At 64.4% G+C, this 55,051-nt stretch carries 50 protein-coding genes (1 of these 50 running past the window's edge); 25 read left to right on the plus strand and 25 right to left on the minus strand.

What is annotated here, in order from left to right:
• Positions 1 to 214: 214 nt before the first annotated feature.
• A complete protein-coding gene (locus AAHB08_RS07595) occupies positions 215 to 571 on the minus strand; it encodes a hypothetical protein (protein WP_342058594.1) in 357 nt (118 codons plus the stop codon).
• Between the two features lie 200 nt (positions 572 to 771).
• On the opposite strand from AAHB08_RS07595, the gene AAHB08_RS07600 reads away from it, so the two are divergent.
• Complete coding sequence (locus AAHB08_RS07600; protein WP_025328561.1) at positions 772 to 1,494, plus strand: response regulator; 723 nt, start codon at positions 772 to 774, stop codon at positions 1,492 to 1,494.
• A 7-nt stretch (positions 1,495 to 1,501) separates the two neighbouring features.
• A complete protein-coding gene (locus AAHB08_RS07605; RefSeq protein ID WP_139436263.1) occupies positions 1,502 to 2,887 on the plus strand; it encodes an ATP-binding protein in 1,386 nt (461 codons plus the stop codon).
• A 72-nt stretch (positions 2,888 to 2,959) separates the two neighbouring features.
• On the opposite strand, the gene AAHB08_RS07610 is transcribed toward AAHB08_RS07605, so the two are convergent.
• The 3 genes from AAHB08_RS07610 to yjbD all read right to left on the minus strand — a co-directional run bounded on the left by AAHB08_RS07610 (position 2,960) and on the right by yjbD (position 6,113).
• Positions 2,960 to 4,915 (minus strand): ligand-gated channel protein, encoded by a 1,956-nt coding sequence (locus AAHB08_RS07610; protein WP_342058595.1) that lies wholly within the window; start codon positions 4,913 to 4,915, stop codon positions 2,960 to 2,962.
• A 307-nt stretch (positions 4,916 to 5,222) separates the two neighbouring features.
• Positions 5,223 to 5,435, minus strand: a complete 213-nt coding sequence (cspE, locus tag AAHB08_RS07615) for a transcription antiterminator/RNA stability regulator CspE (RefSeq protein WP_025328559.1) — start codon at positions 5,433 to 5,435, stop codon at positions 5,223 to 5,225.
• Between the two features lie 393 nt (positions 5,436 to 5,828).
• On the minus strand, positions 5,829 to 6,113 hold the full coding sequence (gene yjbD, locus AAHB08_RS07620) for a DUF3811 domain-containing protein (RefSeq protein WP_162519186.1): 285 nt from the start codon (positions 6,111 to 6,113) through the stop codon (positions 5,829 to 5,831).
• A 351-nt stretch (positions 6,114 to 6,464) separates the two neighbouring features.
• Here yjbD and AAHB08_RS07625 point away from each other — a divergent pair, with 351 nt between their 5' ends.
• Entirely contained in the window at positions 6,465 to 6,587 is a 123-nt protein-coding gene (locus tag AAHB08_RS07625; protein ID WP_080675244.1) for a hypothetical protein, read from the plus strand.
• Positions 6,588 to 6,635: 48 nt separating this feature from the next.
• Here the strand turns inward: AAHB08_RS07625 and AAHB08_RS07630 are convergent, their stop codons facing one another.
• Entirely contained in the window at positions 6,636 to 7,406 is a 771-nt protein-coding gene (locus AAHB08_RS07630) for a substrate-binding periplasmic protein (RefSeq protein WP_342058596.1), read from the minus strand.
• 156 nt (positions 7,407 to 7,562) lie between these two features.
• A complete protein-coding gene (locus AAHB08_RS07635; protein WP_342058597.1) occupies positions 7,563 to 8,138 on the minus strand; it encodes a single-stranded DNA-binding protein in 576 nt (191 codons plus the stop codon).
• A 518-nt stretch (positions 8,139 to 8,656) separates the two neighbouring features.
• On the opposite strand from AAHB08_RS07635, the gene AAHB08_RS07640 reads away from it, so the two are divergent.
• Together AAHB08_RS07640 and uvrA are read left to right on the plus strand one after the other, a co-directional pair.
• Positions 8,657 to 9,295, plus strand: coding sequence for a LuxR C-terminal-related transcriptional regulator (locus AAHB08_RS07640; RefSeq protein WP_342058598.1), 639 nt, complete (start codon positions 8,657 to 8,659; stop codon positions 9,293 to 9,295).
• Positions 9,296 to 9,389: 94 nt separating this feature from the next.
• Positions 9,390 to 12,218 carry an excinuclease ABC subunit UvrA gene (uvrA, locus tag AAHB08_RS07645; protein ID WP_342058599.1) on the plus strand — a complete coding sequence of 943 codons (2,829 nt, stop codon included), beginning with the start codon at positions 9,390 to 9,392 and terminating at the stop codon, positions 12,216 to 12,218.
• Positions 12,219 to 12,401: 183 nt separating this feature from the next.
• Here the strand turns inward: uvrA and AAHB08_RS07650 are convergent, their stop codons facing one another.
• The gene (locus AAHB08_RS07650; RefSeq protein WP_005328766.1) at positions 12,402 to 12,527 is read right to left on the minus strand and encodes a hypothetical protein; all 126 of its coding nucleotides are present in this window, start codon (positions 12,525 to 12,527) and stop codon (positions 12,402 to 12,404) included.
• Between the two features lie 324 nt (positions 12,528 to 12,851).
• Here AAHB08_RS07650 and AAHB08_RS07655 point away from each other — a divergent pair, with 324 nt between their 5' ends.
• From AAHB08_RS07655 to AAHB08_RS07665, 3 genes are all read left to right on the plus strand, one after another.
• Positions 12,852 to 13,463, plus strand: a complete 612-nt coding sequence (locus tag AAHB08_RS07655) for an OmpW family outer membrane protein (RefSeq protein ID WP_025328553.1) — start codon at positions 12,852 to 12,854, stop codon at positions 13,461 to 13,463.
• A gap of 200 nt (positions 13,464 to 13,663) precedes the next feature.
• Positions 13,664 to 15,643 carry a methyl-accepting chemotaxis protein gene (locus tag AAHB08_RS07660; protein ID WP_342058600.1) on the plus strand — a complete coding sequence of 660 codons (1,980 nt, stop codon included), beginning with the start codon at positions 13,664 to 13,666 and terminating at the stop codon, positions 15,641 to 15,643.
• Between the two features lie 8 nt (positions 15,644 to 15,651).
• Positions 15,652 to 17,094 (plus strand): ABC transporter substrate-binding protein, encoded by a 1,443-nt coding sequence (locus AAHB08_RS07665; protein WP_342058601.1) that lies wholly within the window; start codon positions 15,652 to 15,654, stop codon positions 17,092 to 17,094.
• A 60-nt stretch (positions 17,095 to 17,154) separates the two neighbouring features.
• On the opposite strand, the gene AAHB08_RS07670 is transcribed toward AAHB08_RS07665, so the two are convergent.
• Positions 17,155 to 17,949, minus strand: a complete 795-nt coding sequence (locus tag AAHB08_RS07670; protein ID WP_342058602.1) for a GNAT family N-acetyltransferase — start codon at positions 17,947 to 17,949, stop codon at positions 17,155 to 17,157.
• 327 nt (positions 17,950 to 18,276) lie between these two features.
• On the opposite strand from AAHB08_RS07670, the gene metF reads away from it, so the two are divergent.
• Positions 18,277 to 19,173 carry a methylenetetrahydrofolate reductase gene (gene metF, locus AAHB08_RS07675; RefSeq protein ID WP_025328549.1) on the plus strand — a complete coding sequence of 299 codons (897 nt, stop codon included), beginning with the start codon at positions 18,277 to 18,279 and terminating at the stop codon, positions 19,171 to 19,173.
• A gap of 180 nt (positions 19,174 to 19,353) precedes the next feature.
• On the opposite strand, the gene AAHB08_RS07680 is transcribed toward metF, so the two are convergent.
• Positions 19,354 to 21,318: an LTA synthase family protein gene (locus AAHB08_RS07680; protein WP_342058603.1), complete on the minus strand. Its 1,965-nt coding sequence runs from the start codon at positions 21,316 to 21,318 to the stop codon at positions 19,354 to 19,356.
• Between the two features lie 262 nt (positions 21,319 to 21,580).
• Between AAHB08_RS07680 and AAHB08_RS07685 the strand changes: the two genes are divergently transcribed.
• Together AAHB08_RS07685 and AAHB08_RS07690 are read left to right on the plus strand one after the other, a co-directional pair.
• Positions 21,581 to 21,853 carry a DUF2442 domain-containing protein gene (locus AAHB08_RS07685; RefSeq protein WP_342058604.1) on the plus strand — a complete coding sequence of 91 codons (273 nt, stop codon included), beginning with the start codon at positions 21,581 to 21,583 and terminating at the stop codon, positions 21,851 to 21,853.
• Between the two features lie 121 nt (positions 21,854 to 21,974).
• Complete coding sequence (locus AAHB08_RS07690; protein ID WP_342058605.1) at positions 21,975 to 23,591, plus strand: alpha-amylase family protein; 1,617 nt, start codon at positions 21,975 to 21,977, stop codon at positions 23,589 to 23,591.
• Between the two features lie 60 nt (positions 23,592 to 23,651).
• Here the strand turns inward: AAHB08_RS07690 and AAHB08_RS07695 are convergent, their stop codons facing one another.
• Together AAHB08_RS07695 and AAHB08_RS07700 are read right to left on the minus strand one after the other, a co-directional pair.
• Positions 23,652 to 24,188 carry an MgtC/SapB family protein gene (locus AAHB08_RS07695; RefSeq protein ID WP_025325519.1) on the minus strand — a complete coding sequence of 179 codons (537 nt, stop codon included), beginning with the start codon at positions 24,186 to 24,188 and terminating at the stop codon, positions 23,652 to 23,654.
• 24 nt (positions 24,189 to 24,212) lie between these two features.
• Positions 24,213 to 25,655 carry a RimK family protein gene (locus AAHB08_RS07700; protein ID WP_342058606.1) on the minus strand — a complete coding sequence of 481 codons (1,443 nt, stop codon included), beginning with the start codon at positions 25,653 to 25,655 and terminating at the stop codon, positions 24,213 to 24,215.
• Positions 25,656 to 25,841: 186 nt separating this feature from the next.
• Between AAHB08_RS07700 and AAHB08_RS07705 the strand changes: the two genes are divergently transcribed.
• From AAHB08_RS07705 to AAHB08_RS07720, 4 genes are all read left to right on the plus strand, one after another.
• Positions 25,842 to 26,300: an N-acetyltransferase gene (locus tag AAHB08_RS07705; protein ID WP_342058607.1), complete on the plus strand. Its 459-nt coding sequence runs from the start codon at positions 25,842 to 25,844 to the stop codon at positions 26,298 to 26,300.
• Between the two features lie 89 nt (positions 26,301 to 26,389).
• The gene (locus AAHB08_RS07710; RefSeq protein ID WP_342058608.1) at positions 26,390 to 26,635 is read left to right on the plus strand and encodes a DUF3624 family protein; all 246 of its coding nucleotides are present in this window, start codon (positions 26,390 to 26,392) and stop codon (positions 26,633 to 26,635) included.
• 42 nt (positions 26,636 to 26,677) lie between these two features.
• Positions 26,678 to 27,424, plus strand: a complete 747-nt coding sequence (locus AAHB08_RS07715) for an SDR family oxidoreductase (RefSeq protein WP_342058609.1) — start codon at positions 26,678 to 26,680, stop codon at positions 27,422 to 27,424.
• 214 nt (positions 27,425 to 27,638) lie between these two features.
• On the plus strand, positions 27,639 to 28,076 hold the full coding sequence (locus AAHB08_RS07720; RefSeq protein WP_202047523.1) for a hypothetical protein: 438 nt from the start codon (positions 27,639 to 27,641) through the stop codon (positions 28,074 to 28,076).
• A 114-nt stretch (positions 28,077 to 28,190) separates the two neighbouring features.
• On the opposite strand, the gene AAHB08_RS07725 is transcribed toward AAHB08_RS07720, so the two are convergent.
• The gene (locus AAHB08_RS07725) at positions 28,191 to 28,775 is read right to left on the minus strand and encodes a hypothetical protein (RefSeq protein ID WP_247627349.1); all 585 of its coding nucleotides are present in this window, start codon (positions 28,773 to 28,775) and stop codon (positions 28,191 to 28,193) included.
• Positions 28,776 to 29,131: 356 nt separating this feature from the next.
• Here AAHB08_RS07725 and AAHB08_RS07730 point away from each other — a divergent pair, with 356 nt between their 5' ends.
• The gene (locus AAHB08_RS07730) at positions 29,132 to 30,307 is read left to right on the plus strand and encodes an iron-containing alcohol dehydrogenase (RefSeq protein ID WP_247627348.1); all 1,176 of its coding nucleotides are present in this window, start codon (positions 29,132 to 29,134) and stop codon (positions 30,305 to 30,307) included.
• Between the two features lie 403 nt (positions 30,308 to 30,710).
• Here the strand turns inward: AAHB08_RS07730 and AAHB08_RS07735 are convergent, their stop codons facing one another.
• The 3 genes from AAHB08_RS07735 to AAHB08_RS07745 all read right to left on the minus strand — a co-directional run bounded on the left by AAHB08_RS07735 (position 30,711) and on the right by AAHB08_RS07745 (position 33,039).
• Positions 30,711 to 31,337, minus strand: a complete 627-nt coding sequence (locus tag AAHB08_RS07735) for a glutathione S-transferase family protein (RefSeq protein ID WP_342058610.1) — start codon at positions 31,335 to 31,337, stop codon at positions 30,711 to 30,713.
• A 101-nt stretch (positions 31,338 to 31,438) separates the two neighbouring features.
• The gene (locus tag AAHB08_RS07740) at positions 31,439 to 32,707 is read right to left on the minus strand and encodes an O-acetylhomoserine aminocarboxypropyltransferase/cysteine synthase family protein (protein WP_342058611.1); all 1,269 of its coding nucleotides are present in this window, start codon (positions 32,705 to 32,707) and stop codon (positions 31,439 to 31,441) included.
• Between the two features lie 155 nt (positions 32,708 to 32,862).
• Positions 32,863 to 33,039 carry a hypothetical protein gene (locus AAHB08_RS07745; protein WP_139439171.1) on the minus strand — a complete coding sequence of 59 codons (177 nt, stop codon included), beginning with the start codon at positions 33,037 to 33,039 and terminating at the stop codon, positions 32,863 to 32,865.
• A gap of 100 nt (positions 33,040 to 33,139) precedes the next feature.
• On the opposite strand from AAHB08_RS07745, the gene sgrR reads away from it, so the two are divergent.
• From sgrR to AAHB08_RS07760, 3 genes are read left to right on the plus strand one after another with little or no spacing between them, the layout of a single operon-like run.
• A complete protein-coding gene (sgrR, locus tag AAHB08_RS07750; protein ID WP_342058612.1) occupies positions 33,140 to 34,879 on the plus strand; it encodes an HTH-type transcriptional regulator SgrR in 1,740 nt (579 codons plus the stop codon).
• Positions 34,880 to 34,929: 50 nt separating this feature from the next.
• Positions 34,930 to 35,325 (plus strand): acyl-CoA thioesterase, encoded by a 396-nt coding sequence (locus AAHB08_RS07755; RefSeq protein ID WP_319912269.1) that lies wholly within the window; start codon positions 34,930 to 34,932, stop codon positions 35,323 to 35,325.
• A 29-nt stretch (positions 35,326 to 35,354) separates the two neighbouring features.
• Entirely contained in the window at positions 35,355 to 36,068 is a 714-nt protein-coding gene (locus AAHB08_RS07760; RefSeq protein WP_342058613.1) for a hypothetical protein, read from the plus strand.
• A gap of 48 nt (positions 36,069 to 36,116) precedes the next feature.
• On the opposite strand, the gene AAHB08_RS07765 is transcribed toward AAHB08_RS07760, so the two are convergent.
• Both AAHB08_RS07765 and AAHB08_RS07770 read right to left on the minus strand, forming a co-directional pair.
• The gene (locus AAHB08_RS07765) at positions 36,117 to 36,866 is read right to left on the minus strand and encodes a lipase secretion chaperone (protein WP_342058614.1); all 750 of its coding nucleotides are present in this window, start codon (positions 36,864 to 36,866) and stop codon (positions 36,117 to 36,119) included.
• On the minus strand, positions 36,863 to 37,774 hold the full coding sequence (locus tag AAHB08_RS07770) for a lipase family alpha/beta hydrolase (protein ID WP_265436473.1): 912 nt from the start codon (positions 37,772 to 37,774) through the stop codon (positions 36,863 to 36,865). The genes AAHB08_RS07765 and AAHB08_RS07770 overlap by 4 nt, the downstream gene beginning before the upstream one ends.
• 280 nt (positions 37,775 to 38,054) lie before the next feature.
• On the opposite strand from AAHB08_RS07770, the gene AAHB08_RS07775 reads away from it, so the two are divergent.
• Positions 38,055 to 38,480 (plus strand): hypothetical protein, encoded by a 426-nt coding sequence (locus tag AAHB08_RS07775; RefSeq protein ID WP_342058663.1) that lies wholly within the window; start codon positions 38,055 to 38,057, stop codon positions 38,478 to 38,480.
• Positions 38,481 to 38,503: 23 nt separating this feature from the next.
• On the plus strand, positions 38,504 to 39,118 hold the full coding sequence (locus tag AAHB08_RS07780) for a superoxide dismutase (RefSeq protein WP_342058615.1): 615 nt from the start codon (positions 38,504 to 38,506) through the stop codon (positions 39,116 to 39,118).
• A gap of 78 nt (positions 39,119 to 39,196) precedes the next feature.
• Here the strand turns inward: AAHB08_RS07780 and AAHB08_RS07785 are convergent, their stop codons facing one another.
• From AAHB08_RS07785 to AAHB08_RS07820, 8 genes are all read right to left on the minus strand, one after another.
• Entirely contained in the window at positions 39,197 to 40,123 is a 927-nt protein-coding gene (locus tag AAHB08_RS07785; RefSeq protein WP_139439156.1) for a SanA/YdcF family protein, read from the minus strand.
• 155 nt (positions 40,124 to 40,278) lie between these two features.
• Positions 40,279 to 43,023, minus strand: a complete 2,745-nt coding sequence (locus AAHB08_RS07790; RefSeq protein ID WP_342058616.1) for a collagenase — start codon at positions 43,021 to 43,023, stop codon at positions 40,279 to 40,281.
• 177 nt (positions 43,024 to 43,200) lie between these two features.
• On the minus strand, positions 43,201 to 44,610 hold the full coding sequence (locus tag AAHB08_RS07795; RefSeq protein ID WP_342058617.1) for an AMP-binding protein: 1,410 nt from the start codon (positions 44,608 to 44,610) through the stop codon (positions 43,201 to 43,203).
• Positions 44,611 to 44,620: 10 nt separating this feature from the next.
• Positions 44,621 to 45,550, minus strand: coding sequence for an o-succinylbenzoate synthase (menC, locus tag AAHB08_RS07800; protein WP_139439151.1), 930 nt, complete (start codon positions 45,548 to 45,550; stop codon positions 44,621 to 44,623).
• Positions 45,550 to 46,410 (minus strand): 1,4-dihydroxy-2-naphthoyl-CoA synthase, encoded by an 861-nt coding sequence (gene menB, locus AAHB08_RS07805; RefSeq protein WP_446699518.1) that lies wholly within the window; start codon positions 46,408 to 46,410, stop codon positions 45,550 to 45,552. The genes menC and menB overlap by 1 nt, the downstream gene beginning before the upstream one ends.
• Positions 46,411 to 46,496: 86 nt before the next feature.
• Entirely contained in the window at positions 46,497 to 47,261 is a 765-nt protein-coding gene (menH, locus tag AAHB08_RS07810; RefSeq protein WP_342058618.1) for a 2-succinyl-6-hydroxy-2,4-cyclohexadiene-1-carboxylate synthase, read from the minus strand.
• Positions 47,251 to 48,984 (minus strand): 2-succinyl-5-enolpyruvyl-6-hydroxy-3-cyclohexene-1-carboxylic-acid synthase, encoded by a 1,734-nt coding sequence (menD, locus tag AAHB08_RS07815; protein ID WP_342058619.1) that lies wholly within the window; start codon positions 48,982 to 48,984, stop codon positions 47,251 to 47,253. Before menD ends, menH begins: the two co-directional genes overlap by 11 nt.
• Positions 48,985 to 49,014: 30 nt before the next feature.
• Positions 49,015 to 50,334 (minus strand): isochorismate synthase, encoded by a 1,320-nt coding sequence (locus tag AAHB08_RS07820; protein WP_342058620.1) that lies wholly within the window; start codon positions 50,332 to 50,334, stop codon positions 49,015 to 49,017.
• Positions 50,335 to 50,542: 208 nt separating this feature from the next.
• Between AAHB08_RS07820 and AAHB08_RS07825 the strand changes: the two genes are divergently transcribed.
• The 4 genes from AAHB08_RS07825 to AAHB08_RS07840 all read left to right on the plus strand — a co-directional run.
• Complete coding sequence (locus AAHB08_RS07825; protein ID WP_162519292.1) at positions 50,543 to 51,448, plus strand: 1,4-dihydroxy-2-naphthoate polyprenyltransferase; 906 nt, start codon at positions 50,543 to 50,545, stop codon at positions 51,446 to 51,448.
• Between the two features lie 273 nt (positions 51,449 to 51,721).
• On the plus strand, positions 51,722 to 53,848 hold the full coding sequence (cstA, locus tag AAHB08_RS07830) for a pyruvate/proton symporter CstA (RefSeq protein WP_342058621.1): 2,127 nt from the start codon (positions 51,722 to 51,724) through the stop codon (positions 53,846 to 53,848).
• A 59-nt stretch (positions 53,849 to 53,907) separates the two neighbouring features.
• The gene (locus AAHB08_RS07835; protein ID WP_025325546.1) at positions 53,908 to 54,105 is read left to right on the plus strand and encodes a YbdD/YjiX family protein; all 198 of its coding nucleotides are present in this window, start codon (positions 53,908 to 53,910) and stop codon (positions 54,103 to 54,105) included.
• Positions 54,106 to 54,129: 24 nt separating this feature from the next.
• A protein-coding gene (locus AAHB08_RS07840; RefSeq protein WP_342058622.1) for a CobW family GTP-binding protein crosses the window boundary here: on the plus strand, positions 54,130 to 55,051 show its 5' portion. It continues 92 nt past the right edge of the window; the window shows 922 of its 1,014 coding nt (coding positions 1-922); the start codon lies at positions 54,130 to 54,132; the stop codon falls past the right edge of the window.

A 55,051-nucleotide genomic window follows, 5' to 3' on the forward strand; every position in this document is an offset into this window, starting at 1 on the left:
GGCCGGGGCCTTGCCCGATCCTGTTGTTTGAGCCGCCATTATTAGCTATTTCGAGCATAAAACGTTTGTTATCGCTCACATATCCCGGTGCAGGGGGCAGAAAAGTGGCGCCATGGCGGCGTCAACTGTAGGGCGGGGCGGTTGAGCGGACGCGAAAAAAAACAGGGTGGCCATGGCCACCCCGTCGTTATCTTGCTTGCTGGTTTGCTTCGATTTATTGGTTCGCTTCTGCAAACTGCTTCATCACCTCTGCGTGCTTGATCATGCCGTCGGCACGCAGGCCGAGGTTTTTCACGAACTCGGCCTTCTTGGCCGGGTCTTCAATCTTGTCGTAGCGCTGTTGCAGGTGAGCCTGGATCTGTTCCGGGGTCATGTTCTGCATGCGGGCCATCTTGTCGTGGCGACCGCCGTGGTGCTTGCCGCCCATCATGCCGGCACCGTCCATGGGGCAACCGGCCGCCATGGCCTGGGTCGGCTGGGCGGTGGAGACAGCCTCGCTGGCGGCATAGGCGCCGAGGGGCAGGCCGAGGATCAGGGTGGCGGTCAGCAGGGTCTTGGTCAGCTTTTTCATGGGTAACTCCTGTCGGATGAATACGGGTATAGGCTGTTTCGCCTTGGTATCCAGTAAACACCGTGGAAGTGTCTGAACTTTGCCAGTACCGGACTATTTTGTAGCAGAGTGTGGCATCTTGGCGCTCTGGCACACTTTGACACAATCCGCCCGATTGATTCTCGTATAATCGCCCCAGCTCGATAACGGGAGAGACAATGATGAACCAAGGCAGCCCTCATATTCTGGTGGTCGACGATCACAGCGAGATCCGCGATCTGCTCAAGCGTTTTCTGGAACAGCACGGCATGCGTGTCAGCTGCGCCCGGGATGGCAAGGAGATGAAGCGGCTGCTGGACGAGCGGGAGTTCGATCTGCTGGTGCTGGACCTGATGATGCCGGGGGAAGATGGCCTCACCCTGTGCCGCGAGCTCAGGGTGAAGTCCCGCCTGCCCATCATCATGCTCACCGCCATGGGGGAGGAGACGGACCGCATCATCGGCCTGGAGATGGGGGCGGACGACTACCTCGCCAAGCCGTTCAACCCGCGCGAGCTGCTGGCCCGCATCAAGGCGGTGATGCGCCGCACCCAGGCGGAGATCCAGCCCGTCCCCGAGGCTCTGACCCGGGATCTGCGCTTCGATCGCTGGCTGCTCGACATCAATCGCCGCGAGCTGGTGGACGAGGAGGGTGTGGGGATGAGCCTCTCCACCGCCGAGTTCGATCTGCTCAAGGTGTTTCTGGAGCGGCCCCAGCGGGTGCTGAGCCGGGATCAGTTGCTGGATCTGGCCCGTGGCCGGGAGGCGGTCGCCTTCGATCGCGCCATCGATACCCTGGTGAGCCGGCTGCGGCGCAAGCTGGAGCGGGATCCCAAGAATCCCGAGCTCATCAAGACCATCTGGGGCGGCGGTTACCTGTTCGCCGCCGACGTGACCCAGGAGTGAGGACGGCATGATCAAGGGCTTCTTCGCCAGGCTGCTGCCCAAGGGGTTGACTGGCCAGATAGTGCTGGTGGCCCTGGCGGGACTGGTGCTGATCCAGCTGCTCAGCATCCAGATCTACCGCTCGGATCGGGAGGAGGCCCTCGGCTACGTCAACAGCCGCAACGCCATGCAGCGGATCATCTCTGTGGTGCGCCTGCTCTCCCTCTCCCCCCCCTCCCTCTATCACGAGATCCTCAAGGCGAGCCGCAGCGAGACCCTGCTGCTGCGTCTGGCCGACGAGCCGCTGCAACCGGACAACCGCAGCCCCCGCTTCGAGAAGCTGGTGCGGGCCAAGCTCGGGTATCCGTCGTCCCTGTCGGTGGAGATCAGCGCCGAGCTGAAGCAGGACATACAGCGCAGCCGGGCCTGGCAGCACCACAACCGCATGATGAAGGATCGCAACGGCATGCCGCCGCCCCAGGACATGCGGCTCTATGGCTCCATCCAGCTGCCCAACGGGGGCTGGCTGCAGTTCAGCTCCCTGGTGGACAAGGAGGCGGTGAGCTGGTCCTGGCAGACCACTCTCAACCTGCTGCTGGTGGCGAGCCTGGTGATAGGCCTGATGATCTGGCTGTTCCGCCGGGCGACCCTGCCCCTCAAGCAACTGGCCGCCAATGCCGACAGGCTGGGGCGCGGGGAGGACATAGAACCCCTGCGCGAGGAGGGGCCCACCGAGATCCGCGAGTCCATCCAGGCCTTCAACCGCATGCACACCCGGCTCGATCGCTTCGTGCAGGACAGGACCCGGATGCTGGCCGCCATCTCCCACGACCTGCGCACCCCCATCACCAGCCTGCGGCTGCGCAGCGAGTTTCTGGCAGACGGCGAGGACAAGGAGCGCTTCCAGCAGACCCTGCAACAGATGGAGCAGATGCTGGCGGCGACCCTGAGCTTCGCCCGGGAGGAGGGGCAGCAGGAGGCGACCCGGGAGCTGGATCTGGTCAGCCTGCTGGAGAGCCTGTGCGATGACTATGCGGATACCGGCCAGCCCGTCATCTGCCTGGCCGAGGGCAAGCAGGTCTACGCCTGCCGTGCCAATACCCTGCGCCGGGTGCTGCAAAACCTCATCGGCAACGCCATCAAGTACGCGGGCGGGGCCGAGGTGTCCCTGGAGCGAACCGAATCCGAGCTGCTGATCCTGGTCTGCGATCGGGGGCCTGGCATAGCCGAAGGCCAGCTGGAGGAGGTGTTCAAGCCCTTCGTGCGCCTCGACGAGGCCCGCAACACAGAGTCGGGCAGCGTGGGGCTGGGGCTCGCCATCGCCCGCACCCTGGTGCATCAGCACGGCGGCGAGCTGACCCTGCACAACCGTGCCGAAGGCGGCCTGGAGGCCAGGATCAGCCTGCCGCGCTGACGGCGCCTATCCCGTCACCCATGAAAAGGCCCGCACTCGGCGGGCCTTTTGCATCTCTCGCACCCGAGAGGATCAGAACTGGTAGGTCAGCCCCAGGTTGTAGCGACGGCCATCTAGCACGGTGCCGTAGCTGGCGTAGTCCACCCCCTTGTCCAGCAGGTTGTAGATGCCGGCGGTGACGCTCAGTGCCTGATTGGCCTTGTAGACCAGGCCGGTGTCGAAGAAGGTGTAGGAGGGGGTACCCTCGGCCATCTTGACCCGGCTCAGGTAGTCCGAGGTCTTGCTGCGGAAGTTGACCCGAGACCAGAGGCCGACCGCCTCGCTGGTCTGCCAGTCGACCGTGGTGTTGAACATGTGGCGCGGCATCTGGTTCAGTGCCAGGCCCGCCATGGGGCCGCTCTTCTGCTCGGACTGGATGAAGGTGTAGCTGGAGGCCAGGGACCACTGCGGGTTGATGACCCACTTGGCCGTGCCTTCCACCCCGCGCATGTTGGCCTCGTCGACGTTGATGCGATCGCTGATGAAGTCATAGGTGTGACCGTTCAGGGTGCAGGCGGGATCCTGCTTGCTGGTGCAGCGACGGGTCTCGGCAATCTTGTCCTTGAAGTCGGTATTGAACAGGGTCAGCCCGGCGTTGAGCCCCTGTTGGCCATCCCACAACAGGGCGATTTCCTCGCTGACGCTCTTCTCCGGCTGGAGGGCCGGGCTGCCGACCAGCATGCCATCCTGGGTGCCGCCGCCGGTGGCCTGGCCCCAGCTGGCCGCGGACATGCGCAGGTCGGGGGAGCGGTAGCCGGTGGAGACACCACCCTTCAGGGTCCAGAACTCGGCGGGATGCCAGACCCCGTAGAGACGCGGGCTCCAGTGGCTGCCGTAGTTCTGATCCCTGTCCATGCGTACGCCGCCGGTGAGGGCGACGCTGTCGGTCAGGGCCCACTCGTCCTCCACGAACAGGGCCCAGCTCCAGCGGGTCAGCTGGTCGGCGCGATTGGCCACATTCAGCTGGTTGCCCTGATCCTGCAGATCCTCGTAGCGGTATTGGCCGCCGACGCTCAGGTAGTGATCCCCCAGGATGATCTGGGTATGGGTGTCGGCTATGGTGTTGATCATCTTCATCTGCCGACCCGGGTTGGTGCTCTCTTCCCGTTGCAGATAGCTGGTGGAGGAGCCGAAGTCGTAGCGGCCGTCGTGGGTGATGGCGTAGTTGGTGCGCTCGTAGGTGCTCAGGTTCGGTTTGACCTTGGCAGAAATGGACTCACCCGGTGTGCGATCCCTGTCCTGCAGGCCGCGACTCACCTCGAAGTCGACGCTGTTGTGCTCGTCCGGGGTCAGGCTGAACACGGCGGTGCCGCTGCGCATCTCCTGCTCGGCGAAGCCGTTCTCGAACTGATCCTCGCCGCGGTAGGAGAGCTGGCCGTTCAGGCGCATCCCCAGCAGTCCGTCCACCAGGGCGCCGGCGGTGTAGGCATCGGTCTGGAAGAGATCACCTGAGGCCTTGTTCTCCTGGAAGGTGCCGTCGGCATGCAGCGACCCCTGCCATGCCGTCATGCTGGTGCTCTTGCGGGTGATGACGTTGATGACGCCCCCCATGGCGTCCGAGCCGTAGCGGGAGGACATGGGGCCACGCACCACCTCGATCCGCTCTATGGCCTGCAGCGGCGGCAACCAGCCCTGCTCTATGCCGGGGCCGTCGCTGTTGGGGCGGGTGCCACGGCTGTCGACCCGCTTGCCGTCTACCAGCATCAGCGTGTACTTGGCTCCCATGCCGCGGATACTGATGTCGCTGCTGCTGCCACCCCCGGTGATCACCACCCCGGGGACGTCTTTCAGGGCGTCGGTCACGTCACGGTAGGCGCGCTTCTCCAGCTGTTCCCGGGTCACGACCGAGATGGAGGCGGCAGAGTCCTCGATCTTCTGCTGGAAACCCGAGGCGGTGATCACCATGACTTCGTTCTGGCTGGCGTGGGCCTGGCTGGCCAGTGCGGCGATGATCAGGGTGGCGAGAGGGGTAATGGGGATGCTAGTCATGAAAACCTGAACTCCTGGGAAGGAAAGTTTCTCAACCCGCCACTGAGTCCCGGGATCTTGGTGTCGCACTGGGACGGCGGAGCTGAGCCTCAAATGGATGACATTTGTAGACAGGCATTCTAGGCAAACAAGAATCAAATGCAATTGACATTGGTTATCATTTAAATTTTGTTCGAGGGAAGGAGGCAGTTCTGGCGGGGGAGAGAGGTAATGATGGAAATCCAGATAACAAAAAACCCGCCGAGGCGGGTTTTTTCAATTCTTGCAGAAGGACTTTCCGATTGACGAAAAGGCTTCCTGGCTTGAATTACAGACCAACTACGTTGGCAGCAGCCGGGCCTTTCTGGCCTTGCTCGATGGTGAACTCAACGCGCTGACCTTCGTCCAGGGTTTTGAAGCTGGTGGACTGGATAGCGGAGAAGTGTACGAACACGTCTTTGCCACCGTCAGCCGGGGAGATGAAGCCAAAACCTTTCTCAGCGTTGAAGAACTTTACGGTACCAGTCATTTTGTTAGACATAATAATTTCCTTGAATAGTGATGTTGAAACGCTACTTGTGTAGCAATCCATGATTTTTCGTCAGCAATACGTATGGGGAGCACTAAAGAAGGAGAATTATTTGGCGAGAATCATCTGGGACAACTCTATGCACAAATCACTGCTTTAAAATGACTGCCTAACATAATCAGGTCTGAACTACCGAACCATCGAAATCGATTAGAACACGCTCACTCCGCCATGGCAATCTTTATCTTGGTATTAATTCCTGCCCGGCGAGGGGGTGTCAGCTTTTTATCTTGATAAAATCGTTTTATACCAGAAGGTTATCTAGCATTTTCCGGTACGGGAAAGGGATGTATGCAGGCCCATGTCCGGATGACAGCACAAGCATCCGGACATGGGAGACAGAAATTATCGCTTGCTGCGGTACTTGTTGCTGACGGAGTCCGCCCAGTTGAAGGTTTCCGGCAGCACCTGATTCTTGGCTCGCTCCTTGGCCTTCTCCCGCGCCAGTGCGGAGGCCGCCTTGGCTGCCTTGGCGCGATCCTCGGCGATTTTCAGGCGCCCTTCCTCACGGATCTTGTTACGTTCCCCATTGGTCAGGGTGTGATCGGCATGGGCCTGGGCCTTCTGCAGCAACAGGGTGATCTCGGCTTTTTCGGCCTCGGTAAGATCTTTCATTTCCAGCTTTTTCATGGCGCACTCCTGCGGCAGGTGATGGTTCACCCTAACACACTCCGGAGGCCGACTCTTATGTAATCGTCCTCTAGACCCCAAAAGAGCAAGTTGAGTGTGTTTTCCTGCCGTTTTTCGCCCAGATACAGGCCGGTTGTGGCAGTTTGTCCCGGGTTGTCGGGATCTGGATGACGAGGTCAGAGCCCTGTTGAGCACCGTTGTCCGGCGAGGCTGGATCCCGGTGGAGGCTGGGGGTATGCTGGTGCCAGTGCGATCCTCGATCGTCACTGCTAGCGTACTGTGATCTATGATTCGGATGACATGCTGGAATCTTGATTCCAACTGTCCTGGTAACATTTTTGGAGTCTGATGATGAGCAACAAAGAACAGCATCACGGCAAAGATGCCAAGAAAAAACCGCAGATGTCACTGAAAGAGAAGCGCGAGGCCAAACGTCAGAAAGCTGATCTGAAAAATGGCGGCGCGATGAAGTAACGCTCCACTACACTGTTGTTCCTCTGGAGCCAGTATCAAGCCAGTCCGTCATGGGCTGGCTTTTATGTTTCTGTCGGATGAGGTCGTGCCATAGGCGGTAAAGATCCGCTCATAGCGACCATCTTCCTTCATCTTGCTCAACTGGCGATCGAACCACTGCCGCTGCGCCGCCTCGCGAAAGGCGAAGTGGTACCGGGTGGGGGGGAAGAGATCATGCTGTCTGACCCTGTCGTGGGGATAGCGCACGCTGCCCTCTGCTTGCCCGATCAGTTGCGACAGGTAGTAGTAAAATACCCTCTGCTCCAGGATCACGGCATCCGTGCGTCCCAGCAACAACTTCTGAACCTGCCCCTCCTGTCTCGCCACCTCTTCATAGTCGGGGTTCTGATCGACCAGGTCGGCGAACTCTTTTCCCAGGATCTGCCTGGCTCGCTGGAAGGCGCTGACTCGCAGCGTCCGCAGATCCCCCATGGTGTCAAAGGCCGTCTTGTCGAGGGTAAAGACCCGGTTGTGAAAGGTGATCACCACCTGGGAGAGGTGGGCGTGGCTCAGCATGCCGGGTCTGACGTTGATGATGGCATCCAGCTTGCCTTCCTCCAGCATCCTGAAGGTCCGCTCCAGAGGCAGATAGATGAACTCGGGCTCATGACTGCTGCCGGTGAACGCCTCGCGCATGAGATCGAGCTCGATGCCGCGATCCTCGTGGGCGATCACGTAGGGAGGGATGGCGAAGCTCACCCCCACTCGCAGCGGTTCGGCGATCAGAGGGGCGGCAAACACCAGCAAGATGAGGCGCAGCAGGCGACCAAGGTGATTCATGCAGGTTCTCGGGGAGGTGACTCGTCCCGAGAATAGCCACACGTCAGGGCGAGGGAGAGGGTCAGGTGCGGATCGTCGCAACAACATGATGAGGGAGGGGATGAATGCGTCAGGAACAGACAAAAAGGCCCTGAGTCATCAGGGCCTGGGTGTCGATCAGAACGGGATATCGTCGTCGAAATCCATCGGCGGCTCGTTGTAGACCGGCGGTGCAGACTGGGGCTGCTGGGCCGGACGGCCGTAACCACCCTGTGGCTGCATATTCTGTTGCGGGGCTGCGGCCGGGCGCTGCATCGCTTGCTGGGGAGCTGCCTGTTGCGGCTGGCCCCAGTTGCCCTGGGACTGTTGGCCGCCCATGCCCTGACCGGCGCTGCCTTGCGGACGGCCACCCAGCATCTGCATCACGCCGGTGAAGCTGTCGACCAGCACCTCTGTGGTGTAACGCTCCTGGCCACTCTGATCCTGCCACTTGCGGGTCTGCAGCTTGCCTTCGACATAGACCTGAGAACCCTTCTTCAGGTACTCGCCCGCCACTTCGGCCAGCTTGCCCATGAAGACCACGCGGTGCCACTCGGTACGCTCTTTCTGCTCACCGGTCTGCTTGTCGCGCCAGGTGTCGGAGGTGGCCAGGGTGATGTTAGTCACGGCACCGCCGCTCGGCATGTAGCGCACTTCCGGGTCTTGCCCCAGGTTACCGATCAGAATGACTTTGTTGATGCCTCGACTGGCCATAATCTCTCTTCCACCCTTATGTATACCGGCCAGGCCAAATGCCTGGTCCCATTCAATATGTCGTTTGTTTGCAATGAGATGCGCGCCACGGATGGACCTCATCTTCACGCATGTCACGGCTGTGCCAGATTCAACCGACGCGTTTATCGGCCATCCGCCGCAGCGTTTGCCCGCAATAATACCAGTTGGCGGAGATGAGCGCACACCTTCCTGTCCCGGCGAGCACCAAACCCCGCCGCTGGCGTCCGAGTAACTTACCCGAGGTATGGCCCCACCAGCAAGGGGGCGACGGGGCCGAGTGCTGCATCGACGGCCAAGGCCTGCTATGGTGCGGTCCGGCACTACTTGACCCCCCAAATGGGGGGTGTGTGCTAGTCATTTGTATTGGTTGGAAAATTGCTGAGCTTCAAAGGAATCACAGCAGCGTCTCATACTTTTTTAATGCTGCAGCCAGGAGGGGGATTGGTACTCTTCCTTGCCGAAAAGCCCCGACTCGAATGTGCAAGGAAGTTCTCTTGATGACGCCCGAATACCCCTTAGTGCTGATCACCGAAAATAATGCACAAGCCAGCAGTTTCCAGCGTCACCTCAGCGAAGAGCTTGGCTTGTCCATCTTGCTGGTGGGGGAGATAGAGGCCCTGCCCGAACCCGCCGAAACGTCTGCCCAGACGCTGCTGCTGATCGATCTGGACTATCTGAAGTCGGCTCAGCAGGCGGATTGGAGCAAGGCCATCTGCAGCCGCTTCGGCGAGGCCAGTGCCGTGCTGCTCAACGCCCCGACCAGCACGGACAGGGAGCTGCTGCTGATGTGGCCCCACACCAGCGGGCTCTTCTTCCGCCAGGACAACCTGGACAGGCTGGTGATCGGCATCCGCAAGGTGTTGCAGGGGGAGTACTGGATCCCGCGCCATCTGCTGTGCGATCTGGTGGATTACTACCGCAAGGGGAGCGGCCAGCCCCTGCGCAACCAGACCCTGCTGACGGCCCGCGAGCAGGAGATAGTCCGCCATCTGATGACGGGGGCCTCCAATACCGAGATCGCCGACAGCCTGTTCGTGAGCGAACACACCATCAAGTCCCACCTCTATAACGTGTTCAAGAAGTTGAACGTCAAGAACCGCCTGCAGGCGGTGAGCTGGGCCAAGGAGTATCTCTGAGCGCCGGGGTGGGATGATAAAAGACTGTCTATTCATCCAGTAGTCTCTATGCCATACTGGCCCGCTCTGGTTCCCGTATCGAGCGCGCAACAAGATGGAAAAAATCGTGATCCGGGGTGCCCGCACCCACAACCTCAAGAACATCAACCTGACTCTGCCCCGCGACAAGCTGATTGTGGTCACCGGCCTGTCAGGTTCCGGCAAGTCCTCCCTGGCGTTCGATACCCTCTATGCCGAAGGCCAGCGCCGCTATGTGGAGTCCCTCTCCGCCTATGCCCGCCAGTTCCTCTCCCTGATGGAGAAGCCGGACGTCGACCATATCGAGGGACTCTCCCCGGCCATCTCCATCGAGCAGAAGTCCACCTCCCATAACCCGCGCTCGACCGTCGGCACCATCACCGAAATCTACGACTACCTGCGGCTGCTGTTTGCCCGGGTCGGTGAACCCCGCTGCCCGACCCACGCCATCCCGCTCGCCGCCCAGACCATCAGCCAGATGGTGGATCAGGTGCTGGCCCAGCCCGAAGGCACCAAGCTGATGCTGCTGGCGCCCGTGGTGCGCAATCGCAAAGGGGAGCACACCAAGCTGCTGGAGAACCTGGCGGCCCAGGGCTACATCCGTGCCCGCATCGATGGAGAGGTGTGCGACCTTTCCGATCCCCCCTCGCTGGAGCTGCACAAGAAGCACACCATAGAGGTGGTGGTCGACCGCTTCAAGGTGCGCGATGACCTGGCCCTGCGCCTCGCCGAATCCTTCGAGACGGCACTGACTCTCTCCGGCGGCATCGTTCTGGTGGCCCCCATGGACGGAGAGGAGGGGGTTGCCTCCCTGATCTTCTCCGCCAACTTCGCCTGCCCCGAGTGTGGCTACTCCATGTCGGAACTGGAGCCGCGCATCTTCTCCTTCAACAACCCGGCCGGTGCCTGCCCCACCTGCGACGGCCTCGGGGTGCAGCAGTACTTCGATCCCGCCAAGCTGATCCAGGATCCGGGCCAGAGCCTGGCCGGTGGCGCCATCCGGGGTTGGGACAAGCGCAGCTTCTACTACTTCCAGATGCTCAAATCCCTCTCCGAGCACTACAAGTTCGATCTGGAGGCGCCCTGGGAAGATCTGCCGGCCAAGACCCAGGAGGTGATCCTGCGCGGCTCCGGTCGCACCGAGATCGAGTTCCGCTACATGAACGATCGCGGCGACGTGGTGGTGCGCAAGCACCCGTTCGAGGGAATACTGCACAACATGGAGCGCCGCTACCGGGAAACCGAATCCAACTCGGTGCGCGAAGAGCTCTCCAAGTACATTGCCAACAAGTCCTGTACCAGCTGCGGTGGCAGCCGGCTGCGGGAAGAGGCGCGCCACGTCTTCGTCGACAACCGCAACCTGCCGGCCATCGCCGAGCAATCCATCGGCGATGCCCTCGCCTTCTTCGAGGGGTTGAACCTCACCGGTCAGCGCGCCCAGATCGCCGAGAAGATCCTCAAGGAGATCGTCGAGCGGCTCGGCTTCCTGGTGAACGTCGGCCTCAACTATCTGAGCCTGTCTCGCAGCGCCGAAACCCTCTCCGGCGGCGAGGCGCAGCGGATCCGGCTGGCGAGCCAGATCGGCGCCGGTCTGGTGGGGGTCATGTATGTACTGGATGAGCCCTCCATCGGCCTGCACCAGCGGGACAACGAGCGGCTGCTCAAGACCCTCACCCATCTGCGCGATCTCGGCAACACGGTGATCGTGGTGGAGCACGACGAGGACGCCATCCGCCTCGCCGACCATGTGCTCGACATAGGCCCGGGAGCCGGCGTGCATGGCGGAGCCATAGTCGCGCAAGGGACACCGGAAGAGATCATCGCCAATCCCGAGTCGCTCACCGGTGACTACCTCTCCGGCCGCAAGCAGATCGCCATTCCTGATGAACGCACGCCGCTCACCGGCAAGTGGTTGAAACTCAAGGGGGCGAGCGGCAACAACCTGCGCAACGTCAACCTGGATCTGCCGATCGGGGTGATGACCTGCGTCACCGGTGTCTCCGGCTCAGGCAAGTCGACCCTGATCAACGACACCCTGTTCCGCATCGCCCACCGGGAGCTCAACAAGGCGACCGAGTCCACCCCGGCCCCCTATCGCGAGGTGGAAGGGCTGGAGCATCTGGACAAGGTGGTGGACATCGACCAGAGCCCCATCGGCCGGACCCCGCGCTCCAACCCGGCGACCTATACCGGCCTGTTCACCCCGATCCGCGAGCTGCTCTCCGGCACCCAGGAGGCGCGTTCCCGTGGCTACCAGCCGGGCCGCTTCTCCTTCAACGTCAAGGGGGGGCGCTGCGAGGCGTGCCAGGGGGATGGGGTCATCAAGGTGGAGATGCACTTCCTGCCGGACGTCTACGTGCCGTGCGACGTCTGCAAGGGCAAGCGCTACAACCGCGAGACCCTGGAGGTGAAGTACAAGGGCAGGAACATCCACGAGATCCTGGAGATGACGGTGGAAGATGCCCGCGAATTCTTCGACCCCGTCCCTGCGGTGGCGCGCAAGCTGCAGACCCTGATGGACGTGGGCCTCTCCTACATCCGCCTCGGTCAGTCCGCCACCACCCTGTCGGGGGGCGAGGCGCAGCGGGTCAAGCTGGCGCGGGAGCTCTCCAAGCGGGACACCGGCCAGACCCTCTACATCCTGGACGAGCCGACCACGGGGCTGCACTTCCACGACATCCAGCAACTGCTCAAGGTGCTGCACCAGTTGCGGGATAGAGGCAACACCATCGTCATCATCGAGCACAACCTGGACGTCATCAAGACCGCCGACTGGATCGTCGATCTGGGGCCGGAAGGGGGCGCCGGTGGCGGTCGCATCCTGGTGACCGGCACACCGGAGGAGATGAGCCGTTGCAAGGAGTCGCACACGGCGCGCTTCCTGGCCCCCTTGCTGAACAAGTAGGGGCACATCAGACAGACAAGGGGCCTTGGCCCCTTTTTTGTGGGCGATCGCCGGGGGATGGAGAGATCCCGGGCTTCGCCTCGGCGGCGGGCGCAGGATCTGAGCCCGGAGCATGATTGAATGCGGTATTGAAGCGGGCAGGGCAAGCCCCGCACCCAGGGGGTGAGTTGTGACTCCGGGGGGTCAGTGGGCCAGCATCAGGAAGGCGAGGGCGAACAGAAAACCGAGCAGGATAAACAGGAAGGAGCCTATGCCCCAGATGGCTGCCAGGATGCCGATGATTTTGTCTTTGCGTGTCTGTGGTTTCATAAAGATTAAATTACAGCATGGCTACATTGCTTTAATAAAATACGCTGACCGGCATCATTAAACAACAGTGAAACGGGAATATGGGCAACCTTAAGGTGTATTTATTTGCTATTTTAAATGGGGCGTCACTGTATATTTATATTTCAACTCGCTGTATTTAAATGGTTTTATGGCGTTATTTGTCAGGTTTTTGGCTGTCTGAAGCTGCTGTGTACATCCATCTATTTTTTGATAACTATTGAGCTAAATCAATAACCGTCCATTCACATCCTTTTATAGTTTTCGGGCTTACAACATAGAAAGAAAACAAAAAGGAATTATGTGATGAAAAAAGTGCTTCCTCTCCTGATCGCAGCCGCTTTTGCTTCCCCCGCCGCCATGGCCCACCAGGCCGGTGACATCCTGGTGCGTGGCGGCCTGGCCTTCGTCTCTCCCCAGACCAGCAGTGACGACGTGCTGGGCACCGGCGAGCTGGATATCGACAGCAACATGCAGCTGGGGCTGACCCTCTCCTACATGCTGACGGACAACTGGGGCGTCGAGCTGCTGGCGGCGACGCCTTTCTCCCACTCGGTGTCGACCCCGGGGCTGGGTGAGGTCGCCAAGGTCAAGCACTTGCCGCCGACCCTGATGGCCCAGTACTACTTCGGGGATGCCAACAGCAAGGTGCGTCCCTATGTCGGCGCCGGCATCAACTACACCACCTTCTTCGATGAAGAGGGCCGCGGCGCCCTGGCGGGCACGGATGTGAGCGTTGACTCCTCCTGGGGGCTGGCGGGTCAGGTGGGCCTGGACATGGCGATCAACGACCGCTGGTTCGTCAACGCCTCCGCCTGGCTCATCGACATCGACACCGACGTGCACACCGCGGTGGGCACCATCAATACCTCCATCGATCCGGTTGCCTTCATGTTCGGCGTCGGCTACCGCTTCTGATGACAAGGTTGGCCGCCTCAAGGCCATGACAACCAAGCATGTCTCTTTGGCCCGGCTCTGTTCGGGCCCTTTTCTGTCCGGCGCGGCGCAATAACTGTGATCCGGCCCCCCATGGCGTCACTTATTGCTCTTCCATTGCCTCAACTTGCCGATAGCCTCTGCGTTCACCCCTTTATTTCCCAACGAGTGAGGATGTCTCCATGGGTTTATCTATCGTGCAGCGGATCATCGCCGGATTTGTGTTGATGTTGCTGCTGCTGGTGCTGCTGGGCTTCATCAGTATCCTGAAGATCCGGGGAATCAATGAGGGACTCTCCCAGGTATCGGATCGTGCCACTCCCCTGGTGATCGCCGTTGCCGGGCTCAAGGGTGCCTTGCAGGACAGCAACCGCTGGGTGCTGACCTACAGGACCAGCGAAGATGCCACCCAGTTGCCGCAGCTGGCCAGCCAGTTCAAGGCGCAGCAGGCGCGCTTCCAGGCCCAGAGCCAGGAGATGGCCCGCTTTAACGACGTGGCCGAGGCGGGCGAGCGCTTTCGTCAGGTCGATGGGGCCACCCGGGAGTTCTACGCTCTGGCGGATCAGGTGCTGAGCCAGCATGGCCAGTGGATAGCCGCCCTCGATCGGCGTCATGAGCTGGAGCTGGCCTTTATCCGGCTGGAGGACACCTATCAGTGGGCCGCCGATCTGCTGTTGCAGCAGACCGCCAGCAAGCGCTCCATGCGCAACAAGGCCGAACTCATCACCTCCGGCATTGCCCGGGATCTGAAGAACATCCGTCGGGCCGACGCCAAGACAGATCTCAACGAACTGGAGAAGGTGCTCGCCAAGGACATCGAGATGGCGCGCAAGCGGCTCGAGCGGGTGCTGGTACCCGATGACGTGAGGCAGCGCTTCGTCGTCAATCTGGACAGGATGCAAGAGCTGGCGCTCGGCCCGCAGGGGCTGCTGGCCACCATGCGCCATGCCCAGCAGCTTGCGGCCTCGCTGCAAACCTTGAACCTGCAGCTCGATACCAGCCTGGTCAACAGCCTGGCGCTGCTGGACGAGATGGGCAAGTCGGCGGGCAGCATCGCCAGCCAGAGCCGGATCGGGGCCGATGACGCCGTCAGCAGTGCCAGCTTCTGGATCCTGATCGTCTCCGCCATCTCTGCCGCCGCCGCGCTCATCATCGGTTACACCACGGCGCGCAGCATACAGCGCCCGTTGCAGCTGATCGATCGGGCGCTGGATCGCATGGCCACCGGGGACATGACCCGGCGCATCGACTACCAGAGCAGTTGTGAGTTCGGCAGCCTGACCCGCTCCATCAACACCCTGGCGGACAAGACGGGGGAGCTGCTCTCCCAGATCAACGCCGGTTCCCGCCATCTGGTGGAGGAGGCGAGTCGCGCCGCCGAGATCAGCGAGCGCGCCATGTCCAGGGTGCAGGATCAGAAGAGCCAGACCGACCAGGTCGCCGCCGCCATCACCGAGCTGGAAGTGAGCGCCACCGAGGTGGCCCGCTCCACCGATGGTACCAAGCGCGAGGTGGATCTGGCCGACGAGGAGGCTCGCGCCGGTCGCAAGCAGGTGGCGACCACGCGCCAGATCACCGAACAGCTGGCGGGCGCCATGGAGGAGGCGGTCGGCATCACCCACAAGCTGGGTGAATTCAGCAACAACATCGGCAGCATTCTGGATGTGATCCGCAGCATTGCCGAGCAGACCAACCTGCTGGCACTGAATGCGGCCATCGAGGCGGCACGGGCCGGTGATGCCGGTCGCGGTTTTGCCGTGGTGGCGGACGAGGTGAGGGCACTGGCGAACCGGACCCAGACCTCGACCGAGGAGATCCAGGCCATGATCGAGAACCTGCAGAGCTCCAGCAAGCAGGTGATGGAGGTGATGGGACGCAGCCAGGAGCAGACCCAGGGTTGCGTGTCGCAGACCCGGGCCATGGACAAGGCGCTGCAATCCATCGCCGAGCGGATGAGCGCCATCAAGTCGATGGCGGATCAGGTCGCCCATGCGGCCCAGGAGCAGATCTCGGTCAGTCAGGGGGTGGCCCGTCATATCGCCGGCATTGCGGACGTGGCCTACGAGACCGAACGGGAGGCCCGTGAATCGGCAGGCAGCAGTGAAGTGCTGGCGGAACTGGTCGCCAAGCAGCAGCAATTGATCGCTCATTTCAAGGTGTAGGAGGACTTATGGCTAACAAGTGGATCGGGGCCCTGAGTCTCCTGTTGTGTGGCCAGCTGATGGCCAGCGAGCTGGTGATCGAAAGCTGGCGGATAGATGACAAGGCCTTGTGGGAGGAGAAGATCATTCCCGCCTTCGAGGCCGCTCACCCTGGCATCCAGGTGAGCTTCAACGGGGTGCAGAACGTCGAATACATGCCGACCCTCTGGGCCAGCCTGAAAGTGGGCAAGGCCGGGGATCTCATCACCTGCCGCCCGTTCGACGACTCCCTGGCCCTGTTCAAGGCGGGCCACCTTGCGGAGTTGAGCGAGATGGCCGGGATGGAGAACTTCCCGAGCTTCGCCCAGTCCCCCTGGCAGACCGATAGCGGCGCCCAGACCTTCTGCGTGCCCATGGCCTCCGTCATTCACGGCTTCTTCTACAACAAGCAGATCTTCAGTGAGCTGGGGCTGGCGGTGCCGCAGACCCGGGACCAGTTCTTCGCCGTGCTCGACAAGGTGAAGGCGGATGGCCGCTATGTGCCGTTGGCCATGAGTGGTTCGGAGAGCTGGGTCGCCTCCGAGCTGGGCTTCCAGAACATAGGCCCCAACTACTGGAAGGGGGAGGATGGCCGACTGGCACTGATCGCGGGCCAGGAGCGGCTTGACAATCCGCAGTACGTCAAGGTGTTCGAGGAGCTGGCCCGCTGGCGCGCCTATCTCGGCGAGGGGGGGGAGGGTCGTGACTACGCCACCACCAACGAGCTGTTCACCTCCGGCAAGGCCGCCTTCTATGCGGCCGGCTCCTGGGAGATAGCCCCCTTCACCGGCAAGGTGGACTTCGGTGTCATGCGCCCCCCTGTGGCAAAACAGGGTGACGGTTGCTTCTTCACCGATCACACCGACATCGGCATGGGGATGAACCCGGCCAGCAAGAACAAGGAGGCCGCCATGACCTTCCTGCAGTGGCTGACCACCTCCCAGTTTGCCGAACTCTATACCAACTCGCTGCCGGGGTTCTTCTCCCTCTCCAACCACTTCTTCGAGGCCACCAACCCGGCGGCCAAAGAGATGATGGAGTGGCGGGATCAGTGTGACTCCACCATCCGGGTCGCTACCCAGATCCTCTCTCGCGGCACCCCCAAGCTGGGGGATGAGCTGGCCGAGGTGAGCCAGGGGGTGTTGCTCGGCACCATGGCGCCGCAAGCCGCCGCCGACCGGCTGGAGCAGGGATTGAAGGGCTGGTACGCCCCTCATCAGGGCAGTCAGGCCAGGACCCCGGACTGCCAATGCGCGGCTCCCGCCGCCGTCTCCGCCGCTCCCGCCACGGTTGAGGCTGCCGTCCCTGCGCCATCCGCGGCCATCTCGACCGAGCTGAACGCGTCCCCCGTGTCTGCGGCTGTGGCTCCCTCGGCGGCCGCGACCGACGTCGAGCAGGCACTGGCCAGCGAGCTGGAAGCGCCGCAGCCCTGAAGGGCTACACCATGAAAAAACGGGAGGCATCAGCCTCCCGTTTTCATTTGCGCCATCCGCCTATGGCTGCTGAGCCCAGCGGCACAGGCTGCCGATGCGCGCCACCGGGACGAAGCCCAGGGCGCGGTAGACCCGCTGGGCGTGGTAGTGCTCGTCCGCCACTATGATGAGCTGCCTGGCCCGCTCGAACCCCTGGCGGGCGACCTGGCTCAGCAGTTGACGGCAGAGGCCCCGGTTGCGCCAATCCTGATGGGTGCGTACCAGCTGAAAGCGCCCCATGGTGCCGGTGAAGAAGAGGCCGCAGCTGGCCACCAGACGATCCCCCTGCCAGATACCCCACCACTGTCCCAACCCATCGGCGATCATGGCCTGATAGAGATCGCGCCGCGACTGAAGGTAGGCAAGGTAGCTCGCCTGCTCATGGCCCGAGTCCCTGTCATCGAGCTCCAGGGTCAGCCAGTCATCCCAGTCGGCGGGGGTGAAGGGGCGGGCCGGGGCGAGGTCCTGGTTGCTCGGGGCCTTGCAGTCGGCCGCCTCCAGCGCCAGCACCACGCACTCCATGTACTGGTATCCCGCCGCCACGAAGCCGGCGACCCGGCTGTTCTGTCCCTCGGCCAGCGGCCACTGGAAGGTGCGATGGCGGATCCTGGGATCCTGGCCGATCAGCTTGTCGAAGCTGGCCTCGAGCCAACCCTTGTCGCGGTCGCTGGGGGGCGTGGGGAGCAGCAGATAGTTGCCGAAGTAGTAATCCGGGGCGGTCGGGGTGCGCACGGCCCAGAACCCTTCATGGTCCGTCACCTCGCCCTGATAGCGATCGAACAGCAAATCGGTGGCAAAACCGGGGTGATCTTCCATGACAAGGCTCCTGCAAATGCTTGAATTGATTATCGGCAGGGAGGGGGAGAAGTTAAAAAAAGGCCGGGAAACCCGGCCAAACAATCACACGCAGATTCAGAACGTCCAGGACGATCCGCCCGCATCATAGCGTGCCTGAGGCCATTTTGGGATGGGGCCCGTCGTTACTTGGGTCGAATTGCAAAATAAAAAAAATCGTTTATCCCGCCTTCGCCGGCAAATCGGTGTTGACTTTGATCCGTTTTCTCATAAAGATAGAAAGACGTTTAGACGTCCAAACATCCGTTTTGACGTACAGGAATCGGTTGTAGGACAGGGAGAGAGCAGATGGGATTTCACAGCGCGCGTCAGGTCGAGGCACTCAACCAGAGTCTGGCTGACTTGGGTAACAACATTTCGGTCAGCTTCGAGTTTTTTCCACCCAACAGTGAAGGGATGGAGAATACCCTCTGGCAATCCATCGAACGACTGCAGGTGCTGGAACCCAAGTTTGTCTCCGTGACCTATGGCGCCAACTCGGGCACTCGGGATCGCACCCACAAGGTGATCAAGGACATCAAGGAGCGCACCGGCCTCATCGCCGCACCGCACCTGACCTGTATCGATGCCAGTCGCGACGAGCTGAGAACCATTGCCCGTGACTACTGGAACAGCGGCATCCGCCACATAGTGGCACTGCGCGGTGACCTGCCCCCCGGACTCGACAAGCCGGACATGTATGCCACCGATCTGGTCGCCCTGCTCAAGTCCGAGGCCGACTTCGACATCTCGGTTGCCGCCTATCCGGAGGGCCACCCCGAAGCCAGGAGCGCGCAGTCCGACCTGCTCAACCTCAAGCGCAAGATAGATGCCGGTGCCAACCGCGCCATTACCCAGTTCTTCTTCGATGTGGAGACCTACCTGCGCTTCCGCGATCGCTGCGCCGCCATCGGCATCGATGCCGAAATCGTGCCTGGGATACTGCCGGTCTCCAATTTCCAGACCCTCAACAAGTTTGCCGGCTTTACCAACGTGAAGATCCCGCGCTGGATGCACCAGCGATTCGAGGGGCTGGATAACGATCAGATGACCCGCAACATGGTAGGCGCCAGCATCGCCATCGACCAGGTGCGGGTGCTGAGCCAGGAAGGGGTGAAGGATTTCCACTTCTACACCCTGAACCGCTCCGAACTGACCTACGCCATCTGCCATACCCTGGGTGTGAGGCCCAAAGGCCAGGCCTGATCCCCTCCGCCAGTGTCTGGTCATTAAATGGGGCTGCACCATATCGGCCAATCTTGAGCATCCCCCTATGCACCGCACCGGGGAATTCTATTTCAGAGGGGAAAGGTGGATCCATATTCAGGATGAGGCAGCAGAAACGAAAAAACCGCCAGCTGGCGGTTTTTTCGTTTCTTCATCCCGTCAGTTGAGGGCCAGCCTGTCGTCCGGCGCCGTCTGGTAGAGCCCCTGCTGGTAGGCCAGGTTGCCCCAGAGCACCAGGCCCAGGGCAGCATCCTTCATGGCATCCGGCTGCGGGGCCGGGGTGAGGGTCTCGCGGGCATCGTCATAGATGAAGCCTTCCGCCGCCCGCTCCGGCTGCAGTATCACCACATCCTTGCCCCGCATCAGGGCGAAGTTCTTGTCGTACTGCATGATGGCGCGCCCCGGCCAGTCTGCCGGCATGCGGGTCAGATCCTTGCCCAGCATGGGGTAGTCGGCACTTATGCCCATCAGGGAGAGCAGAGTGGGCGCCATGTCGATCTGGCTGACGATGCGCGGATCCTGTTTCGGCGCTATGCCCTCTCCCACTATGACCCCAGGGATATGGAAGCGGGGGATGGGTACCAGGCTGGCGCCGCCGACCCGGCTGTCGTGATCGGCGATGACCAGGAACAGGGTGTCCTTCCAGTAGTCCGATGCCTTGGCCCTCCTGAAGAACTCGCCGACGGCGTAATCCGCGTATTTGGCGGCGTTGTTGCGGGTCGCCTTGGGCTGTTCATAGAGGGAGATGCGGTCGTCCGGGAACTCGAAGGGATCGTGGTTGCTGGAGCTGAACACCAGGCTGAAGAAGGGCTTGCCCTGCTTGTGCAGTGCCTCGAAGGTGTCGTTGGCCTTGGCCATGAGATCTTCATCCGAGGCGCCCCATGAGCCCTCGAACACCGGGTTCTTGAAGTCCTTCTGCTCGACTATGGTGGTGAAGCCATTGCCGAGGAAGAAGCTGCGCATGTTGTCGAAATGGCTCTCGCCGCCGTAGATGAAGCTGGTGTCATAGCCCCGCTGCTTGAGCAGATCCGCGATGGTGAAGAAGTTGGTCTGGCTCTTGCCGAGCTTGACCACGGCCTGGGCCGGGGTCGGGGTGAAGCCGGTCAGCACCGCCTCTATGCCGCGCACCGAGCGGGTACCGGTGGCGTAGAGTTGCTCGAACGTCCAGCCCTCCCGGGACAGCGCATCTATGTTGGGGGTGAGCGGCAGACCGCCGAGGGAACCGACAAACTGGGCGCCCAGGCTCTCTTGCAGCAGGATCACCAGGTTCTTCGGCTTGCCGCTATGGCTGGCTTCGTTGAAGGTCTGGCTGGGTTGTGTCTCGGAGCTGAAGTCCTGGTCGGGGCGGCCGCTCTCCTCGCGCACCAGCGCCATGATCCGCTCCCTGGGCAGCTCCCCGTAGAATTCGCCAGCACTCTCCTCGTTGCTCATCTGCTTGATGGCGAAGAAGAGGGAGTAGGCGGAGTTGACCGTCAGGGCGTTGACCAGGGGATCGCTGGCGAATGCCACCATGGCCGGGTTCAGGGCCCGGTGCCCCAGGCTGGAGCGGGCGCCGAGGAAACCGATGGCCAGGATCAGCAGGGCGAAGGCCGGGCGCAGATACCAGCGCGGGAAGCTCAGGTGCCGCATCAGGCGCCCGCTCAGCCACCAGCCGCCCCCCAGAGTCAGCAGGCTGAACACCAGGGCCAGCAGCAGCTCGCCCTTGCGCCCCGCCCACAGCATGGCGAGCACCTCCTTCGGGTAGATGAGGTATTCGATATAGAGGCGATTGGGGCGCACCCCGTATTCGGTGACGAAGGCGGGGGTGGAGATCTCGAGGAAGAGCATCAGCCAGAGCCCCAGGGTCAGCCAGACCCGGATGAGTTGCATCCAGGCGCGGCCCAGGGCATGGGGGCCGGCCAGCAGCAGGGTGAAGACGGCGGGGACACCCCCCAACCAGCAGAGGGTGGCAAGGTCGACCCGGATACCTTGCAGCAGCAGTTGCGACCAACCGGCGACGGCGTCGACCCGCTCCTGTTGCCAGAGCCCCAGGCCTGCCCGGCTGGCGGAGAGGGCGACGAGCGCGATCACCGAAAAAATGGCGATGGGCCAAAATGGACCCAGCCAATGTCTTATTTTTGTCATTGTTTTTCCTGATAAAGCCTGTTTTTTGATGCCCATCCGAGGACAGCTTTTTTTATATTGCAGGGTTATGACAATGGGGGCAGGGAAAGGTTGCGGCGCAGGGGGCCACTGGATGCTATTGATAACATTGATTTTTTAATGAGGGATCCCGGGGGAGCCAAAAGACAGCATAAATGACTGGGCGTTGGGTGATCCCCACGGCAAAGCGCGGCGGGGTGCTTGCCTATAATGGCGCCGGATTTTCTCAATCGGAGCCGAAGGGATGCCGGTCTTTATCGATGTGGAGTATGTGCACGGCTGGTGCCTGTTCGTGGTGCTCTCGGACGGCACCACCGGGGTGCTGGACCTGACCCCCTGGCGCAGCCAGCCCCTGTTCGCTGCGCTGGACTCGGAGCGGCGTTGTGCCCGGGTCTTCATCAATCGTCGCCACCAGCTGGAGTGGCCCTCGGGCTGCACCCTGTCGGCCCAGGAGGTCTATCACCTGATCGCCCCCATCGACGAGCACGAGGCCTTCCCGGATCGCAACCCGGGCTGAGAGTGACGGGCTAACTCGTTGAGTCAGGTAACGTTTTCAGTCACAGACCCGCCCTGGCGAGGCCGTTATCATGGCCTCAGGGTGGCGCATTTTGCGCCAGCACCACAGCGGGAAGATAACAATGAAACAAGGAAGGTTGCGCCATGGCGGCCTGATCGGGGCCGCCTTGTTACTGACAGCGTGCGGCAGCGGCGGCGGGGGATCCAGCAGCGAAACCCAGCCCCCCGTGGTCAATCCGCCTCCCACCTCGGACAGTCGCGCCTGTTACGGCGATGATCAGCCCGCCTGCAACCTGAGAACCTATCAGGTGATGGTGGAGTCCTTCGTCGATGGCGACGGCAGTGCCAACTACGGCGTCGGCTACGGCCCCTCCAGGCACAACGGCGATCTGCAGGGGATCATCGACAGCCTGGACCACATCAAGAGCCTCAACGTCAACGCCATCTGGCTGACCCCTGTGTTCGACTCCTGCGCCGGTCAGGCCGGGGACGATCGGCTGGATGCCACCGGCTATTTCGCCTGCGACTTCTTCAACGTGGATCCCAACTTCGGCAGCAACGCCCAGCTCAAGACCCTGGTGGATGCGGCCCACCAGCGCGGTCTCTACGTCTTCCTCGACGGCGTCTTCGGCCACGTCAACAGGGTGGGGGTGAGCAAGCCCTCGCCGGAGGGCCGCCTGCCCGCCCTCAAGAGCGGCGGTGCCGGTTATCCGGGCCAGCTGGTGGATTACGGCCAGCCCGAGAGCCTCGCCTACTTCAAGGAGGTGGCCCGCCACTGGGTCCAGCAGTACGGCATCGACGGCTGGCGCCTCGATCAGGCCTATCAGCTGGGGCTGGACGACTGGCGCGCCATTCGCGCCGAGGTGGCGCAGGCCAGCGCAACGCGCAAGGCCGCCGGCCAGCAGTGGGGCACCCTCGGCTACATGGTGGGCGAGGTGTGGAAGGGGGCCGACGAGATCCGCGCCCAGGCGTATGGCAGCAGCGACAACCCGGCGCTCTCCTCGGCGTTCGACTTCCCGCTGCGCTACGGCCTGGTGCAGGCGCTGGCGGTGGAGGAGTCCGGCAAGGGCGGGCAGGGGGCCGGCGTGCTCGACGCCAGCTGGAACAAGGTGGAGAACTACCCCGATCACGCCATGCCGAACCTGATGCTGGGCAACCACGATCTGGTGCGCTTCGGCGATCTGCTGGATCGCGGCAACTTCAATCAGGCGGACTACTGGCAGCGCCACAAGGCGGCCTTCAGCTTCCTGGCGGCCCGCTCCGGCCCCATTACCCTCTACTACGGCGAGGAGTTTGGCGACGAGGTGCCGGGCTTTGCGGCCCAGGTCAGCGGCGACTGTGCGGCCCAGGGATTGTGCGACGATCATGTGGCCCGCAGCGATGGCAAGGTGCCCGGTGTCACCGGCTTCGTGCCGAGCGGCGAGCAGAGCGATCTGAAGCAGTGGCTCAGCCAACTGATGGCCCTGCGCGCCGCCCACCCCGCCCTCTACCAGGGGGAGCGAGTCAAGCTGGTGGCCGAGGGCAGCGTCTATGGCGACATCAAGCAGACGGCGGCGGAACAGATCGTCTACCTGCTCAACCTCTCCACCACGCCCCAGAGCTACAGCCTGCCTCTGGCCAAGCTGCGCAGCGGCAGCGCCCTGGTGGATCTGCAGAGCGGCGAGCGCCTGGCCATGGGGGGCAGCAGCCTGACGGTGGACCTGCCGCCCCTCAGTGGCCGCTTCCTGCTGTTGCAATGAGACGGCAGACAGCAAAAGGGCTCCCGCGGGAGCCCTTGTTGTTGCCAGCTGGCGGCAGGGTCACTTCTCGAGACCGCTGCCGAGCTCCTCCTGACGGGGGCTGGCCGGCGCGCCGCGCTCGTTGCCGTTGCGCCAGTGCTCCAGCCGGTTGTGCACGCCACGGCGCAGGCTCTTGAAGCTGGTCTCCAGGTAGTGAACCCCCACCAGGATCCCCAGGGTCACGCCGGTGAGCAGCACGGCCTGGTGCAGCATTCCCATGCCGATCAGGGCGCCGAGGGCGGCCAGCATCCAGATGGTGGCGGCCGAGGTCACCCCCAGCACCTGACCATCCCGGGTCATCATGACCCCGGCACCGAGGAAGCCGATGCCGGTGATGAGCTGGCCCAGCACCCGCGCCTGATCCGCAGACTGCGGGCTGACGGCGGCGCCGATGGCGAGAAAGCAGTAAGTGCCGAGCACGATGAGGGAGGAGGTGCGAATGCCGACCGGCTTGCCGTGCAACTGCCGCTCCAGCCCCACCAGACCGCCACACACCAGACAGGCCAGAATGTTGTTCCAGCCAAGGGGCGCTATGTCCCACCACTGCGTTGTCATCATACCCACCTCTGCCGATCCTGCTTGTTATCCTGCCGCGCTCTGCCCCCGGTTCTCCAGCCGTTGCCTGAAGGCCCTGGCCAGGCGCTCGTAGAGATCTTTGGCCTCTCTGTCTTCAATATCGCCACGTATCCAGGGATTGTCGATGATTTCCAGCAGCACGCAGCCCTGGCCCTGCTGGCGCAGATCCACCCCGAACAGGCCGTTGCCGAGCTGGTGCACGGCGCGGCGGGCGGTCTGCAACACCCGCTCCGGCACCTCGGTGAGCGGCAGCGCCTCGATCCGGCTCATGTCGAGGGGGTGCTTGCGGCGGCGGATGCGATTGCCGGGCTCCGGCCGGTAGCGGCGGCAGGCGAACAGCGGCGAGCCGTCGAGAAAGCCGATGCGCCAGTCGAACTCGGCGGGGATCCGGCTCTGCACCAGCAGCAGGGCGGAGCGGCCCAGCCCCTCGTCCAGCAGGCGGGCGAGCTGGGTCTCGTCGCTCGCCATGGCGAGATCCCGGCCCTGGGCACCATCGGGCACCTTCACCATCAGTGGCAGGCCGAGGCGCTGCACCAGCTCGTCCACCTGGTGGCGGCCGCGGCGGGTCACCACCATGGTGGGGGGCATGGGCACGCCGCTGCGCACCATCAGCTCGTAGAGGTAGAGCTTGTTGCTGCAGGCGAGGATGGCACGGGAGCTGTCGATCACCGGCATCTTGAGCTGCTCGGCGCGGCGGGCGAACTCGAAGGTGTAGTGGCCGACCGCGGTCTCTGCCCGCAGCCAGAGGGTGTCGAACTCCGGCAGCCGCTCGATGGCGGAGGGGGCCAGTATCTCGGCCTGGATCCCCTGGGTGGCGGCGGCCTGGATGAAGCGCTCTATCGCCAGGGCATCGCTGCTGGCGCGGCCATCGTTCTGATCCATCAGGATGGCGAGCTGATAGAGGGGCGCCGTCTGCTCCTCGCCCCCGGTGCCCACCAGCGCCTGGGCGTGCTGCACCATCAGTGCCTTCTCGCTCGGGCTGAGCGCCAGGGGGGAGAGGCTCTGCTGCTGGCGAACCGACCAGCCGTGCCGGCCTCGTTTCAGGGTCAGCTCCTGCAGCGGCAGCTGGCTCAGGCCGTAGTAGTAGCGGGCCAGCCCCGCCAGCTCGCTCTGTTCGCACTGGCCGAAGATGGCGCGCACCCGGATCCTGTCCTCGCTCTGGCGGGTCAGCCAGCCCTGCAGCTTGCGCCACAGCTTGGCCGGTGGCTGCTGGGGTTGCAGCCGGCTGATGGCCTGCAGCCCCGGCAGGCAGTGGTGGCTGCGGGCCTGGGCCAGCAATGAGCAGTAATAGCCCGCGCTCAGGTGCTCCAGACTGCGGCAGAGGTTGATGATGCGGGGGCGGCCGCCGGTGGTGGGCACGCCGTGTTGCAGGTAGGTGCGGGCGGTCAGCAGATAGTCGGCATGGCAGGGCCAGTCGCCCAGCTCGTCGACGATGACATAGGTACTCATATTTTCGGCTCCACAGAAAGGACTGCCCGAGAAGGCAGGATCCCCAGTGGGCTTCGATGCACCGACAAGCACGACAATGGCGCGAGGGGAAACAAGAGGTTACAGTGCCTAATATTCTGCCTTGCTAACTTGTGATACAAGTCGCATTTCTGGTGCTGAGGATAAATAACCGAACAAGGACTCCCCGTGTTGACCGTGCGCGCGGCCCGAACCGATGATCTGGGCGCCATCGTGAAGCTGGAACGCTACTGTTTCCCCCCCGAGGTCGCCTTCGGCCGCAGCCGCTGGCACTACCTGCTCAGCCATGCCAGGGGGCGCACCCTGCTGCTGCTGGATGAGAAGGCGCAGTTGATGGGCTACCTCAGCGTGCTGGAGCATAGGGGCTGGGACAGGCTCATCATCCAGACCCTCGCCATTCGCTGGACGGTGCGCCGCCAGGGCTGGGCCCGGCGCCTGCTGGAGCAGGTGATCCGGGAAGGGCGCGAGGCAGGCTGGGGCGCTGTCCGGCTCGAGGTGGCCGATGCCAACCCCGAGGCCCAGACCCTCTACCACGGGCTGGGGTTTCGCCCAAGACTCAGGCTGCCGGATTACTACGGCCCGGGCCAGCATGCCCACCGGCTGGTGCTGGCGCTGAAGCAGGTTTGAGAGAGGAGATAGGATGAGCTGCGACAACTGCCTCGCCACCGCCTTCGGGGCCAGCATGAGCCGCGCTGCCGCGACATCGAGGGGCAGCCATGAGCTGTGACGACTGTCTGGCCACCGCCATCAAGGCCAGGCTGGGACGCTGCCCGATCTGCGCCATCCAGACCTTCGTTATCGGGGCCGTGGGCTGGCTGGTCTGGTGGTGGTGTGGCGCCGACACCTCGGTCAACGCCCTCACCGGCCTGTTGTTTGCCCTGGGGGGCAGCGGCCTGCTGCTGCTGCACCTGTCGGTCTTCCTCTGGCGCAAGGTGACGGGGCGCGAGCTGGATAATGAGTGAATTCTTTTTGTTTCAACCAGATAAATAACAATGGAGGTTCAGATGATCGCAATGGTAACGGGCGCCTCGTCCGGGTTTGGTGAGGCCATCAGCCGTCTGCTGGTGAACGCGGGTTACAGGGTGATAGGCACCGGTCGCCGCGCCGAGCGGCTGGCCGCCCTGGCCGACGAGCTGGGCGAACAGTTCCTGCCGCTGGCGTTCGACGTGCAGGACAAGGCCGCCACCCGCGCCGCCATCGCCGGGCTGCCGGCCGAGTGGAGCGAGGTGGAGCTGCTGGTGAACAACGCCGGGCTGGCGCTCGGCCTTGAGCCCGCCCACAAGGCGGATCTGGAAGACTGGGAGCAGATGATAGCCACCAACATCAGCGGCCTGACCCTGCTCACCCGCCTGTTGCTGCCGGGCATGGTGGCGCGTAATCGCGGCCACGTGGTCAACATCGGCTCCATCGCCGGTACCTACCCCTATCCGGGCGGCAACGTCTACGGCGCCACCAAGGCGTTCGTGAAGCAGTTCAGCCTGAACCTGCGGGCCGATCTGGCGGGCACCGCCCTCCGCGTCACCAACCTGGAGCCCGGCCTGTGCGGCGGCACCGAGTTCTCCAACGTGCGCTTCCACGGTGACGACGCCAAGGCGGCCACCGTCTATCAGGGGGTGCAGGCCATCCAGCCGGAGGACATCGCCAATACCGTGCTCTGGGTCAGCCAGCAGCCGGCCCACGTCAACATCAACAGCATCGAGATCATGCCGGTGGCGCAGACCTTCGGCCCGCTGCAGATCAGCCGTCGCTGAACCCCGTCTCGCCGGGATGAGAAGAGGCACCCCCGGGTGCCTCTTCTCGCTCTGTTTTCTATCCCGCCCGCCGCCCCCGTCTGGCGCCATCCACCCCCTATCCCAGATCGCTGCCAGCTGGTGGTCAAGTTGGCCTGCAACTTGCTGAGTCATGGTGATTCGCGGGGAGTGTCTCCCCGGACGCCGGTTTGGCCGGCAGCAGCTTGGAGCCTTCATGGACATCAAACCCTATGGTCAGCAACTCGCCCAGAGTGCGTCCCACAGCCGTGCCCTGGCCACCCTCAGTGGCGATGACAGCCAGCAGGGGAGCTGGGATCAGCAGGTCAGCCTCTCCAGCCAGGTGCTGACCGGCAAGGCGCAGCAGGTACTGACTTACGAGCATCTGGCCAGAAGCGGCAAGAGCGCCTCCCTGGCCGGGAGCGCCAACAATACGGTGGTGCAGCAGCTGGTGGACAAGGCACTCGGCTTCGATCGCAAAAAATTTGACGATCTCGAGAGCCAGATCAAGGGGGTGGCCGACAACAAGACGCTCTCGGCCGAAGAGCGGGAGACCCAGACCCGGGCCCTGACCGAGCAGCGTGATGCCATGCTCAAGGCGGCCATGGACAGGCTCACCGGCAAGTCGTCGAGCGGGCAGAGCACCCAGGCCTGACACTGCCGACTCGAACGGCAATCTTTGGTGTCGGATGGGCAAGATGTTGCCCCGGATGCCGGGGAAGGATGAAGCAGGGAGCGCCAGCGCCCTCCCTGCCGCAGACGGCGTGCCTCAGGGCTGTTTGGGCACGATTCCTATGGCGATGGCCGTGGTCTGGACGGCCTTGATCTGATCCCCCTTGGCGATCAGGGCGAACTGGGCCGGATCTCTCACCTTGAGGGTGAGGGTATTGTCCACCCCCTTGACCCTGATGGTCTGCTGCGCCTTGTCGACGTCGATGACGTCGGCATAGATGGTGACCTGCATGCCAGCCCCGGCGCCCGGTTGCTGGCCGGCGGCCGCCTTGCTCCCCTCTACCTCTACCACCCGCTTTCTCACGCCAGCTGTGCCCTTGAGCAGCTCGAGATCCAGCAGTTGCAGGTAGCGCAGCGCCACCACGTCCCCCACCTTGAGGTTCTGGAGGTTGGTCACCTCCTCCCCGGCGACCAGATCGAAGGTCTCGCCTTCGGCATTCTTCAGGCTGATCTTGCGGGTCGCGAGATCGAGGGCAGTGACGGTCGCCTCGGCCTTCACCTCTTCTGCCAGGCTGGCCTGGCCCGGAGTGACGGCCACATTGGCGGTCACCTCGGCGGCCTGTATCAGGGGATTGACACAGAGAGTGAGCACTCCTGCGATCCATGCGTGCTTCAGTTTCATGATTAGACCCTATGGCTGGAAAACAGAACCCCGTGAGAGGCGTCAGGATGACGACATGGCGCGGCGCCATGACGGAGCAGGGGAGTGAGCCCCCTGCTCCAGTGACACCATAGCAAAGTCACACCTGAGTACCATCATGCCAAAGAGAGCGCATCACCATTTTGATGGCTCGCTCCCGTTTTTGACCCAATGGGATGACGGCATGGCGCGGCGCCATGAGGGAGCAGGGGACTGCGCCAGTGACACCATGGAAAGTCATGCCTGAGTACCATGATGCCAACGGGGGGGCATCACCATGTTGATGGCTCGCTCCCGTTTTTTGACCTGATGGTATGGCTGGCGCACAATCCCCCTGCATGCATTCAACCGAGGGCTCTGCCGTGTACAACTTCCAATATGCCAATCCCACCCGCGTCTGTTTCGGGGAGGGCCAGATAGCCACGCTGCCGGAGCTGATCCCGGCGGGCAGCCGCCTGCTGGTGCTCTACGGCGGCGGCAGCATCAAGCAGAACGGCGTCTATGAGCAGTTGACCCAGGCGCTGGCGGGCAGGGAGTGGCTGGAGTTTCCCGGCATAGGTGCCAATCCCCAGTACGATCAGCTGATGGAGGCGGTGGCCCTGGTCAAGCGCGAGCGCATCGACTTCCTGCTGGCGGTTGGCGGCGGATCCGTGGTGGATGGCACCAAGTTCGTGGCCGCCGCGGCCTGCTTCGAGGGGGAGGATCCCTGGGACATCCTGCTGGAGAAGGCGCCGGTCAAGGGGGCGCTGCCGCTCGGCTGCGTGCTGACCCTGCCTGCCACCGGCTCCGAGAGCAATCCCGCCGCCGTGGTGAGCCGGGGAGAGGCCAAGCTCTCCTTCTACAATCCGCTGGTGCTGCCCCGGTTTGCGGTGCTGGATCCCACCACCACCTACAGCCTGCCGGTGCGCCAGGTGGGCAACGGCGTGGTGGATGCCTTCGTCCATATCCTGGAGCAGTACCTCACCTTCCCGGTGGGAGGGGATGTGCAGGACCGGCTGGCGGAGGGCCTGCTGCAGGTGCTGGTGGACAACGGCCCGCGGGCGCTGACGGAGCCCACCAACTACCAGGTGCGGGCCAACCTGATGTGGGCCGCCAGCCTGGCCCTCAACGGCCTCATTGGGCGCGGCGTGCCCCAGGACTGGTCCACCCATGCCATAGGTCACCAGCTCACCGCCCTGCACGGGCTGGATCATGCCCAGAGCCTGGCGGTGGTGCTGCCCTCCTTGCTGCGGGAACAGGCGGCCCAGAAGCAGGAGAAGCTGGCCCAGTTCGCCGAGCGGGTCTGGCACTCCCGTCGGGAGGACAAGGCGCTGCGCATCGAGGAGGCCATCATCCGTACCGAGCAGTTCTTCCAGCAGATGGGGGTGGGCACCCGCCTCGCCGACTACGGCCTGAACGAGAGCTGCATCCCCGCCATCTGCTCCAACCTCAAGCGCTTCGGCCTGACCGCCCTGGGGGAGCAGCAAGATATCGATCCCGACAAGGTGGCGCGGATCCTCTCCCACGCGCTGTGATCCCTGCGTTCTGTGCTCCAACCTCAAGCGCTTCGGCCTGACCGCCCTGGGTGAGCAGCAAGATATCGATCCCGACAAGGTGGCGCGGATCCTCTCCCACGCGCTGTGATCCCTGCGTTCTGTGCTCCAACCTCAAGCGCTTCGGGCTGACCGCCCTGGGTGAGTAGCAAGATATCGATCCCGACAAGGTGGCGCGGATCCTCTCCCACGCGCTGTGATCCCTGCGTTCTGTCTGCTCCAACCTCAAGCGCTTCGGGCTGACCGCCCTGGGTGAGCAGCAAGATATCGATCCCGACAAGGTGGCACGGATCCTCTCCCACACGCTCTAAGCCTCGGCTTCCGAGCTGAAAAGAAAACGCCCCGAGTTCGGGGCGTTTTGCATGCTGTGGTGAGGTGCCGGGGCTCAGGCCCCCTGATCCAGCTCGCGCTCCAGGGCTGCCGCCTTCTGGCGGGCCGGATGGGTATTGAGCCGCTGCCAGTAGGCCTCAAGGTGCGGGAACCGGGCCAGCTGGCCGCCCTGGGCCAGCAGATCCACCAGGAAGGAGTTCATGATGTCGGCGCCGGAGAGGCGATCCCCCACCAGATAGCGGCGGCTTGCCAGCACCTCATTGAGATAGCCCAGCACCTTGGCGCACTCCGCCTGGGCGTAGCCCGGCAGGAAGCGCATCGGGCTGCCATCCTTGCGTACGAACATGTCCAGCAGCAGCGGCAATATGCCGGAGCTCTCGGCGAAGTGGATCCATTGCAGGTATTCGGGGTAGTCGGGGCTGTCCGTGGCTGGCGCGAGCCGCTCGGGGGCGTGGCGGGCGATCAGGTACTCGGTGATGGCGCCGGATTCTGCCAGCACCCGGCCGTCGAACTCGATGACCGGTGACTTGCCGAGGGGGTGGATGGCCTTGAGTTCGGGCGGTGCCAGAAAGGTGGTGGTGTCGCGCTGGTAGGCCTTGATCTCGTAGGGCAGGCCCAGCTCCTCGAGCAGCCAGATGATGCGCTGGGAGCGGGACTTGTTCAGGTGGTGCAGGACTATCATGGGAACCTCGATTCGGTGGCGGGATTGGGTGTACGAAGGGGCGAGGCAAGTGGTTCACCGATGGACAAAAAAGAGCGGGCAGATGCCCGCTCCATGCAGACTCAGGCTTCCAGCGCCTGATCCAGATCCGCCAGTATGTCTTCGATCGCCTCGATCCCGACCGACAGCCGGATCATCTCCGGCTTGACCCCGGCCTTGGCCTGCTCGGCTTCGCTCAGCTGGCGGTGGGTGGTGGAGGCGGGGTGGCAGGCCAGGGACTTGGCATCCCCGATGTTGACCAGCCGCTTGAAGATCTTCAGCGCATCGTAGAAGCGCACCCCTGCCTCGTAGCCTTCTTTCAGACCGAAGGAGAGGATGGCCGAGGGGCGACCGGCCATGTACTTCTCCGCCAGCGGATAGTGGGGGTGGCCCGGCAGGCCGGCGTAGCTGACCCAGGCCACCTTGGGGTGATGCCTGAGGTGGTGGGCTACCCGCAGGGCGTTGTCCACGTGGCGCTCCATGCGCAGGCTCAGGGTCTCCAGCCCCTGCAGCAGCAGGAAGGCGTTCATCGGCGCCAGTGCCGCCCCCGTGTTGCGCAGGGGCACGGTGCGCACCCGGCCGATGAAGGCGGCCGGGCCAAAGGCGTCCGTATAGACCACCCCGTGATAGGAGGGCTCGGGCCGGGTGAGCTGGGGGAAGCGCTCGGCGTGATCCGCCCAGGGGAACTTGCCCGAGTCGACGATGACGCCGCCCAGGGAGTTGCCGTGGCCACCGACATACTTGGTGAGGCTGTGCACCACTATGTCGGCGCCGTGCTCTATGGGTTTGCACAGCACAGGGGTGGCGACCGTGTTGTCGACGATGAGGGGCACGCCGCGGGCGTGGGCCACCCTGGCGAAGGCGGCCAGATCGACGATGTTGCCCGCCGGGTTGCCGATGCTCTCGCAATAGACCGCCTTGGTCCTGTCGTCGATGAGGGCGGCGATGGCCTCGGCGCTGTCATCCTTGGCGAAGCGCACCTCGACCCCGAAGCTCGGCAGCATGTGGGCGAACAGGGTGTAGGTGCCGCCGTAGAGCTGGGGGGTGGAGACTATGTTGTCGCCGGCGGCGGTCAGCGCCTGGATGGCGTAGGTGATGGCGGCGGAACCCGCCGAGACCACCAGCCCGGCGATGCCCCCCTCCAGGGCGGCCATCCGCTGTTCCAGCACGTCGTTGGTGGGGTTCATGATGCGGGTGTAGATGTTGCCGGGCACCGCCAGGTTGAACAGATCCGCCCCGTGCTGGGCGCTGTCGAACTCGTAGGCCACCGTCTGGTAGATGGGCACGGCCACCGCCTTGGTGGTGGGGTCGCTGGAAAAGCCGTGGTGCAGGGCCAGGGTCGCATCTTTCATCACACACTCCTTGTTGGACGTCGTCGCCATTATGGATGGATAGACGTCCAATCTAGCAGGCCCTGTGCCGATGTAAACCACCCAATCCGGCAAAGCATTGTCAGGGGCTTGCAGTGATCCTGCCGCGCCCTTTCCCGTCCGGAGTCCTGGCCCGATCAGAGGCGGCGACGATACTCCCTGTCGTCTATCTGCTGCATGTCCCACTGCATCAGGCGGTTGAGCTGCTGCATGGGATCCTCGATCAGGGTCAGGGGGCGGGGCTGGATCCGGCGGAAGTAGCGGCGCATTCCTTGCTGGATCCGGTTCGGTGCATGGGGGTTGGTCTGGCTCATGATGGTGCTCCTGTGCTGTGGTGCTCACGTTCGCCAACAGTATTGAGCTAAAATGAGGAAGTAAAAACTGACGACTTGATTGGCAAGGATTTCCTCTTTTATGCCCAGCCGCCGCCTCTACCAGCAATTTCAACGGCTCGCCCAGCAGCTTGGCTGTGACGAGCGGGAGACCAGCCTCGCCGAGGTGGCGGATCTGCTCTGCTGCACCCCGCGCAACGCCCGCCTGCTGCTGCGCCGCATGCAGGATCAGGGCTGGCTCAGCTGGTCGGCGGAGGCGGGACGGGGGCGACGCTCCCGGCTCATATTGCTGGACAATCAGGAGAGCCTGACTCGCCGCCGCCTGCGGGATCTGCTGAGCCAGGGGCAGCTCGCCCAGGCGGTGCGGCTGGCGGAGGGGCGGCTGGACTTGCTCACCCCGCTGCTCATCGAGCAGCTCGGTCAGGCCACCCGGGAGGGGCGCCAGATCCTGCGGGTGCCCTACTACCGGCCGCTGCCCCACCTGCTGCCCACGGATCCCCTGCGCCGCTCCGAGGTGCACCTCAGCCGCCAGATCTTCAACGGCCTCACCCGGCGAAATGAGGAAAATGGGGAAATCGAGGGGGATCTGGCTCACCACTGGGAGTGTCTCGGCCCCTGTCACTGGCGCTTCTACCTGCGCCCGGCGGTGCGCTTTCACCACGGCCGCGAGCTGGCGGTGGAAGATGTGATGGAGAGCCTGCTCGGCCTGCGGGATCGCCCGCTGTTTGCCCACCTCGCCCGGCTGGAGAGTCGCTGGCCGCGCACCCTGGATCTGCACCTCGACAGCCCGGATCCCCTGCTGCTGCACCTGCTGGCGGAGCCGGTGGCGGCCATCCTGCCCCGCGAGCTCAAGGGGGAGGCGGGCTTTGCCCTGCAACCCGTGGGCACGGGCCCCTACCGGGTCACCGCCAACGATCCCCTGCACCTGTGCCTTGCGGCCTTCGACGACTACTTCGGGCTGCGGGCCCTGCTCGACGAGATCGACATCTGGATGCTGCCGGAGCTGGCGGAGCGGCTGGAGAGCCACCTGCAGCTGGGGCGCGACAGCCCCGAGCTTGGCACCATGCGCGGCGAGTCGGAGCTGGAATCTGGCTGTTACTTCCTGCTGCAGGACGACAGATCCCTCCCGCTGCAGGATCCCGCCCTGCGCCAGTGGCTGACCCGGCTGCTCAACCCCATCGCCCTGATGGGACGGGTCGCCCCCGAGCTGCAACGGGGCTGGACCAGTGCCCTCGGCCTGCTGCCCCACTGGCGTGAGGTGCAGCCGGCCCCGCTGCCGACGCCTAAGCAACTGCCGCGCCAGCTGGTGCTGGCCTGCTTCAACCAGCATCTGGAGTTCAACGAGTGCGCCAATGCCATGGCCAGCCTGCTGGCAGAGCAGGGGATCCGGCTCGAGGTGCGCACCCTGGATTACGGCCGCTGGGTGAGCGGGGAGGATCAAGACGTGGATCTCTGGCTCGGCACCCTGAACCTGGAGCATGAACACGCCTTCGCCCCCTACGCCTGGCTCCAGGGCACCCCCTTGCTGCGCCGGGTATGGGGGGGCCAGCAGGCCCTGTGGCAGGGATTGACGCAGTGGCGCGCCAGCGGCGCCGAGCCAGGCCCACGGGCCTTGCTGGCCAAGGTGCAGCGCCAGGGCTGGTTCGTGCCGCTGTTTCATCACTGGCTGGAGCTGGAGAGCCGGGTCGGTGTGCACGGGGTGCGGATGACGGCCCTCGGCTGGTTCGATTTTCGCAGCGCCTGGCTCAAACCCGAACAGGGGATGGCGGCGCCGGAAACCGGAGGCGGCTCCCACCCGGATGCCGGGACGCTTGAGTCATAAGGGTTGGCGCGCTAGCCTGTGCGCGGTCCCACGACAAGGAGTCGATATCCATGCTGGAAATGCAGATCCAACCCCGTTTTCAAGAGACGGACGCCCTCGGCCACATCAACAATACGGTGCCGGCGGTCTGGTTTGAATCGGCCCGTGATCCCCTGTTTCGCCTCTTCTCTCCCGAGCTGGATGTGCACGACTGGCATCTGATCATCGCGGGCTATGCGGTGCAGTTCAAACGGGAGCTGTTCTATGGCCAGCAGGTATTGATAAAGACGGGGGTGCGGCGCATCGGCACCAGCTCCTTCACCCTCTGGCAGGAGGCCTGGCAGGGGGGCGAGCTGGCGGTGACCGCCGAGACGACCCTGATCCATTTTGACTACCAGACCCGTCAGTCCATCCCCCTGAGTGACGCGCACCGGGAGGGGCTGAGGGCCTGGCTGGTAGAGAGTTAACCTGGCCTTTTGGCCATCACAGGACACTTATGCGCAAGACAGCGATCGCCCTGAGCCTCGGCTTGGGACTGGGACTCTGCTCCCTGCCTTCTCTGGCCACCACCCTGGCCGAGCAGTTCACCCTGATGGAGAAGGGGGCCGACTATGGTCTCGACACCCGGCTGTTCAGCCATGACGGTGTGGACATCAAGGCCTGGATCGACGGGGTTCCCGTCATCATAGCCGTGCCCATACTGAACGAGCAGGGCAAGCAGGAGGGGGAGAGCCGCTACTACTTCAAGGGCGGCAAGCTGTTCGGGGTGAAGGAGCCCGCCGCCCAGTTCGCCTTCGATGACGGCGGCAAGTTGACTCAGTGGCTGGATGAGAAGGGGCAGCCCGCCGAGTTCGTCAGCAAGATGAGCATGCAGCAGCGGGAGGCCTGGCTCACCAAACGGGCGGCCGAGCTGAGCGCGCTGTTCGTGCCGAGTCAGGCGGAGCAGCAGGCCGGCGAAGGCAGCGTCAAGCTGAAGGGGGCCGAGCTGACCCGGTGGCTCTGCAACGGCAAGCTGATGGCGCTGGCCAAGGGCGACAAGGTGACCTTCGAGCAGGCCAGGCTCAAGACGGGGGCTGAGGGCATGAAGGGGGAGGTCTCCCTGCGCCAGGAGAAGGGGTGGCAGGATCTCTGCCTCACCTGCGAGGTACAGGGCACCCAGGTGACCCGCCTCACCTGGCAGCCGCTGCCGGGAGCCAACAAGCCGCAATGAGTGCGGTGACAGCATGAAGCGAGGGGGCCGTCGGGGCCCCCTCGCCATTTATGGCCGCTCCCCGAGTCTCTGCCGGGTCAGCGCCTCCACCCGCCGCCACTGCCCAGGCTCGAACCAGCGCGCCAGGATCGCCTGCTGCTGCTCGGCCCTGTCCAGGGGGAGCAGGGGCTCGAGTTCCGCCAGATAGCCCGCCAGCTGCCGATCGAACCCCTGCTGGCTCTGCGCCAGCTGGCGCAGCCGATCCACCGCCTCAGGCCCCAGCTGTTCCAGCAGCACGGCGTCCCGTTCGGCGGGGGGGAGTCGCTCCAGGCGCTGCAGATCGCCGAGCAGGCGACCGTTGGCCTCCGCCTCCCTGAACCACTGGGGCTGCTCCGCCAGCCAGAGCGCCAGCTCTTCCCCCAGCATCACCCTGTCGGCGGCATCGGCCTCTGCCAGCGCCTTGCGCCTCAGGGTCCACTGCTCCATCAGCCTCTCTTCGGCAAACAGCGACGCTTGCTCGGTGGGACTGAAGTGTTGCCGGCGCAGCCGTTCACGCTCGTCAAACAGCAGCTGCAGGCTGGCGAGGCCGGGATCCGTCGGCACCGTCAGGCTCCCTTCCGCCCGCAGAAACTGCCGATAGCGGGCCAGCATGGCGTCCTCTTCGTCCGTCTCGCCCTGCTCCAGCCGCTGGGCCAGCTGGTGGCGCAGGGCTCCCCGCTCGGGGGCCGCCGCCAGATCAGGGGCAGGCTCGGGCCAGAGCAGGAGTGTGCCCAGCAGGGCCGCGCCGAGGGATAGGGCGACCAGCAGGAGCCGTCTCATAGCCCCAGCCTCTGCAAGCGGTTGGCGTGCTGGCGATAGAGGGTGACGGGATCCGTGTCAAACAGGTGGTGGATGCCGAACGACTGGTTCACCTCGTCCAGGTGGTTCATCCGGTATGCCGTGCCTATCACCTTGCCGAGGTGGCTGCTGCAGACCCCGACCAGGCCGTCATTGGGCTCGTGAAAGAAGGTGCCGGTCAGTGCCAGCGCCGGATCCACGGGATCCAGTATGTTGGTCATGTTGCCGCGCCCGCTCCAGGAGAAGTAGTAGACGCCGTTGTCGGCCAGCAGGGGCCCCTCGCCGCAGTGCTGGCTGGGCAGTCCTTCCGGATAGCGCTGGTTGAAGCGCTGGGCACCGGCGCTGGTCAAGGCATCGAGGGAGGCGAGGGGATCCTGGGGCAGGTCACTGCCGCCGGAGAGCAGCGAGATGACCCCGGAGAGCGCCGAGGCGGCGGCCACCGCCAGCTGCTCGGCCACCGAGCCCGGCGCCACCCTGGCGCGCACCAGATCGGCGATCTCGGAGCCCTGGTTGACGCCCCCCACGCTGGTGGCGGAGGCGACCAGCTCGGGGGCGACCGAGGCCACATAGCGAATGGTGGGGCCGCCGTGGGAGTGACCTATGAGGTTCACCTTGTCGGCCCCCGTGATGGCGAGCACCTGCTGTACCTGCCTGAGCAACTGTTCGCCGCGCAGCTCCGAACTCTGGGTGGCGGAGACCTGTGCCACGTAGACGCGGGCGCCGTCCCGGGTCAGGGCCTGGGGAATGCCGTAGAAATAGTCGACCCCGAGCAGCTTGTCGAAGCCGAACAGCCCGTGCACCAGCACTATGGGGTAGCGGGTCTGGGTATAGCCGGCCCCCTGGCCCAGCATGGGCAGGGCGCACAGGAGCACCAATAGCCATCTTTTCATCTTCACCATCCTTGTGAAAACCGACTGCGCTCCGGCAGCCACCGGCCTCATGCCGGTAGCAGCAGCATGGTAGCTGAACTCAAATGTATCTGTGGATGGGATCACTAAACCGGGGATTGCAGAAAAACCCTACCCATATGGGCAAAAAGAGGCAGCGCCAACTATTCCTTGTATCCGTCCATCAAATAAGTTAAATAATAATTATTATCATTTGAGTGTCTGAGTCATGACGGTAACCTGGGTGAAGGGATGGGTCGGTGCCACCGACGGGGAGAGCAGCATGGTGCACTGGAAGGCGCAGACCCTGAGTGGCAATCGCCACTTCGATGCGGGAGAGCACGCCAGGGCGCTCGACTATTACCAGCAGGCCCTGTGGCTGGCCCGTCAGCAGTTCGCCTGCTGGCCGGATGCGGACGAAGCCGTGGCAGCCCTGGTGGTGGCCCACCACAACCTGGCGGATCTGCTGGTAGCCATGACGCTGCCGGACAGGGCCGCCGACATGTTGTGCCATGTCCACGACTGCCTGCTCGCCACCAGCCAGTCTCCCGCAAGCCCGGATCCCCTGCGGGCGGCGGCCCTTCGCCATAGCCGCAGCACCCTCACCGAGCTGCTCGCCTTCGTGCAGAAACACGGTCATCACGACGGCATTTTGCGCTGCCTCGGTCAATGTCAGTGCCAGACCGAGCCCGCCCATCGATTGCATTGAGCCCAACAAGAGAGAGAACGAACATGAGCCATACCCTGCCTGCCCTCGCCTATGCCTATGACGCGCTGGAGCCTCACATAGACGCGCTGACCATGGAGATCCACCACAGCCGTCACCACCAGACCTATATCACCAACCTCAATGCCGCCCTGGCCGAGCTCCCCGAGCTGGCTGCCCTGCCGGTGGACGAACTGCTCGCCCGTTTCGACAGCCTGCCGGTGAGCGTGCAGGGGGCGGTGCGCAATCACGGTGGCGGCCATGCCAACCACAGCCTGTTCTGGCAGGTGATGAGCCCGCAAGGGGGCGGTGAGCCGGGCGGTGAGCTGGCCGAGGCGATCAATCGGGATCTGGGGGGACTGGATGCCTTCAAGCAGGCCTTCACCCAGGCGGCCCTGAGTCGCTTCGGCAGCGGCTGGGCCTGGCTGGTGGTGGACAAGGCGGGTCACCTGCAGGTGGTGAGCAGCGCCAACCAGGACAGCCCCCTGATGGAGGGGCTGGTGCCCGTCCTGGGGCTGGACGTGTGGGAGCACGCCTACTACCTCAAGTACCAGAACAAGCGCCCGGACTATATCGCCGCCTTCTATAACGTGGTCAACTGGCCGGAAGTGGCGCGTCGCTACCAGCAGGCGCTGGCATAAAGAGCGGCATTTACTGCCATAGATGAAAAAAGAGACCCGCCAGTTGGCGGGTCTCTTTTTGGGGTTTCGTCACCGAGCTCAGTCGGTTGCCTTGTCTGCATCTGTCGCTACCGCCGCACTGGTCACCTCGGCAGCACTCGATGTGGCGGGGGCACTGCTGGCTGCCGTGGCTAAGGCCGAACTTGTCGCGGTCGCTACCGCCGCGCTGGGCACGGGTTGTGATGGCTTCGCGGGCTTGGCCGGCGTCTTGGCCGCGGGAATCGGCAGGCAGGGCTGGCTGGCCCCTATGGTGCTCAGGGGCTGACAGGGGATGGGACCACCGATGACGATGGGCTCGCCGAGGAACTTGGGCCCCTTGTCCAGCACGTAGAGGTCGAGCAGCCCCATCAGGCGGGCGAACACCTCGCGCACCCGGGTCTTGATGCCCTGATAGGCGCTGGGATCCAGGGCGTTGAAGCCGACCGCCTCGATGCCGAAGTGACGGGCGATGAAGATGGCGCGCTCGTTGTGGAAGGCCTGGGAGACCACGGTGAAGCGAGCCTGACCGAACACCTCCTTGGCCCGCACTATGGAGTCCAGGGTGCGAAAGCCCGCGTAGTCGCTGTAGATGGCGCTGGCGGGGATGCCCGCCTGGATCAGGGCCCGCCGCATCTGGCGCGGCTCGTTGTACTGGACGGTGGCGTTGTCGCCGGAGACCAGGATGTAGTCCACCTTGCCGTTGTTGTAGAGCTCGGCGGCGGCCTTGATCCTGTACTTGAAGTAGTGGTTCGGGCTGCCCCCGATCAGATATTTGGAGGTGCCGAGCACCAGGGCGACCCGATTGTAGGGCACCGCCTCGACGTCGTCGTAGGTGTAGTGACGGGCGTCGGAGACGGTCCACTCGCTGTAGCCCAGCAGCGCGGCGACTGAGGCCAGCAGCAGGCAGAGGCAGGCGAGCAGGATCTTGGCAAACTTCTTCATGCGCGGTGCGGTTCGGGTCTGAAGTAAGAGATGACAGGGGGCCATTCTATTACAAGTTGCCGTGGCGCGTCAGGTTTGATGCGCCCCCATGGCGTCACTCGGGCACAGGCTGTCGCAGAGCGCGGCGCTATCTTGAGCCCATCAAGGGGCGCCATAAACAAGGGCGGCCATGGCCGCCCTTCCTCATTCATGGCTCACCCTCAATGGGCCGAGTCGTTCGCCTTGCACTCCTCAGACTCCTTGTTGGCGTCCCACCAGGGCAGCAGATCCCGGCCGAGCCAGGCCTGATAGGCCTCGCTGTCGTTTGCGATCAGGGCGTCCAGCTCGGCCTCGAAGTCGCTCATCGCCTGCTGTTGATCCGGGCCTCGCAGGGCCCGGGCCATGGCCAGCCAGCTGGCGCCGCGGCCGGTCTCGCTCAGGAAGCGATGCACCGTATAGGACCAGGAGTAGACCATCTCGCCCCCCTTGTCGTAATCCAGGTGCAGTATGTCGGCCAGGGCAGGTCGTTCGGCCGCCGGGCGACCGGCGACGTTGTCCAGGCCGCGGGCGAAGCACTGGCCGTGGGCGATGAACTCCGCCAGCCCTTCCGACCACCAGGTGGTGCGGTTGAGCGGGTAGTGGCCGAAGCTGCCGTACTGGTTGAAACGACCGTCCAGGTAGTGGACGTACTCGTGGCGCAGGTTCCACACCTGGAAGGCGGGGCGCTTCCACTCTGCCTCATAGGCGAAGAAGCGGGCCTGGTTGCCGGGACGGGCCGGATCCCCTTCGAGGTAGATGCCGCCGTTGTCGGTGGAGACGCCGCCAAACAGGGCGCTGCCGTAGCGTTTCCAGTCGGCGGAGGAGTCGAAGATCACCAGCTCCAGCGCCTCGTTGAGATCGTCCGCCACCGGCTGACCGCCGGTCTCCATCTGGCGGTGGAACTGCTGCTCCTCGGCCCCCAGCTCACGGCAGATCCCCTCGGCCTGATCCATGGTCAGATCCTGGGCCCGCAGGCGCAGGGTCGGCGAGCAGGTGTGCTCGAACGGCAGTACGTCCTCCACCCGGACAGGGGTGCAGAGTCCGGCGAAGTCGCCGCTGATGCAGGCCTCGCCGGTGCGATCCGTGTAGGTCAGGTAGTAGGTGGAGAGGGTCAGCGACATGTCGTCCAGCAGATCCTGGCTCTGCTGGCCGCCCGGGATCAGGTCGTGGTGGCGAACCAGTGCGATGACGGAGTCATCCAGCAGCCTGCGGTAGCCGTCGAGCTCGTCCGGGCGGGTGTAGCGGGCGACCCGGTAGAGGCGGGTGTAGGCATCCAGCACGTTGTTGAGCAGGAACAGATCCGCGCCGTCCCGTCCCTTCCACAACGCGAGCTCGCTCATGCCGAGGGCGTGCAGCTGCTGGCGCAGCTCGCCATCCTGCTGGCGGAAGTCGTTGGCGAAGGCGTCGCTATGGTCGCTGGCGAAGTCGAGGAAGTTGAGCAGATCGAACAGGCCGGTGGCCCAGGGGTGCTGGCCGTTGATCTCGCTGGCATGCAGGGTGGCGTAGGCCAGCATCTGGTTGAACTGGCCGAGCAGGGTGCCAAAGCGGCTCTGCACCGCCGGGCTCCTGAACTGGCCGTGCAGGGCGATACTCCAGGCCCCCATGACGGCACCTACCTCGTCGCTGGCCTGCTCCGGGAAGAGCAGCGGATGGGCGCCGAGTGCGGTCAGTGCTTCGGCCAGTGCCTCGGCGGCGGCCGGGCCGTCCTCCTTGTGCTTGCCGTAGTTGTGGTAGTTGTGGGCGCGCACGTATTCCAGCAGCAGCTTCATGGCCGGATGGGCCGGCTGATTGGCCGCCAGCAGGCTCTGGATGCCGCGGGACACCGCCAGCAGCTTGCGGTCATCGTGGCCATAGTTCTCCTGCCAGACCGGCGCGGGCTGGCCACTGGCGTCCTGCACTATCCTGGCGGCGTCGGCGTCCAGCAGATCGGTATCGGGCAGATCCGGTTCGGAACAGGCGCGGCCGTCGGCGCGGCGGCAGTCGAGCTGCTCCTCCTTGCTGGCCAGCACCAGGGGGCGGTTGAGCACCCTGCTCTCCTGCCACTCGGTTGTTTCCGGCAGGGTCTGCCATTCGCTGCCCCCCACCGGGTATTGATAGCCGGTGTCTTTCAGTACCACCTGCACCTCGCTGCCGGCGGGCAGGGTCTGGCGGCACACCCGGTAGCTGATGGTCTTGTCCCCTTCCTGGCGGGTCTGGGGTTCATCGCACTCCTGCTGCGCCCTGGTCTCGTCCAGTTGCCAGCTGTATTGGCGCCAGACGTGCAGCTCGCTCACCTGACGGGCGGCCTGGCTGCCCGCCACTGGTTGCAGGCGGAAGAAGATCTGCTCGAGGCGGCCGTCCCGCTCGTTGGGGGTCTCTTCCAGCACCTTCAGCTGCTGCCAGTCTCGGGGCTGGTACTGCCATGCCTGCTCGGCGCAGCGCCCCTCGGCGTTGAGCTCGCAGCGATCCAGCTCCTGCTCGCTGTGACCCAGGACGATGCGCTCGGGGAGCGGCAGGCTGTCCTGACGCGGTGCGGTCGGGGTGCCTGCCAGCGGCTCCCAGCGGCCCTGTTTCAGGCCATAGCCAAAGTCATGGCTGCTGGCCGGGACGGCCTTGCCGGCCGGCACCACCTCTTCGCAGCTGAGGTAGCGGATCTGCCAGCCCTGCTCGACCCTGAGCTGCGGCTCGCCGCACTGCTGTTCGGCCAGGGCCGCCAGGTTGGCGTCGCGCCAGTCGAAGCGGCGATACACCCTCAGCTGCTGATAGGGGGCGTCGCCATTGCGGGCGCTCAGCTCATAGGTCACTTCGGTGAGGCTGTCCCCCAGCTGACGGCTGGATTCACCTGTGAGTTGATACTGTTGCCAGTCGGGGGAGTAGCTGGCCAGCGCCGAGGTGGCGAGCAGGCCGGGGGCAGCCAGGAGCAGCAGCCGGGTAGAGAGGTGATTCATCATGATCCCTTTGGTGGATGGAGTGACGTGGGGACCAGACAGGGTATTGGGCTCCAAAAGAATATCAACGAACCAGATGGCGCCGAGAAATCATCTATTCGGGAGCAAACAACATAAAAACAGCCCCAAAGGGGGCTGTGTTGATAGCAAGGACTCAGCCCCATATGGGGGGCGGCGTCACTCCTCTTGCCGCAGGCTCTGGGCGAGCAGGGTGCGGGAGGGTTTCAGGCTGCCGCCGAGATCCGGCCAGGGCAGCCAGCGATCCGGCACCATAAAGCCGGGCAGGGTGGCTCTGATCCAGGCGGCCAGCTCGGCGTGGGGAACAGGTTCGCCGTGCCAGTCGATAAAGGCGGCGGGTCGCTGCCCCCACTGCGCGCTGGGGATGGGCACCACCAGGGCCTGGGCCACGGCGCCATGATCCACCAGCCGCTGCTCTATGATCTCGGGCTGGATGTTCTCCCCTCCCGAGATGAAGAGGTTGTCGAGCCGCCCCTCCACCACCAGCTCGCCGTCCGGGGTGAAGTGACCCTTGTCCCGGGTGTGGAACCAGCCCTCCTCATCCAGCGGCAGCACCAGCGCTCCAGCCTGGAAATAGCCGGCAAACAGGGTGTCGCCACGCACGCAGATCTCCCCCTGACGGATGCAGACCTCCCGCCCGGGCAGGGGCCTGCCCACCACCCCGGCACCGGCAGGCTGACCGGTGCAGACCTGGCTGGCCATCTCGGAGAGGCCATAGCTCGACTTGGGGGTGAACCCCAGTGCCTTGAGCTGGTTGACCAGGGGCTCAGGGATGGCGGCCCCCCCGAGCAGCAGCTCGCGCAGGCGGGTGCGAGCGGGGTCGAAGCCCTGCGCCAGCAGGCGCCAGAGCTGGGTCGGTACCAGCGAGAGGTGGGTGATGGGCTGATCCTCGAGCCGCTCCTTGAGAGGCTGGGTGCGATCGTCCAGCACCAGGCTGGCCCCCGCCAGGAAGACCCGGAACAGGATGGCGTAGCCGCCCACGTGAAACAGCGGCAGGGAGAGCAGCCAGCCGCAGTCGCCATCGAGCGGGATCAGGCTGGCCGAACCCCGGGCCGAGGCGAGGTGGTTGGCGAGGCGGTGCACCACCGCTTTCGGCGTGCCGCTGGAACCCGAGGTGAGGATCATGTTGTTGAGTTGGGCCGGTTCAAGCGGCCAGGCTTCCTCACTTGCCGGCAGTTCGCCCGTGAAGTCGAGCCGCAACGGTAATCCGCTCCCCACCGGAGTTTCGCCCGCAGACCAGAAGGCGCAGGCATCCAGCTGTGCGGCCAGCTCGGCCTGTCTGGGGAGGGGGAAGGCGGGATTGAGCGGGCAGAAGACGAGGCCGCTGCGCACGCAGGCCCAGGCCAGCAGCACGTCCTCCAGGGCGCCGCGCACCACGGCGGCCAACCGGTCGCCGGCCTTTAAACCCTCCAGCTCGAGCTGCTTGCACAGGCCGTTGAGCCGCGCATCCAGCTGCCGGTAGCTGAGGGAGGTGTCGCCGTGGATGGCGGTGCGATAGGGCGTCGTCTGTGCCCAGTGGCGCACCGGGCAGGCTGTCAGCGAGGCGTCCGCTGCACGGATGGGCTGCATGGGGGCCCCTTCAGTCACGGTGAAACAGGGGAGTCATCAGGCTTGGGTCGGGTTGACCCTGCTTGTCCAGCAGATCCCTGGCCAGCCAGCGCCTGGTGTCGAGGCCGGGGGCCTGATCCGGCGCCCACTCCCCGGCGAGGCGGGCGAGCTGACCGAGGCCGACGCCGGACTCGAAACAGGAGGAGACGATCACCTTCAGCTTAAGCTCGCGGGCGCGGGCCACCAGGGCCTCGCTGTTGGCCAGGGAGCCGAGCAGGGTCGGCTTGAGCACCAGGGCCTTCAGCTGGGGTATGGGTTCCCAGGGCTTGCCCTGGGCCAGCAACTCGTCGAGGGCCACCGGCATGCCGGTGCGGTTGGCGACGAAGGCGATGTCGGCAAAGTCGGCGCACAGATCTTCCAGGTATTCGATCCGGTTCGGATCCAGGTGACCGCAGAAGGCCCAGGCCTCCTCCCGGGTCCAGCCCTGGTTGGCATCCAGCACCAGCTTGAGATTGGGACGCCGATCGAGCAACAGGCGGATCAGCGCCAGCTCGTCCCGCATGGGGTAGCGGGCCACCTTCAGCTTGGCCTTGAGGGGAGTCTCGTGCAGCCACTGCTTCCAGTTCTTGAGCAGCTCCTGGGGGGAGCCCTGAATGAGGGGATAGGGTTCGGGCAGGCTGGCGTCCTGTTGTGGCCAGTGACGGCGGGCACAGTCGAGCCCGAATTGCACCGAAGGCAGCCGGGGGGCCGGGGTCTGTCCCCTGGCCAGCTGCGCCAGGCAGGCCAGGCTCTCGGCCTGGGCCTCGGCCAGGCTCTCCCTGGAGAAACCGGGCAGGGGGGCTATCTCCCCCCAGCCGTCGTTGATGCGCACCAGCAGGCCCTCTCGCGCCACCTCCACCTTGCCGTGAAAGGTCAGGGGCTGGGTAAAGGGCAGTTGGTAGCGATAGAGGGCGAGTGTCATCAGGGGTTCCGCTTGTATTTGGAGAAGTCGGGGCGGCGCTTCTCGTTGAAGGCGTTGCGCCCTTCCTGACCCTCTTCGGTCATGTAGAAGAGCATGGTGGCATTGCCCGCCAGCTCCTGCAAGCCGGCCTGGCCGTCGCAGTCGGCGTTCAGGGCGGCCTTCAGGCAGCGCAGGGCCATGGGGCTGTTTTGCAGCATCTCCCGGCACCAGCGCACGGTTTCCCGCTCCAGCTCGGCCAGGGGCACCACAGTGTTGACCAGCCCCATGTCGAGTGCCTGCTGGGCATCGTACATGCGGCACAGGAACCAGATCTCGCGGGCCTTCTTCTGGCCGACGATGCGGGCCATGTAGGAGGCACCCCAGCCGCCGTCGAAGGAGCCCACTTTCGGGCCTGTCTGGCCGAACTGGGCGTTGTCGGCGGCTATGGTCAGGTCGCACATCATATGCAGCACGTGGCCGCCACCGACCGCGTAACCGGCCACCATGGCCACCACGGGTTTGGGGCAGGTGCGGATGTCGCGCTGGAAGTCGAGCACGTTGAGGTGATGGGTCCCCTCGTCGTCGCGGTAGCCACCGTAGTCGCCCCGGATCTTCTGGTCACCGCCGGCGCAGAAGGCCTTCTCGCCGAAGCCGGTCAGTATGATGGTGCCCACCTTGTCGTCGTAACGGGCATCGGCCAGGGCCTGCAGCATCTCTTTCACTGTGCGGGGGCGGAAGGCGTTGCGCACCTGGGGACGGTTGATGGTGATCTTGGCAATGCCATCCAGGGACTTGTGATAGAGGATGTCCTCGTAACCGGCGGAGCAATCCTGCCACTCAATGGGAGCGTACAGTTCCGCTTCCGTCATTGCCTCAATCATGGTGTTTTCCTTCTGGTGTGGTAATGGTCAGCCGGGCAATCCTGTCAGGGGCGACGGTGGCATGGGGTTGCGCTTCCGTCATTGCGTCAGTCATGACTCTTCTCTTCTGGTTGCTTGACCCAGTCTTGCAGGAGCCGGGCAAAGGTGTCGGGCTGGCTGGCGTGCAGGTTGTGCCCGCCATCCAAAGCCAAGTGATTGATATTGCAGCCTTGCTTGACCAGCTGGCAAGCCAGGCGATGGAATTTGTGATCCCGGCTGCCGGAGATCCAGCGCACCGGCAACCGGGTTTTGCCCAGCCAGGGGGCGAGATCCGGCTGCTTGCCAAGGGAAGTGGCGCGCAACATGGTCGCCACAGCGGAACCCTCATTGCCAAGGCGCCTGGAGATCTGACGGCCACGGGCCTCCTCGTCCAGATCGGCGAACACCCCCTGCCGGTACCAGTCCGCCAGCACCAGGGCCAGGGGCTCGCACTCGAAGCGCCGGGCCCAGCCCTCGTCGTGGGCGAGGCGGGCGGCGCGCTCGGCCTCCGGCAGGCCCGGATGGCAGTTCTCCAGCAAGAGCGCCTGCAACCCGGCGGGGGACTGGCTGGCGTGATAGAGGGCGAGCCGCCCCCCCAGGGAATAGCCCGCCAGCCGGTAGCGCGCGATATCCCGCGCGGCCAGCTCGCCGCAGAGCCAGCGATGGGCCTCGTCAAAGCCGCTCACCCTCAGCCCCTTGTTGCTGCCGTGGCCCGGCAGATCCAGGGCCAGGCACTCGAGGCCGGGCAGGGCCTGGATGACAGGTCGCCAGTCGTCGGCATTGCCGAGCAGGCCGTGCAGCAGCACCAGCGGCGCGGCGGGATCAGAGGCCACGGATAAGGGTTCCCAATGCCTTGAGATCCTCGGCCACCTCGTTGCTCGGCACCTTGATTTCAATCAGGGTTACCCCTTTTTCCAGGGCGGTTGCGTAATCTTGCTCGAACTCGGCCAGGGTGGTCGGCGCCCTGTAGTGCAGGCCGAACATGGTGGCGGCGTGCTCGAAGTGCAGGCCGTGGGGCAGGCAGTAGTAGGTCTCCAGCAGCTGATCCCGGGTCGGCACCGGCAGCATGCGGAAGATGCTGCCACCGTCGTTGTTGAGCAGGATCACCACCAGGGGGCGGCTCGATTTGCCGAGCAGGGCCAGGCTGTTGAGATCGTGCAGGGCGCTGAGATCCCCGAGCAGCAGTGTGGTCGGCTCATCGCTGGACAGGGAGAAACCGAAGGCCGTGGCGATCAGGCCGTCGATGCCGGAGGCGCCGCGGTTGGTCATCAGCCGGCTGGGGCCCTTGCCGGTTTCGCCGAGCATGTCCATCAACCGGGCCGGCATGCTGTTGCCGACGAACAGCTGGCCCTGGATGAGCTGGGTCAGCCGGTGGCAGACCCCGAGCTCGGAGAAGCGATCGCAGGCGCGGCGAATGTGACTGCTGATGCCCTGCTGACGCTCCGCCAGCCGGTGCCAGGGCAGGTGGCGATGGTCCACCGGATGGGCCGCGGCGAAGGCGCCGGGCGTGCACACCAGGCGGCGACGCAGCCGGTAGTCCGGATCCAGCCTGGCCGGTTGCGGGTCCACCAGCCAGTAATCCTGCCAGGGGTGCTGCTTGATGAACTGGCCGAGCCGCTTGGAGATGAGGCGGGCACCGAACTGCAGCAGCACCTCGGCCCGGGCCAGCTCGGTCACGAAGCAGCTGTTTTGCAGGGCAAGATCCATGTGGATGAGGTTGCGGCTGTCGAAGCGGATCTGGCTCTGCAAGTCCGCCAGCAGCGGCCAGCCGAGGCGCTCGGCCAGCTGGGCCACCCGCTGCGCCTCGGCCGGATCCTGAATGCGGCCCGCGACTATGACGCCGCGCTTGCCCTGCAAGGCGGCCCAGTCGGGCTGGCGGGGGCAGTGCTGCTCGCCCTGCTGCCAGGGGCTCCAGGGCTCACTTGAATGGAGCCAGTCGCCGAGCGGGGCCAGGTAGTCGGAAAAGTCCAGGTACGCCTCGCCGGGATAGAGGGGCTCGGGGTACATGCAGTTGAAGTGAACCGGCCCCGGGGTCAGTGCCTGCTTGGCCATGGCCTGATCCACCGAGCTCAGCACGAAGGACGCCGGTATGGTCGGGGTGGGGCTCGGCAGGTTCTGCTGATAAACGGGGTAGCGGCCGAAGATCCCCTGCTGATCGATGGCCTGGTTGGCGCCGTTGTCGATGAGCTCGGGCGGTCGATCGGCCGAGAGAATAATCAGCGGCACGCCTGTGAGCTGGGCCTCGGCCACCGCGGGCCAGAGGTTGGCCACCGCAGTGCCCGAGGTCATGATCACCGCCACCGGGCGGCCGCTCCCCTTGGCCAGCCCCAGCGCCATGAAACCCAGACCCCGCTCGTCGAAGTGGAGATGGCGGCGAAAGCCGGCATGGGCGGCGGCGGCCATGGTGAGCGGCGCCGAGCGGGAGCCGGAGGCCAGCGCTATGTCCCGCACCCCGAGGCGATAGAGCTCTTCCAGCAAGAGGGAAGACCAGACGTGGTTGAAGGTGGCATGCTGGCTGGCAAACGCTCGGTGCTCAGGCAATTGGCTGGCGGGCATAAGGCTCTCGCAGTGGGTCGATGAAAAACGCTATCCCAGCAGGGAGAGCACGTTGGCGATCTTGTTGTCGAGCTCGGCCCACTCGGCGGCGGGCTCGGATCCGGCCACTATGCCGGCACCGGCAAACAGGCTGATGCCCCGGCCCGTGATGCGGGCGCTGCGAATGGCGACCGAGAACTCCGAGGTCTCCCGGCTCAGCATGCCGCAGGCACCGGCGTACCAGCCCCGCTCATGGGGCTCGAACTCGCGGATAAAGGCGAGCGCCGCCTCGCGGGGGGCTCCGCCCACCGCCGGAGTCGGGTGCAGGGCGGCCAGCAGTTGCCAGTCGCACACGCCGGGTTTGAGCTCGGCCTCGATGTCGCACTTGAGGTGTTGCAGCAGCCGCAGTTTCAGGATGCGCGGCTCGGTCAGGGTGGCGTCCGTGGTGAGCGGGGCCAGCCGGCTCAGGATGTCGGCGTGCACCAGCCGGTTCTCCAGCCGGTTCTTGCTGTCGGCCAGCAGCTCGGCGGCCAGGGCCGCGTCGGCCGCCTCGTCACCGGAGCGGCGTATGGTCCCCGCCAGCGCCTCGGTGAAGAGGTGGCTGCGTTCCCGGCGATAGAGGCGCTCGGGGGAGCAAGAGATAAAGCTCTGCTCGGGCGAAAACTGGAAGCCGAAGTGGAAGCACTCCTGGGCGTGACTTGCCCACTGGGTGAGCAGGGACCAGGGGCAGAGGGGATCATCCCCATGCTGGCGGGTCAGCACGCTCTCCCGGGAGAGCACCACCTTGGGGGTGTGGGCCTGAAAGGCGGGGCTGGTTACCCGCTCTACCAGGGTTTGCCACTGGGCCTGACCCGGGACATCCTGGCGCAGCCAGGGCCGTTTTTGCAGGGCGGGCAGGGGGCCTTCCGGCTGCAGGGCGTCGAGGGCGGCCTCGGCCGCCTGCAGTTCGGCATCCAGATTGCCGTCGGTCAGCCAGAGGTTGAGGCAGAGGCTGACACACTCCCCCCGGCGCACCAGCTCGATGCGCGGCAGCACGAAGCGGCAGGGGCCGAACCCCTGCCAGCCTGGCTGGGCCGGGTCGAACGCCAGGCCGCCGTAGTAGCGGGGGCTGTCTTCACTCGTTGAGTTGGCGAGATCGCAGACCCGCTGGATATCCGCTGGCCGGGTCAGCTCGTGGATGGCGCCGAGGGCCACGTACTCAGGGCTCCTGGGGCCGCGGGCCTGCCAATAGATGCGGGGATACAGGGTCTGCGCCGCCAGCCATCCCGGGAAGAGGTCGACGTTGGCCGCCACGCGCAACCGCACGAAGCCGCTGACATTGCTGTGACGCAGGGCGTCCAGTTGTTGCTTGAGATGGGTCTGAGCCAACATGGATGTCTTGTCTGAGCCGGATAGTCGCAATCGCTCTGGGGAGGATGGCGCAGGTTGATGCCAAAGGGCGATGATTTCCTATATATTATCTGCCCATTCTTCCATGTAAATTGCCCGAGGGAGCCCAGCCCCCACGGAGCCAAGTATACCTAAATCCGGTTCGATAACCCTTAACACGATCAATATCTGATTGTTTGGCCATCACAATATGACAAATACCTTCTCTGTTTGGTTGCTGGCGGCGCGTTTGCGAACACTGCCCCTGGCGTGCTCCTCCATTTTGCTGGGCTCGGGGCTCGCAGCCAGCCGGGGGGCCTTCGACGGCGCCATCATGGGTCTCTCCCTGCTGACCGCCATCCTGCTGCAGATCCTCTCCAACCTGGCCAACGACTATGGTGATGCGGTCTCCGGTGCCGACAACGGCGAGCGGATCGGGCCCCAGCGTGCCGTGGTATCCGGCCTCATCACTCGCCACCAGATGTGCATCGCCATGGGGTTGACCGCGCTGGCGGCCGTGGTGAGCGGCCTCTCCCTGCTGGTCTGCGCCTTCGGGGAGGCGTGGCAGCAGATCCTGACGTTCATCCTGCTGGGGGGCGCCGCCATAGTCGCGGCCATCACCTACACGGTGGGCAAGACCCCTTACGGCTATCGCGGCTTCGGGGACATCTCGGTATTCCTGTTCTTCGGCCTGCTGGGGGTGCTCGGCTCCTACTACCTGTTCACCCATACCCTGGAATGGGATCTGCTGCTGCCCGCCACCGCCTGCGGCCTGCTGGCGACCGCCGTGCTCAACATCAACAATGTGCGGGACATAGAGAGCGATGCCGCCAGCGGCAAGATCACCCTGGCGGTGCGGCTCGGCCGCAACCGCGCCATCGCCTACCACTGGGTGCTGCTGGGGGCGGCGCTGCTGGCCACCATCGCCTTCCTGCTGACCCAGCCCATGAGTATCTGGCCCTGGATCTTCCTGCCCGCCATCAAGCCCCTCACCGATGCCGCCCGCACCCTGCGCGAGAGTTTCGACGGCGAGGTGTTGACCGGCGCCCTCAAGAAGACCGCCATCAGCGCCTTCCTGTTCAGCCTGCTGCTCTCGGTCGGGCTGGCGCTCTCCTGAGCGCTGTTCAGCCATGAACTGGTACGCCAGGCGAACAAGGGCCCCGTGAAGGGGCCCTTCTTGTTGCTGTGCCTTGCCGTTTTCTTCAAGTATTTCAGCGCCTTCCTCTTGCTCTTCAGGCCCGATGGCCGTGATCCGGCTGGCAATATTGAGAAATTCTCGGAACGGGTCGCCGACTTGTGACGGGCCTCGATTGTGGCACGGCTTCGATTGCTATAGAGATGTAAGCGTATGGGGTTCCATATGTAAAAAACCAATGGCAGGGACAGGCTTATGGACAGGTTAGGGAAACATCTCGGATGGGGGCTGCTGGCACTGCTGGGCGCCAGCTCCCTCGGTTACATCGCCCTCAACAGGGGCGAGCAGATCAATGCGCTCTGGATAGTGGTCGCGGCTGTGTGCGTTTATCTTATCGCCTACCGCTACTACGGGCTCTTCATCGCCAAGCGGGTGCTGGCGGTCGACAGCAGCCGCATGACGCCGGCGGTGCGGCACAACGACGGTCTGGACTATGTGCCGACCGACAAGAAGGTGCTGTTTGGCCACCACTTCGCCGCCATCGCCGGCGCCGGTCCCCTGGTCGGCCCCGTGCTGGCGGCCCAGATGGGCTATCTGCCCGGCATGCTCTGGCTGCTGGCCGGGGTGGTGCTGGCGGGGGCGGTGCAGGACTTCATGGTGCTGTTCGTCTCCACCCGTCGCGATGGTCGCTCCCTCGGCGAGCTGATCAAGTCGGAGATGGGCCCGGTCGCCGGGGTCATCGCCCTGGTCGCCACCTTCATGATCATGGTGATCATACTGGCGGTGCTGGCGATGATAGTGGTCAAGGCGCTCGCCCACAGTCCCTGGGGCACCTACACGGTCGCCTTCACCATACCGCTGGCCATCTTCATGGGGATCTACACCCGCTACCTGAGGCCAGGCCGCATCGGCGAGGTCTCCATCATAGGTCTGGTGTGCCTCATCTTCGCCATCGTCTCCGGTGGCTGGGTGGCCGAGAGCCAGACCTGGGCTCCCTATTTCGACTTCGACGGGGTGCAGCTGACCTGGATGCTGGTGGGCTATGGCTTCGTCGCCTCTGTGCTGCCGGTCTGGCTGCTGCTGGCACCGCGGGACTACCTCTCCACCTTCCTCAAGATAGGCACCATCATAGGCCTGGCCATCGGCATACTGGTGACCCAGCCGACCCTGCAGATGCCGGCGCTGACCCAGTTCGTGGACGGGACAGGCCCGGTCTGGGCCGGGGATCTCTTCCCCTTCCTGTTCATCACCATCGCCTGCGGCGCCGTCTCCGGCTTCCATGCGCTCATCTCCTCCGGTACCACCCCCAAGATGCTGGCCAACGAGAACCAGGCCTGCTTCATCGGTTATGGCGGCATGCTGATGGAGTCCTTCGTCGCCATCATGGCCCTGGTCTCCGCCTGCGTCATCGATCCGGGCGTCTACTTCGCCATGAACAGCCCCCTGGCGGTGCTGGCACCGGCAGGCACCGCCGACGTGGTGGTTTCCGCCGCCGCCGTGGTGAGCAGCTGGGGCTTCCAGATCACCCCGGAGACCCTGACCCGCATCGCCAGCGAGGTGGGTGAGCAGAGCATCATCTCCCGTGCCGGCGGTGCCCCGACCCTGGCGGTCGGCATGGCCTACATACTGCACGGTGCCCTCGGCGGCCTGATGAACGTCGCCTTCTGGTACCACTTCGCCATCCTGTTCGAGGCGCTCTTCATCCTCACCGCCGTAGATGCCGGCACCCGGGCCGCGCGCTTCATGCTGCAGGATCTGATGGGGGTCATCTCCCCCTCCCTCAAGCGGACCGACTCCCTGCCGGCCAACCTGCTGGCCACCGCCCTCTGCGTGCTGGCCTGGGGTTACTTCCTCCATCAGGGGGTGGTGGACCCGCTCGGCGGCATCAACACCCTGTGGCCGCTGTTCGGCATCGCCAACCAGATGCTGGCGGGCATGGCGCTGATGCTGTGCGCCGTGGTGCTGGTGAAGATGAAGCGCCAGGCCTACGCCTGGGTGGCCCTGCTGCCCACCAGCTGGCTGCTCATCTGCACCCTGTCGGCGGGCTGGGAGAAGACCTTCAGCGACAATCCCAAGCTCGGCTTCCTGGCCATCGCCAACAAGTTCCAGGCCATGATCGACAGCGGCGCCATCCCGGCCCAGTACACAGAGTCACAGCTGGCCCAGCTGGTGTTCAACAACCGGCTGGATGCGGGGCTGACGCTGTTCTTCATGGGGGTGGTGGTGATCCTCGCCTTCTTCTCCCTGAAGACGGCCATGAAGGCGCTTAAGAGCCCGCAGCCGACCGCCAGGGAGACGCCCTACCAGCCGATGCCGGCACAGCAAGGTGCCCCGCGGCCCGAGTCTGATGACGACGGCGATCTGGCCCCCAGCCTCAAGTAAGTCGGCAGGCCGGCCCCCCGGGGTGCCGGCCTCTCCGCGACGGTGAACAAGGAGCAAGCATGTTTGATACCCTGGCCAAGGCGGGCAAGTATCTGGGACAGACCGCCAGGCTGATGGTCGGCGTGCCCGACTACGACAACTATGTGCAGCACATGCGGCTGACCCACCCGGAGCAGACCCCCATGAGCCACGACGAGTTCTTTCGCGAACGCCAGGATGCCCGCTACGGCGGCAAGAATGGCGGGCGTTGCTGCTAATAGACCCATCACAGGACTCCCATAATGACGAATGCTGTAGCGGTCACCCTGCTGACCGGTTTTCTCGGCGCCGGCAAGACCACCCTGCTCAACCACTTCCTGCGCCATCACGCCGATGCCTCCGTGGCCATTCTCGAGAACGAGTTCGGCGCTGCCAATATCGACGGCGCCCTGCTGCAGGGGAGTGACAGGGTCAGTGTGGTGGAGCTCAGCAACGGCTGCGTCTGCTGCAGCGTGCGGGGGGAATTTCGGGCCGCCTTGAGCGATCTGCTGGCCCGACGGGCGGCGGGGGAGCTCAACTTCGAGCGGCTGATCGTCGAGACCACGGGGCTTGCCGATCCGGCCCCCATCATCCAGACCTTCTTCGTGGAAGAGGCGCTGCGGGATGCCTTGCGCCTCGATGCCGTCATCACCCTGGCGGATTGCGAGCATATCGGTCGCCAGCTGGATGAGCATCCGGTGGCGGCGGCCCAGCTCGGCTTTGCCGACCGCATCCTGCTCACCAAGACGGACAGGGTGGACGGAGCGACCCGGGAGGCGGCCATAGCGCGAGTCCAGGGCATCAACCCCAAGGCGCAGATCATCGACATAGTGCGGGGGGAGTGCCCGGCCGGGCTCTGGCTCGATCTCGATGCCTTCTCCCTGAGCGACGAGCTGAGCCTGAGCCCAGGCATCAAGATAGTGCGTGGGGGCGGTCAGGGCGTCGAGGCGTTTGCCCCCCTCTCGTCCCGACCCCGCTCCTGGCAGGATGTCATCTCGGCCCACCTGTTCGAAGGGGGCGAGCTGGACTTGAAGAAGATAGGGGCCTTCATGGAGCAGTGCATAGAGCAGCATGGCAACGACATGTTGCGCTACAAGGGGGTGCTGGCCATCGCCGGGGAGCCGCGCCGTCTGATAGTGCAGGGGGTGCACAGGGTGGCGGGGTTCGATTACGGTTCCCCCTGGG

Origin of the sequence: Aeromonas sp. OTU364 (assembly GCF_038440395.1) — a bacterium.
Taxonomy (GTDB): Bacteria; Pseudomonadota; Gammaproteobacteria; order Enterobacterales; family Aeromonadaceae; genus Aeromonas.

What these genes read in the sequence shown, in the direction of transcription:
- AAHB08_RS07595 (WP_342058594.1), bottom strand. Translation starts at nt 571, where the DNA reads ATGAAAAAGCTGACCAAGACCCTGCTGACCGCCACCCTGATCCTCGGC.
- AAHB08_RS07600 (WP_025328561.1), top strand. Translation starts at nt 772, where the DNA reads ATGAACCAAGGCAGCCCTCATATTCTGGTGGTCGACGATCACAGCGAG.
- AAHB08_RS07605 (WP_139436263.1), top strand. Translation starts at nt 1,502, where the DNA reads ATGATCAAGGGCTTCTTCGCCAGGCTGCTGCCCAAGGGGTTGACTGGC.
- AAHB08_RS07610 (WP_342058595.1), bottom strand. Translation starts at nt 4,915, where the DNA reads ATGACTAGCATCCCCATTACCCCTCTCGCCACCCTGATCATCGCCGCA.
- cspE (WP_025328559.1), bottom strand. Translation starts at nt 5,435, where the DNA reads ATGTCTAACAAAATGACTGGTACCGTAAAGTTCTTCAACGCTGAGAAA.
- yjbD (WP_162519186.1), bottom strand. Translation starts at nt 6,113, where the DNA reads ATGAAAAAGCTGGAAATGAAAGATCTTACCGAGGCCGAAAAAGCCGAG.
- AAHB08_RS07625 (WP_080675244.1), top strand. Translation starts at nt 6,465, where the DNA reads ATGAGCAACAAAGAACAGCATCACGGCAAAGATGCCAAGAAAAAACCG.
- AAHB08_RS07630 (WP_342058596.1), bottom strand. Translation starts at nt 7,406, where the DNA reads ATGAATCACCTTGGTCGCCTGCTGCGCCTCATCTTGCTGGTGTTTGCC.
- AAHB08_RS07635 (WP_342058597.1), bottom strand. Translation starts at nt 8,138, where the DNA reads ATGGCCAGTCGAGGCATCAACAAAGTCATTCTGATCGGTAACCTGGGG.
- AAHB08_RS07640 (WP_342058598.1), top strand. Translation starts at nt 8,657, where the DNA reads ATGACGCCCGAATACCCCTTAGTGCTGATCACCGAAAATAATGCACAA.
- uvrA (WP_342058599.1), top strand. Translation starts at nt 9,390, where the DNA reads ATGGAAAAAATCGTGATCCGGGGTGCCCGCACCCACAACCTCAAGAAC.
- AAHB08_RS07650 (WP_005328766.1), bottom strand. Translation starts at nt 12,527, where the DNA reads ATGAAACCACAGACACGCAAAGACAAAATCATCGGCATCCTGGCAGCC.
- AAHB08_RS07655 (WP_025328553.1), top strand. Translation starts at nt 12,852, where the DNA reads ATGAAAAAAGTGCTTCCTCTCCTGATCGCAGCCGCTTTTGCTTCCCCC.
- AAHB08_RS07660 (WP_342058600.1), top strand. Translation starts at nt 13,664, where the DNA reads ATGGGTTTATCTATCGTGCAGCGGATCATCGCCGGATTTGTGTTGATG.
- AAHB08_RS07665 (WP_342058601.1), top strand. Translation starts at nt 15,652, where the DNA reads ATGGCTAACAAGTGGATCGGGGCCCTGAGTCTCCTGTTGTGTGGCCAG.
- AAHB08_RS07670 (WP_342058602.1), bottom strand. Translation starts at nt 17,949, where the DNA reads ATGGAAGATCACCCCGGTTTTGCCACCGATTTGCTGTTCGATCGCTAT.
- metF (WP_025328549.1), top strand. Translation starts at nt 18,277, where the DNA reads ATGGGATTTCACAGCGCGCGTCAGGTCGAGGCACTCAACCAGAGTCTG.
- AAHB08_RS07680 (WP_342058603.1), bottom strand. Translation starts at nt 21,318, where the DNA reads ATGACAAAAATAAGACATTGGCTGGGTCCATTTTGGCCCATCGCCATT.
- AAHB08_RS07685 (WP_342058604.1), top strand. Translation starts at nt 21,581, where the DNA reads ATGCCGGTCTTTATCGATGTGGAGTATGTGCACGGCTGGTGCCTGTTC.
- AAHB08_RS07690 (WP_342058605.1), top strand. Translation starts at nt 21,975, where the DNA reads ATGAAACAAGGAAGGTTGCGCCATGGCGGCCTGATCGGGGCCGCCTTG.
- AAHB08_RS07695 (WP_025325519.1), bottom strand. Translation starts at nt 24,188, where the DNA reads ATGATGACAACGCAGTGGTGGGACATAGCGCCCCTTGGCTGGAACAAC.
- AAHB08_RS07700 (WP_342058606.1), bottom strand. Translation starts at nt 25,655, where the DNA reads ATGAGTACCTATGTCATCGTCGACGAGCTGGGCGACTGGCCCTGCCAT.
- AAHB08_RS07710 (WP_342058608.1), top strand. Translation starts at nt 26,390, where the DNA reads ATGAGCTGTGACGACTGTCTGGCCACCGCCATCAAGGCCAGGCTGGGA.
- AAHB08_RS07715 (WP_342058609.1), top strand. Translation starts at nt 26,678, where the DNA reads ATGATCGCAATGGTAACGGGCGCCTCGTCCGGGTTTGGTGAGGCCATC.
- AAHB08_RS07720 (WP_202047523.1), top strand. Translation starts at nt 27,639, where the DNA reads ATGGACATCAAACCCTATGGTCAGCAACTCGCCCAGAGTGCGTCCCAC.
- AAHB08_RS07725 (WP_247627349.1), bottom strand. Translation starts at nt 28,775, where the DNA reads ATGAAACTGAAGCACGCATGGATCGCAGGAGTGCTCACTCTCTGTGTC.
- AAHB08_RS07730 (WP_247627348.1), top strand. Translation starts at nt 29,132, where the DNA reads ATGCATTCAACCGAGGGCTCTGCCGTGTACAACTTCCAATATGCCAAT.
- AAHB08_RS07735 (WP_342058610.1), bottom strand. Translation starts at nt 31,337, where the DNA reads ATGATAGTCCTGCACCACCTGAACAAGTCCCGCTCCCAGCGCATCATC.
- AAHB08_RS07740 (WP_342058611.1), bottom strand. Translation starts at nt 32,707, where the DNA reads ATGAAAGATGCGACCCTGGCCCTGCACCACGGCTTTTCCAGCGACCCC.
- AAHB08_RS07745 (WP_139439171.1), bottom strand. Translation starts at nt 33,039, where the DNA reads ATGAGCCAGACCAACCCCCATGCACCGAACCGGATCCAGCAAGGAATG.
- sgrR (WP_342058612.1), top strand. Translation starts at nt 33,140, where the DNA reads ATGCCCAGCCGCCGCCTCTACCAGCAATTTCAACGGCTCGCCCAGCAG.
- AAHB08_RS07755 (WP_319912269.1), top strand. Translation starts at nt 34,930, where the DNA reads ATGCTGGAAATGCAGATCCAACCCCGTTTTCAAGAGACGGACGCCCTC.
- AAHB08_RS07760 (WP_342058613.1), top strand. Translation starts at nt 35,355, where the DNA reads ATGCGCAAGACAGCGATCGCCCTGAGCCTCGGCTTGGGACTGGGACTC.
- AAHB08_RS07765 (WP_342058614.1), bottom strand. Translation starts at nt 36,866, where the DNA reads ATGAGACGGCTCCTGCTGGTCGCCCTATCCCTCGGCGCGGCCCTGCTG.
- AAHB08_RS07770 (WP_265436473.1), bottom strand. Translation starts at nt 37,774, where the DNA reads ATGAAAAGATGGCTATTGGTGCTCCTGTGCGCCCTGCCCATGCTGGGC.
- AAHB08_RS07775 (WP_342058663.1), top strand. Translation starts at nt 38,055, where the DNA reads ATGGTGCACTGGAAGGCGCAGACCCTGAGTGGCAATCGCCACTTCGAT.
- AAHB08_RS07780 (WP_342058615.1), top strand. Translation starts at nt 38,504, where the DNA reads ATGAGCCATACCCTGCCTGCCCTCGCCTATGCCTATGACGCGCTGGAG.
- AAHB08_RS07785 (WP_139439156.1), bottom strand. Translation starts at nt 40,123, where the DNA reads ATGGCCCCCTGTCATCTCTTACTTCAGACCCGAACCGCACCGCGCATG.
- AAHB08_RS07790 (WP_342058616.1), bottom strand. Translation starts at nt 43,023, where the DNA reads ATGAATCACCTCTCTACCCGGCTGCTGCTCCTGGCTGCCCCCGGCCTG.
- AAHB08_RS07795 (WP_342058617.1), bottom strand. Translation starts at nt 44,610, where the DNA reads ATGCAGCCCATCCGTGCAGCGGACGCCTCGCTGACAGCCTGCCCGGTG.
- menC (WP_139439151.1), bottom strand. Translation starts at nt 45,550, where the DNA reads ATGACACTCGCCCTCTATCGCTACCAACTGCCCTTTACCCAGCCCCTG.
- menB (WP_446699518.1), bottom strand. Translation starts at nt 46,410, where the DNA reads ATGATTGAGGCAATGACGGAAGCGGAACTGTACGCTCCCATTGAGTGG.
- menD (WP_342058619.1), bottom strand. Translation starts at nt 48,984, where the DNA reads ATGCCCGCCAGCCAATTGCCTGAGCACCGAGCGTTTGCCAGCCAGCAT.
- AAHB08_RS07820 (WP_342058620.1), bottom strand. Translation starts at nt 50,334, where the DNA reads ATGTTGGCTCAGACCCATCTCAAGCAACAACTGGACGCCCTGCGTCAC.
- AAHB08_RS07825 (WP_162519292.1), top strand. Translation starts at nt 50,543, where the DNA reads ATGACAAATACCTTCTCTGTTTGGTTGCTGGCGGCGCGTTTGCGAACA.
- cstA (WP_342058621.1), top strand. Translation starts at nt 51,722, where the DNA reads ATGGACAGGTTAGGGAAACATCTCGGATGGGGGCTGCTGGCACTGCTG.
- AAHB08_RS07835 (WP_025325546.1), top strand. Translation starts at nt 53,908, where the DNA reads ATGTTTGATACCCTGGCCAAGGCGGGCAAGTATCTGGGACAGACCGCC.